Source organism: Nocardia cyriacigeorgica (assembly GCF_029868385.1).
Classification (GTDB): domain Bacteria; phylum Actinomycetota; class Actinomycetes; order Mycobacteriales; family Mycobacteriaceae; genus Nocardia; species Nocardia cyriacigeorgica_F.
Map to the genome: position 1 here is coordinate 114,673 of NZ_JARWNX010000060.1, position 57,671 is coordinate 172,343.

General features: G+C 68.3%; 49 protein-coding genes and 1 pseudogene (2 of these 50 only partly in view). 17 read left to right on the forward strand and 33 right to left on the reverse strand.

Translation table 11 applies throughout. The annotated features are described in order from the left end of the window. A protein-coding gene (gene lepA / locus QH168_RS21265) for a translation elongation factor 4 (RefSeq protein ID WP_280236516.1) crosses the window boundary here: on the reverse strand, positions 1-1,832 show its 5' portion. 46 nt of this gene lie to the left of the window's left edge; only the first 1,832 of its 1,878 coding nucleotides appear in the window; it begins with the start codon at positions 1,830-1,832; its stop codon lies off the left edge, out of view. A 175-nt stretch (positions 1,833-2,007) separates the two neighbouring features. Between lepA and QH168_RS21270 the strand changes: the two genes are divergently transcribed. Next, on the forward strand, positions 2,008-2,589 hold the full coding sequence (locus tag QH168_RS21270) for a type II toxin-antitoxin system PemK/MazF family toxin (protein ID WP_280236517.1): 582 nt from the start codon (positions 2,008-2,010) through the stop codon (positions 2,587-2,589). A gap of 66 nt (positions 2,590-2,655) precedes the next feature. Here the strand turns inward: QH168_RS21270 and QH168_RS21275 are convergent, their stop codons facing one another. From QH168_RS21275 to QH168_RS21290, 4 genes are all read right to left on the reverse strand, one after another. Beyond that, a complete protein-coding gene (locus tag QH168_RS21275; RefSeq protein ID WP_280236518.1) occupies positions 2,656-3,444 on the reverse strand; it encodes an aquaporin in 789 nt (262 codons plus the stop codon). A 103-nt stretch (positions 3,445-3,547) separates the two neighbouring features. Beyond that, positions 3,548-4,390, reverse strand: a complete 843-nt coding sequence (locus QH168_RS21280; protein ID WP_280236519.1) for a transglutaminase family protein — start codon at positions 4,388-4,390, stop codon at positions 3,548-3,550. Beyond that, complete coding sequence (locus QH168_RS21285; RefSeq protein WP_280236520.1) at positions 4,387-5,358, reverse strand: alpha-E domain-containing protein; 972 nt, start codon at positions 5,356-5,358, stop codon at positions 4,387-4,389. The genes QH168_RS21280 and QH168_RS21285 overlap by 4 nt, the downstream gene beginning before the upstream one ends. Next, on the reverse strand, positions 5,358-7,031 hold the full coding sequence (locus QH168_RS21290) for a circularly permuted type 2 ATP-grasp protein (protein WP_432421150.1): 1,674 nt from the start codon (positions 7,029-7,031) through the stop codon (positions 5,358-5,360). The genes QH168_RS21285 and QH168_RS21290 overlap by 1 nt, the downstream gene beginning before the upstream one ends. Before the next feature lie 256 nt (positions 7,032-7,287). Between QH168_RS21290 and rpsT the strand changes: the two genes are divergently transcribed. Then, positions 7,288-7,548, forward strand: a complete 261-nt coding sequence (gene rpsT / locus QH168_RS21295; protein ID WP_280236521.1) for a 30S ribosomal protein S20 — start codon at positions 7,288-7,290, stop codon at positions 7,546-7,548. A gap of 135 nt (positions 7,549-7,683) precedes the next feature. Then, positions 7,684-7,929: a hypothetical protein gene (locus QH168_RS21300; protein ID WP_280236522.1), complete on the forward strand. Its 246-nt coding sequence runs from the start codon at positions 7,684-7,686 to the stop codon at positions 7,927-7,929. Between the two features lie 325 nt (positions 7,930-8,254). Here QH168_RS21300 and holA read toward each other — a convergent pair whose 3' ends face one another. Next, complete coding sequence (holA, locus tag QH168_RS21305) at positions 8,255-9,223, reverse strand: DNA polymerase III subunit delta (RefSeq protein WP_280236523.1); 969 nt, start codon at positions 9,221-9,223, stop codon at positions 8,255-8,257. Positions 9,224-9,438: 215 nt separating this feature from the next. Here holA and QH168_RS21310 point away from each other — a divergent pair, with 215 nt between their 5' ends. After that, positions 9,439-10,689: an SGNH/GDSL hydrolase family protein gene (locus QH168_RS21310; protein ID WP_280236524.1), complete on the forward strand. Its 1,251-nt coding sequence runs from the start codon at positions 9,439-9,441 to the stop codon at positions 10,687-10,689. A gap of 214 nt (positions 10,690-10,903) precedes the next feature. Further along, a complete protein-coding gene (locus QH168_RS27605) occupies positions 10,904-11,446 on the forward strand; it encodes a hypothetical protein (protein WP_348537601.1) in 543 nt (180 codons plus the stop codon). A gap of 15 nt (positions 11,447-11,461) precedes the next feature. Here QH168_RS27605 and QH168_RS27750 read toward each other — a convergent pair. From QH168_RS27750 to QH168_RS21370, 12 genes and pseudogenes are all read right to left on the reverse strand, one after another. Beyond that, a pseudogene (locus QH168_RS27750) lies at positions 11,462-13,309 on the reverse strand (ComEC/Rec2 family competence protein); the annotation flags it as partial. Position 13,310: 1 nt separating this feature from the next. After that, positions 13,311-14,123 carry a ComEA family DNA-binding protein gene (locus tag QH168_RS21320; protein WP_432421151.1) on the reverse strand — a complete coding sequence of 271 codons (813 nt, stop codon included), beginning with the start codon at positions 14,121-14,123 and terminating at the stop codon, positions 13,311-13,313. A 518-nt stretch (positions 14,124-14,641) separates the two neighbouring features. After that, positions 14,642-15,481 (reverse strand): DegV family protein, encoded by an 840-nt coding sequence (locus tag QH168_RS21325; protein ID WP_280236526.1) that lies wholly within the window; start codon positions 15,479-15,481, stop codon positions 14,642-14,644. Between the two features lie 3 nt (positions 15,482-15,484). Beyond that, on the reverse strand, positions 15,485-16,180 hold the full coding sequence (octT, locus tag QH168_RS27610; protein ID WP_348537604.1) for a diglucosylglycerate octanoyltransferase: 696 nt from the start codon (positions 16,178-16,180) through the stop codon (positions 15,485-15,487). An 856-nt stretch (positions 16,181-17,036) separates the two neighbouring features. Next, positions 17,037-17,699, reverse strand: a complete 663-nt coding sequence (locus QH168_RS21335) for a histidine phosphatase family protein (protein ID WP_280236528.1) — start codon at positions 17,697-17,699, stop codon at positions 17,037-17,039. Next, the gene (gene rsfS, locus QH168_RS21340; protein ID WP_280236529.1) at positions 17,696-18,100 is read right to left on the reverse strand and encodes a ribosome silencing factor; all 405 of its coding nucleotides are present in this window, start codon (positions 18,098-18,100) and stop codon (positions 17,696-17,698) included. The genes QH168_RS21335 and rsfS overlap by 4 nt, the downstream gene beginning before the upstream one ends. A gap of 28 nt (positions 18,101-18,128) precedes the next feature. Continuing rightward, complete coding sequence (gene nadD, locus QH168_RS21345) at positions 18,129-18,770, reverse strand: nicotinate-nucleotide adenylyltransferase (protein ID WP_280236530.1); 642 nt, start codon at positions 18,768-18,770, stop codon at positions 18,129-18,131. Between the two features lie 51 nt (positions 18,771-18,821). Beyond that, the gene (locus tag QH168_RS21350; RefSeq protein ID WP_280236531.1) at positions 18,822-20,846 is read right to left on the reverse strand and encodes a hypothetical protein; all 2,025 of its coding nucleotides are present in this window, start codon (positions 20,844-20,846) and stop codon (positions 18,822-18,824) included. A gap of 1 nt (position 20,847) precedes the next feature. Continuing rightward, positions 20,848-22,677 carry an HSP90 family protein gene (locus QH168_RS21355; protein ID WP_280236532.1) on the reverse strand — a complete coding sequence of 610 codons (1,830 nt, stop codon included), beginning with the start codon at positions 22,675-22,677 and terminating at the stop codon, positions 20,848-20,850. Positions 22,678-22,728: 51 nt separating this feature from the next. Next, the gene (locus QH168_RS21360) at positions 22,729-24,153 is read right to left on the reverse strand and encodes a vWA domain-containing protein (protein ID WP_280236533.1); all 1,425 of its coding nucleotides are present in this window, start codon (positions 24,151-24,153) and stop codon (positions 22,729-22,731) included. Positions 24,154-24,157: 4 nt separating this feature from the next. Beyond that, complete coding sequence (locus QH168_RS21365) at positions 24,158-25,054, reverse strand: AAA family ATPase (protein WP_280236534.1); 897 nt, start codon at positions 25,052-25,054, stop codon at positions 24,158-24,160. Positions 25,055-25,114: 60 nt separating this feature from the next. Then, positions 25,115-26,380 carry a glutamate-5-semialdehyde dehydrogenase gene (locus QH168_RS21370; protein WP_280236535.1) on the reverse strand — a complete coding sequence of 422 codons (1,266 nt, stop codon included), beginning with the start codon at positions 26,378-26,380 and terminating at the stop codon, positions 25,115-25,117. A 152-nt stretch (positions 26,381-26,532) separates the two neighbouring features. Between QH168_RS21370 and QH168_RS21375 the strand changes: the two genes are divergently transcribed. From QH168_RS21375 to QH168_RS21385, 3 genes are all read left to right on the forward strand, one after another. Then, positions 26,533-27,204, forward strand: a complete 672-nt coding sequence (locus QH168_RS21375) for a pentapeptide repeat-containing protein (RefSeq protein WP_280236536.1) — start codon at positions 26,533-26,535, stop codon at positions 27,202-27,204. A gap of 141 nt (positions 27,205-27,345) precedes the next feature. After that, positions 27,346-28,233 (forward strand): ribokinase, encoded by an 888-nt coding sequence (locus QH168_RS21380; RefSeq protein WP_280236537.1) that lies wholly within the window; start codon positions 27,346-27,348, stop codon positions 28,231-28,233. 150 nt (positions 28,234-28,383) lie between these two features. Beyond that, positions 28,384-29,607, forward strand: coding sequence for an RtcB family protein (locus tag QH168_RS21385; protein WP_280236538.1), 1,224 nt, complete (start codon positions 28,384-28,386; stop codon positions 29,605-29,607). 43 nt (positions 29,608-29,650) lie between these two features. Here QH168_RS21385 and QH168_RS21390 read toward each other — a convergent pair whose 3' ends face one another. Further along, on the reverse strand, positions 29,651-30,124 hold the full coding sequence (locus QH168_RS21390) for a hypothetical protein (protein ID WP_280236539.1): 474 nt from the start codon (positions 30,122-30,124) through the stop codon (positions 29,651-29,653). Between the two features lie 140 nt (positions 30,125-30,264). Here QH168_RS21390 and QH168_RS21395 point away from each other — a divergent pair, with 140 nt between their 5' ends. Then, entirely contained in the window at positions 30,265-32,388 is a 2,124-nt protein-coding gene (locus tag QH168_RS21395; RefSeq protein WP_280236540.1) for a RecQ family ATP-dependent DNA helicase, read from the forward strand. Positions 32,389-32,662: 274 nt separating this feature from the next. Continuing rightward, entirely contained in the window at positions 32,663-32,845 is a 183-nt protein-coding gene (locus QH168_RS27615; protein WP_348537602.1) for a DUF6879 family protein, read from the forward strand. Here the strand turns inward: QH168_RS27615 and QH168_RS21400 are convergent. Next, positions 32,838-33,497, reverse strand: coding sequence for a GDSL-type esterase/lipase family protein (locus tag QH168_RS21400; RefSeq protein ID WP_280236541.1), 660 nt, complete (start codon positions 33,495-33,497; stop codon positions 32,838-32,840). The two genes, QH168_RS27615 and QH168_RS21400, sit on opposite strands and share 8 nt — an antisense overlap. 472 nt (positions 33,498-33,969) lie before the next feature. Here QH168_RS21400 and ligD point away from each other — a divergent pair, with 472 nt between their 5' ends. From ligD to QH168_RS21420, 4 genes are all read left to right on the forward strand, one after another. Next, positions 33,970-34,917 (forward strand): non-homologous end-joining DNA ligase, encoded by a 948-nt coding sequence (ligD, locus tag QH168_RS21405; RefSeq protein WP_280236542.1) that lies wholly within the window; start codon positions 33,970-33,972, stop codon positions 34,915-34,917. A 561-nt stretch (positions 34,918-35,478) separates the two neighbouring features. Further along, positions 35,479-36,423, forward strand: a complete 945-nt coding sequence (locus QH168_RS21410; protein ID WP_280236543.1) for a D-isomer specific 2-hydroxyacid dehydrogenase family protein — start codon at positions 35,479-35,481, stop codon at positions 36,421-36,423. Positions 36,424-36,609: 186 nt separating this feature from the next. Beyond that, complete coding sequence (locus tag QH168_RS21415; RefSeq protein WP_280236544.1) at positions 36,610-37,392, forward strand: MerR family transcriptional regulator; 783 nt, start codon at positions 36,610-36,612, stop codon at positions 37,390-37,392. 105 nt (positions 37,393-37,497) lie between these two features. Beyond that, on the forward strand, positions 37,498-38,595 hold the full coding sequence (locus QH168_RS21420; RefSeq protein ID WP_280236545.1) for a methyltransferase: 1,098 nt from the start codon (positions 37,498-37,500) through the stop codon (positions 38,593-38,595). 14 nt (positions 38,596-38,609) lie between these two features. On the opposite strand, the gene QH168_RS21425 is transcribed toward QH168_RS21420, so the two are convergent. The 8 genes from QH168_RS21425 to QH168_RS21460 are packed head-to-tail and all read right to left on the reverse strand — an operon-like array spanning position 38,610 to position 49,713. Next, positions 38,610-39,569, reverse strand: coding sequence for a hypothetical protein (locus QH168_RS21425; RefSeq protein ID WP_280236546.1), 960 nt, complete (start codon positions 39,567-39,569; stop codon positions 38,610-38,612). Positions 39,570-39,592: 23 nt separating this feature from the next. Then, positions 39,593-40,210 (reverse strand): nitroreductase family protein, encoded by a 618-nt coding sequence (locus QH168_RS21430; protein WP_280236547.1) that lies wholly within the window; start codon positions 40,208-40,210, stop codon positions 39,593-39,595. Beyond that, on the reverse strand, positions 40,210-41,211 hold the full coding sequence (locus tag QH168_RS21435; RefSeq protein WP_280236548.1) for a ScbA/BarX family gamma-butyrolactone biosynthesis protein: 1,002 nt from the start codon (positions 41,209-41,211) through the stop codon (positions 40,210-40,212). The genes QH168_RS21430 and QH168_RS21435 overlap by 1 nt, the downstream gene beginning before the upstream one ends. Further along, the gene (locus QH168_RS21440) at positions 41,208-42,128 is read right to left on the reverse strand and encodes a nucleoside-diphosphate kinase (RefSeq protein WP_280236549.1); all 921 of its coding nucleotides are present in this window, start codon (positions 42,126-42,128) and stop codon (positions 41,208-41,210) included. Before QH168_RS21440 ends, QH168_RS21435 begins: the two co-directional genes overlap by 4 nt. Continuing rightward, positions 42,125-43,216, reverse strand: a complete 1,092-nt coding sequence (locus QH168_RS21445) for an SDR family oxidoreductase (protein ID WP_280236550.1) — start codon at positions 43,214-43,216, stop codon at positions 42,125-42,127. The genes QH168_RS21440 and QH168_RS21445 overlap by 4 nt, the downstream gene beginning before the upstream one ends. Next, entirely contained in the window at positions 43,213-43,473 is a 261-nt protein-coding gene (locus QH168_RS21450) for an acyl carrier protein (protein WP_280236551.1), read from the reverse strand. Before QH168_RS21450 ends, QH168_RS21445 begins: the two co-directional genes overlap by 4 nt. Further along, the gene (locus QH168_RS21455) at positions 43,470-46,970 is read right to left on the reverse strand and encodes an AMP-binding protein (RefSeq protein WP_280236552.1); all 3,501 of its coding nucleotides are present in this window, start codon (positions 46,968-46,970) and stop codon (positions 43,470-43,472) included. Before QH168_RS21455 ends, QH168_RS21450 begins: the two co-directional genes overlap by 4 nt. Continuing rightward, positions 46,963-49,713, reverse strand: a complete 2,751-nt coding sequence (locus QH168_RS21460; RefSeq protein ID WP_280236553.1) for a phosphoenolpyruvate synthase — start codon at positions 49,711-49,713, stop codon at positions 46,963-46,965. Before QH168_RS21460 ends, QH168_RS21455 begins: the two co-directional genes overlap by 8 nt. Before the next feature lie 228 nt (positions 49,714-49,941). Here QH168_RS21460 and QH168_RS21465 point away from each other — a divergent pair, with 228 nt between their 5' ends. The 3 genes from QH168_RS21465 (at position 49,942) to QH168_RS21475 (ending at position 52,400) form a co-directional block, all read left to right on the forward strand. Beyond that, entirely contained in the window at positions 49,942-50,646 is a 705-nt protein-coding gene (locus QH168_RS21465; protein WP_280236554.1) for an ESX secretion-associated protein EspG, read from the forward strand. Positions 50,647-50,715: 69 nt separating this feature from the next. Next, entirely contained in the window at positions 50,716-51,090 is a 375-nt protein-coding gene (locus QH168_RS21470) for a hypothetical protein (RefSeq protein ID WP_280236555.1), read from the forward strand. Continuing rightward, positions 51,087-52,400, forward strand: a complete 1,314-nt coding sequence (locus tag QH168_RS21475; RefSeq protein WP_280236556.1) for a hypothetical protein — start codon at positions 51,087-51,089, stop codon at positions 52,398-52,400. The genes QH168_RS21470 and QH168_RS21475 overlap by 4 nt, the downstream gene beginning before the upstream one ends. Positions 52,401-52,612: 212 nt before the next feature. Here the strand turns inward: QH168_RS21475 and proB are convergent, their stop codons facing one another. The 5 genes from proB to QH168_RS21500 all read right to left on the reverse strand — a co-directional run. Beyond that, positions 52,613-53,746 (reverse strand): glutamate 5-kinase, encoded by a 1,134-nt coding sequence (proB, locus tag QH168_RS21480; protein WP_280236557.1) that lies wholly within the window; start codon positions 53,744-53,746, stop codon positions 52,613-52,615. Between the two features lie 52 nt (positions 53,747-53,798). Continuing rightward, positions 53,799-55,259 (reverse strand): GTPase ObgE, encoded by a 1,461-nt coding sequence (gene obgE, locus QH168_RS21485; RefSeq protein ID WP_280236558.1) that lies wholly within the window; start codon positions 55,257-55,259, stop codon positions 53,799-53,801. 131 nt (positions 55,260-55,390) lie between these two features. After that, positions 55,391-55,657 carry a 50S ribosomal protein L27 gene (rpmA, locus tag QH168_RS21490; protein WP_063129452.1) on the reverse strand — a complete coding sequence of 89 codons (267 nt, stop codon included), beginning with the start codon at positions 55,655-55,657 and terminating at the stop codon, positions 55,391-55,393. Between the two features lie 44 nt (positions 55,658-55,701). Beyond that, positions 55,702-56,013: a 50S ribosomal protein L21 gene (gene rplU / locus QH168_RS21495; RefSeq protein WP_280236559.1), complete on the reverse strand. Its 312-nt coding sequence runs from the start codon at positions 56,011-56,013 to the stop codon at positions 55,702-55,704. Positions 56,014-56,311: 298 nt separating this feature from the next. Then, on the reverse strand, positions 56,312-57,671 hold the 3' end of the coding sequence (locus QH168_RS21500; RefSeq protein WP_280236560.1) for a translation initiation factor IF-2 N-terminal domain-containing protein. 2,072 nt of this gene lie beyond the right edge of the window; 1,360 of the gene's 3,432 nt are visible here — the last part of the coding sequence; its start codon lies off the right edge, out of view; its stop codon occupies positions 56,312-56,314.

Here is a 57,671-nt window from a genome sequence, read left to right on the forward strand (position 1 = left end):
GCCGCGACGAAGGCCTCCTGCGGAACGTCCACCCGGCCGATGGTCTTCATCCGCTTCTTGCCTTCCTTCTGCTTCTCCAGCAGTTTGCGCTTACGGCTGATGTCACCGCCGTAGCACTTGGCCAGCACATCCTTGCGGATGGCGCGGATGTTCTCACGGGCAATGATTTTCGAACCGATGGCGGCCTGGATCGGCACCTCGAACTGCTGGCGCGGGATCAGCTCGCGCAGCTTGTTGGTCATCTTGTTGCCGTAGGCCTGCGCGGCGTCGCGGTGCACGATGGCACTGAACGCGTCGACCGCCTCGCCCTGCAACAGGATATCCACCTTGACCAGGTTCGATTCCTGTTCGCCCGCCTCTTCGTAGTCGAGGCTGGCATAGCCGCGGGTGCGCGACTTCAGCGAATCGAAGAAGTCGAAGATGATCTCGGCCATCGGCAGCGTATAGCGCAGTTCGACGCGGGTCTCCGACAGATAGTCCATACCGCCCAGCTCACCGCGGCGGGACTGGCACAGCTCCATGATCGAACCGATGAACTCGCTCGGCGAGATGACGGTGCACTTCACGACCGGTTCGAACACCCGGCGCACCTTGCCCTCTGGCCAGTACGACGGGTTGGTGACGACCTGTTCGCTGCCGTCCTCCATCTCCACCCGGTACACCACGTTGGGCGCGGTCGAGATCAGGTCCAGATCGAATTCGCGCTGCAACCGCTCACGGGTGATCTCCATATGCAGCAATCCGAGGAAGCCGCAGCGGAAACCGAAGCCGAGCGCCACCGAGGTTTCCGGGGTGTAGGTCAGGGCGGCATCGTTGAGCTGGAGTTTCTCCAGTGCGTCGCGCAGATCCGGGTAGTCGGAACCGTCGACGGGGTACAGACCCGAATACACCATGGGCCGCGGTTCGCGGTAGCCGGTGAGCGGTTCGGTGGCGCCGCCGCGCGCCGCGGTGACGGTATCGCCGACCTTCGACTGGCGCACATCCTTCACGCCGGTGATCAGATAGCCCACCTCGCCGACACCGAGGCCCTGCGTCGGTTTGGGTTCGGGCGAGACGATGCCGATCTCGAGCAGCTCGTGCGTCGCGCCGGTGGACATCATCTTGATCTTCTCGCGCGGGGTGAGCTTGCCGTCCACCACACGGATATAGGTCACCACACCGCGGTAGGTGTCGTAGACCGAGTCGAAGATCATCGCGCGCGCCGGGGCGTCGGCGTCGCCCTGCGGGGCCGGGATCTGGGCGATCACCTCGTCGAGCAGTTCGGTCACCCCGACGCCGGTCTTACCGGAGACCCGCAGCACCTCCGACGGCTCGCAGCCGACGATATGGGCCAGCTCGGCCGCGTACCGGTCCGGGTCGGCGGCGGGCAGGTCGATCTTGTTCAGCACCGGAATGATCGTCAGATCCTTGTCCAGCGCCAGGTACAGATTGGCCAGGGTCTGCGCCTCGATACCTTGTGCGGCGTCGACCAGCAGGATCGCGCCCTCACAGGCCTCCAGCGCACGTGAGACCTCATAGGTGAAGTCGACGTGGCCGGGGGTGTCGATGAGATGCAGCACGAAATCGGTGCCCGCGTGCGCACCGGTGCGCGGAGTCCACGGCAGCCGGACGTTCTGGGCCTTGATGGTGATACCGCGCTCGCGCTCGATATCCATCCGGTCCAGGTACTGGGCGCGCATCTGCCGCTCCTCGACCACTCCGGTCAGTTGCAGCATCCGATCGGCCAGCGTGGACTTGCCGTGGTCGATGTGCGCGATGATGCAGAAGTTCCGGATCCGCGACGGATCGGTGAACGTCGTGTCGGCGAAGCTGGCGGGCACTCCACTCCTCATTCGGGTATCGGCGAACTGCGAACCATCGTCCCATGCGTAGGACCCGGCGCCCTCCGCTGGCCCGTGCATTGCGGGAATTCCGGGCGGCCACAGGATGATCGACGGTGGCTATGGGCGGGCCTCGCCCCGGATCGGTACAGATGTGATCACGGCGGGTCGCCGTTATATTCCAGTGATGGCCCGCAGTTGGAACTCTCTCGGCAAGCAGCTCGGCCTCATCGCGAAGGAACAGGGGCCCAAGATCGTCAAGGCTCAGGCGCCGAAGCTGGTCGGCAAGTTGCAGCGCTCCACGCTGCTGGAACGGGCCGTCGGATCGCTGGCGCCGCCGCGCCGCGCCGCGCCTGTGCCCGTGCGTCCGGCCGCCTCCACACCGGTGCCCACCGCGCATCGCGCCCGCCAGATCGTCTACGCACCGCAGCTCGACGGCCGCGCCGACCCGGGTGAGATCGTGTGGACCTGGGTGCCGTACGAGGAGGACCCCGCCAACGGTAAGGATCGCCCGGTGCTCGTCGTCGGCCGCGACCGCAAGACGCTGCTCGGCCTGATGCTGTCATCGAATCCGATGCGCGCCCACGATCGGGACTGGGTCGGCATCGGCAGCGGCAGCTGGGATCACGAAGGCCGCCCCAGTTGGGTCCGGCTGGACCGCGTGCTCGACGTGCCCGAGGCGGGCATCCGCCGCGAAGGCGCCATCCTGCCCCGCAAGACCTTCGACCTGGTCGCCCATCGCCTGGTCATCGAATACGACTGGAGCTGATCGGCAGCAACAGACCCCGCGCCGACCTGTGGTCGTGGCGGGGTCTGTGCGTCGGGATCGGGCCGGTCAGCTGATCATGTCGCGGGAGCGGCCGAACAGCATGCCGTAGATGAGCGCACCGAGGCAGCCACCGATCAGCGGGAACACCACGAACGCCCAGGACTGGGCCATCGCGCCGTCCTGATACGGCGCGACGCCGAGGCTGCGGGCCGGGTTGACCGAGGTGTTGTCGACCGGGATGGAGATCAGGTGGATGGCCGCCAGGGTGACACCGATGGACAGACCGGCCAGCGGGACGTCGGAGATCTGATCGGTGGAGGCCAACACCACGAACACCAGCAGCGCGGTCAACATCACCTCGATGATGATCATCGCCGCCATGCCGTAGCCGTCCTGGACCACGACCTGTCCGAGCGGGCCGGTCTGCGCCGACGGGCTGTGCTCACCCCAGCCGTTGGCGCCGAGCCCGTCCACCGCGCGATCGTAGGCGGGCAGGTTCTTCGCGATGGCGAACAGCACGAGACCGGACAGGAACGCGCCGATCAGCTGGGAGATGACGTAGCCGACCGCGCTGATCGTCGACAGCCGCCCCATCAGCAACTGCCCGATCGTCACCGCCGGATTCACATGACAGCCCGAGATCGGCCCGATGGCATAGACCAGAAACATCAATGTCAGACCGAATGCCAGCGCCACCCCGAGCGCACCGACCCGCTCCCCCGCCAGCACCGCGGTACCGACACCACCCATGACCAGGATGAATGTGCCGAGCGCCTCCGCGGCCCATTTCTTGGCCTCGGGTATCGGCTTCAGTTCGACGGCTTCCTCGACAACTTCCTGCGCAGTAGGTGACATGACGTCCGCCTTCCGAGAGGATCGTCCCCGCCATCGCGGAGAACACACCGGATAGTCCTGGGTCCCGCTGGAAATACTGGTACGGCCGAAGTGAAATCGAACGTTACGCGAGGCGAGTGATCTCCACAACAACCTCGAGGTCGGTCGAGCCGCCGCCGGAGAAGATGCCTTTCAACGGCGGCACATCGGCGTAATCACGCCCGACGCCGACCGAAACGTGCTGCTCGGTGACCGGAATGTTGTTCGTCGGGTCGTAGCCCCACCACATTCCGGTCCACGCCTCGATCCAGGCATGCGATTGCCCCGCCGTGGTCGCGCCGATCTCGGCGTCGGGATGCGGATGCAGATAGCCGGAGACGTATCGGCTCGGTATCCCCATATTGCGCAACAGCAGCAGGGTCAGATGCGCGTAGTCCTGGCACACCCCCTGCCGCTCGGCGAAGGCCTGCACCGCCGAGGTGTGCACCGAGGTGGTGCCCGCGAGATAGCGCATCTCCCGATGCACCCATTCCGCGGCCCGCACCACTGCTTTCGCGGGCGCCACCCCGCGGGCGAGCTGCCGGGACACGGCGGCCAGCTTCCGTTCCCGTGGCACATAGGTGGTGGCGGCGAGCATCTCGTCGAATCGATCGCGGATCCGCTCATCACCCAGCTGATCCCAGGACAGTTCCTCGGCCGGACGGGTGAACGGCTCGGTCTCCACCACCGACGCGCCGGTGACCTCCAGTTCGGTATGCGGCGCGTGCAGGTCGAAGGCGGTGACGGCGGTGCCCCAGTAGTCGGTGTACCGGTAGGACCTGGTCGCGGGCACGGTCTCGACCCGGTTCAGGATGACGTTCTGCCTGCTGTCGGCGCGCGGAGTCAGCCGCGCCTCGTTGAACGACCGGGTGACCGGCGCGTCGTAGACATATCCGGTGGTGTGCACCACCCGCATCCGCCAGCTCACAGCTCACCCACCTCCTGCATCTGATCCCGGCTGCTCCCCAGATCGGTCCATGCCACCCAGGGCGCGGCATGGAAGTACTGCATCGCGATGGCCTCGCTCACCTCCCGACAGGTCTGCTGCAACAGCAGCAGCCGATCCTGGAAGTCCTCGAGCAACGCTCCCGGCGGCAGGAATTCCAGTTCGCTGCGCGCGCGGCCGAGCAACCGCTGCGCCTCGTGTCTGGCGCCGAACCGGCTGTTGGGGCGCTGGTCCAGTTCGGCCAGGCAGGTCTCGGCCACCCGCACCGAATGGAACACCGACCGCGGAAACAGCCGGTCGAGCAGGATGAACTCGGCGACCAGATGCGCGTCGAGGGCGCCGCGATGGGTGCGCAGATAGGTGTCGTGTGCGCCCGCCGAGCGCAGCACCGTCACCCAGGCCGGTGAGGACGTGCGATCGCCCGCGCGCGAGAGCAACAGCCGCACCATCATGTCGACGCGTTCGATCGACCGGCCGAGCAGCATGAAGCGGTAGCCGTCGTCGCGGCTGAGCGTCGAATCCGACAGTCCGGCGAACATGGCCGTACGGTCCTTGATGTAGTGGAAGAACTCGTGCGGCCCCAGACCGCGCGCCGCCTTCTCCGCCATCGCCAGCCCGATATAGGTGGCGTTGAGGCATTCCCACATCTCACTCGAAGTCACTTCCCGTGCGCCCCTGGCATTTTCGCGGGCATTGGCGACGGAGTCGATGATCGAGCCGCCGTGTTCGCGGCTGAACGCCACCAGATCGGTCACCGACCACACATCGAGCGAACCCGAGGGCGGTTCGATGCCGAGCACCCGCAGCAGCACCCGCGAGGTGCGGTCGGGGTCGACGGTGGCGTCCTCGAGCAGCTGATGCACGGCGACGTCGAGGATGCGGGCGGTATCGTCGGCGCGCTCGACATAGCGGCCGATCCAGTACAGCGATTCCGCGTTGCGCGCCAACATCACTGTTCCTGCTGTTGCTGTTGCTGCTGCACGGTGGCCTGCGCCGCGGTGAGTTCGCGGCCCGATTCGAACGCGTCGGCCTGCGGCGGATCGCCGACCAGTTCAGCGCCCGCCAGCTCCCGGTCGGCGCGCGAGGTACGCGGGGACAGCACCCAGGTGTCCTTGCTGCCGCCGCCCTGACTGGAATTGACCACCAGCGAACCCTCGGGCAGAGCCACGCGGGTCAGGCCGCCGGGCAGCACCCAGATGTCGTCGCCGTCGTTGACGGCGAACGGCCGCAGATCCACATGTCGCGGCACCAACTCGTCACCGACCTTCGTCGGCACCGTGGACAGCTGCACCACCGGTTGCGCGATCCAGCCCCGCGGATCGGCCCGGATCTTGCGGCGGGCGGCGTCGAGTTCCCGTGCGCCGGCATCCGGTCCGATGACGATGCCGTAGCCGCCGGAGCCCTCCACCGGCTTCACCACCAGCTCGGCGATCCGGTCGAGGACCTGGGCGCGTTCGTCGTCGAGCCAGCAGCGGTAGGTGTCGACATTGGGCAGGATCGGTTTCTCACCGAGGTAGTACTCGATGATCGTCGGCACGTAGGTGTAGCTGAGTTTGTCGTCGCCCACGCCGTTGCCCACCGCATTGGCGATCACCACATTGCCCGCGCGGGCCGCGTTCAGCACCCCGGCGACCCCGAGCACCGAATCCGGGCGGAACTGCATCGGATCGAGGTAGGGGTCATCGATGCGGCGATAGATCACATCGACCTGCCGTTCACCGGCGGTGGTCCGCATATAGACGACATTGTCGCGGCAGAACAGATCGCGCCCCTCCACCAGTTCCACACCCATCTGCCTGGCCAGCAGCGAATGCTCGAAATAGGCGGAGTTGTGCACACCGGGGGTGAGCACGACGACGGTGGGATCGGCCTCGTTCGGCGCCGCCGACGCCCGCAGCGCACGCAGCAGATGGCTCGCATAGTCGCCGACCGCGCGGACCCGATGCGAGGAGAACAGATCGGGAAAGACCCGGGCCATGGTGCGCCGGTTCTCCATCACATAGGACACACCGGACGGCGAACGCAGATTGTCCTCCAGCACCCGGAACGCGCCGTGCTCATCGCGGACCAGGTCGATACCCGCCACGTGGATGCGCACGCCGTTGGGCGGCACCAGACCGGCCGCCTCCCGATGGAAGTGACGGCACGAGGTGACCAGCCGCTTCGGGATGACCCGGTCACGCAGGATGTTCTGCTCGCCGTAGACGTCGGCCAGGAACCGCTCCAATGCCCGCACCCGCTGCTTGATACCGCGTTCGAGCTTGGCCCACTCCGCGGCCGCGATCACCCGTGGCACCAGATCCAGCGGAAACGGACGCTCCTGACCCGAGAGCGAGAACGTGATGCCCTGATCGATGAACGCGCGGTCGAGTGCCTCGGACCTGGCGGCCAGATCCGCGGCATCGATGGGCGCGAGTGCGGCGTGGATCCCCTTGTAGGGCGAACGGACCCGGCCCGTGGCGTCGAACATCTCGTCGAACGCGGCGGCGAACCTGCCCGGCCGGTAGCCCTCGAACAGCACGGCCGGTCCCCGCCTGCGCTGGCCCCCCGTCCGTCTGCCCGCCCGCACCGGACGAACCTGCGCGACGGATCGAGCCGGACGGGGCGGCGAGGTGGGGGTCATTCCGAAATCGTGCATCACCCAGCGGCGATGCCGGGTGAGACACACGTAAACTTCTGATATCGCCGGTGAACGCTGACGCCACAGCGCTCACCACGGCCTTTGTCCGGCCGACACGATTTCGTGTGCCGCGAGGGTGCTGGTACCCTCGATCTTCGGCGCAGCGTTACCCCCTACCCGGCGTAATCGCAGGGCATGATGCGCGCTACCAGACTTCAGAGACAAGCCATCAGCGACGAGGAAACCAGAGGATACAGGCGTGGCCAACATCAAGTCCCAGATGAAGCGGATCCGGACCAACGAGGAAGCGCGTCAGCGCAACCAGTCGGTGAAGTCCGCGCTGCGCACCGCCGTCCGTAGCTTCCGCGAAGCCGCCGCCGCGGGCGATAAGGACGCCGCCGGTGAGCGTCTGCGTTTCGTGAGCCGCAAGCTCGACAAGGCCGCCTCCAAGGGTGTCATCCACGCCAACCAGGCCGCCAACAAGAAGTCGGCGCTGTCGCTGGCCTACAACAAGATGTGATGTACCCGGTACCGCTCGGTACCGTCTCGACGCTCAGCCGCCGCGGCCACGACGACCGCGGCGGCTTTCGCTGTCTGCACGGTCGGGCCAGCGGTGCGCGTCGTGCTGTCGGTTAGCTGACGTACGATTCGCCCCATGGTGACCCTGTATGCGAATCAGACCGTGGTGCGTGCCGAGGACCTTCCGGGGGTGATCCACGCCGCCGAGGTGCTCAATATCGGGGTGAAGATCGAGAACGTGGCCGTCCCGCTCGGTGACGACACCTACTCGATGGAATGGATCGTCACCCGCGACGAGGAAGCGCCCGCCTACGAGGAGTGGGACGGCCGCTACGAGGAGGCCGATGAGGAGGATCCGGCCGAACTCACCGTCGTCGAATAGCGCGAACCGGCTCCCACCCCGTCCCTCGGCCCGCTGTCATCGGCAGCGGGCCGACCGCCGTCCTCAGGTCCTGCTGTCGAAATACACCACATTGCGCCGACCAGCCGACCCGAACTCCCGGCGGCAACCGACCGCAAGAGCAGGCCCGCCTCGGTCGAGGCGAGCCTGCGCCGGCTGACCACCACTCCGACGAGGCATCCGGTTGACCGCAGGGACGCGCAAGAATGTCGTCGCGGCCGGTGGCGCGTCGACCGAACAGGGGCTCGCCATCGTCGACGTGGTCGGTGCGGTAGCCGGCCACCGGACGCCCCGGGAGTCGGCCGGGTCAGCGGCCGTGCAAATCGAGGATCTGCATGACCGCATGTTCCAGTGCGAAGGAGGAGTCGGCGGCGCCGCCTTTGACGTCGGCGTTCAGCGTCGCGACGACCTGGAGTGCGGTGCCGATGGTGGCGGGGGTCCAGCCGCGTGACTGCGCCTGGGCCTTCTTCACCTTCCACGGCGGCATACCGAGCGGACCGGCCAGCTTGAACGGGTCGCCGCGGCCCGCCGAACCGACCTTGGCGATGGTGTGCACCGAATCGGCCAGGGCGTCGGCCAACAGCACATGCGGCACACCCCGGTCGTCGGCCCAGCGCAATGCCTCCATCGCACCCGGACGGTCACCGGTCACCGCCAGCTCGGCCACATCGAACCCCGACACCTCGGCCTTACCGGAGTAGTAGCGCCGCACCGCGGCGACATCGATCTTGCCGCCGGTATCGGCGGCCAGCTGCGAACTGGCCGCAGCCAACTCCCGCAGGTCCGAGCCGACCGCCTCGAGCACGGCCTGCACCACCTCACCGGGGACCCGCGCACCCGCGGCCCGGAACTCCGCGCGGACGAACTCGGCGCGTTCGGATGCCTTGGTGAGTTTGGCGCAGTTGTGCACCACGGCGCCCGCCTTCTGCAACGCCGGTGCCAGCGCCTTGGCTCGCCCGCCGCCGGAGTGCAGCACCATGAGCACCACTCCGTCGGGTGGATCACCCGCCGCGTCGGTGATCACCGCGACCGCGTCCTTACCGGCCTCCGCAGCGGATTCCAGAATGATCACCCGGTCCTCGGCGAACAGCGACGGGCTCAGCAGCTCGGCCAGTTCGGCGGTGCTCGCCTCCCCCGCCCGCAGCCGATCCACCGGCACCCCCTCCGGATCCGCCGCACACGCCCTGACCTGCGCGGTCACCTCAGCGATCGCACGCTCGATCAGCAATTCCTCGTCCCCGAGCACCAGGTGGACCGCCGCAGGTCGTTCGCTCACGCCCCGATCCTACGGTCGGCAGCCGACACACCTACCGAGCCGGGCCGCCCGGCGGCCGCGACCCGGACCGGATCTACCGATACCGGCCGATGCGCAGTCCTTCCGCTGCCCATTGCCACCCTCACGAATCCAGACGGAATTAATGGAACTGCATTCCCGTTAGCCATATACGAGCCGGGCGGTCACCCGGTCCGCAGACGAAATGAGGCATGGTCATGAGGTTCTCGGCGCGGCGACTCGGAGTCGCCATACTCACGGCGTTGATGCTGCTCACCGCTGCGTGCGGCATCGACATCGCGGCGAAGAACACTCCCGCATGGTCGGCCGCCTGGTCCGCGGCGGCGCAGCGACCAAGCACCGGGTTCGGGCCGAACTGGTCGGAAGCCGGGTTTTCGGACGAGACGCTGCGCCAAGTGGTCCGGGTCTCCAATGGCGGCGACCGGATACGCATCCGCCTGTCCAATCGCTTCGGCGCGGCGCCGCTACGGATCGCCGGGGCGACCGTCGCCGCCACGGCCGACGGCGCGGCCGTACGGGCGGAGACCATCCGTGCGTTGACCTTCGATGGAGCGGCGGCCCCGGTCATCGCGGCAGGCGATGAAATATCCAGCGACGCGGCATCATTGCCGGTCGACCCGATGGATTCGGTCACCGTGACGCTCTACCTCCGCGAGACCACTGGTCCGGCCACCTTCCATTCACAGGCATGGACCGACTCCTACCGCGCCGCAGGCGATCACCGAGACGATATCGACGGTGCGGCCTTCACCGAGCGCACCAGCTCCTGGTACTACCTCGTCGATGTGGAAGTGGCGGGCCCGGATCCGCGTCGCGATACCGTGGTCGCCTTCGGTGATTCGATCACCGACGGCTTCGGTTCCACACCGGGCGCGAATCACCGCTGGCCGGATGCACTCGGAGACCGGCTCGCCGCGATGGGGCGGCAGCGCGCGGTACTGAACCTGGGTATCGGTGGCAACCTGGTGGCCAACGACACCGCCTGGTACGGCGACCGCGCCACGACACGCTTCCGCCGCGACGTACTCGACAAGCCCGGAGTACGCACCGTTGTGCTGTTGCAGGGCGTCAACGACATCGGTTTCAGCGAATCCGATCAGCCCACTTACGAACCGAACCCGAATGTGCCGGTGGAGCAGATCATCACCGGCTACCGCACCATGATCGGCCTGGCGCACGAGCACGGAATACGGATGATCGGGGCGACCCTGCTGCCCTTCGGCGGTTCCACTCATGACAGCGCGCGGTCGGAGGCCAAACGGCAGGCGCTGAACGAGTGGATTCGCACCTCGGGAGAATTCGACGCGGTCGTGGATTTCGAACGAGCCCTTGCTGATCCGGCGAATCCGGTGGTGCTGCTCGATGCCTACGATTCGGGCGACCACCTGCACCCCAACGACGCCGGATACCGAAGGATGGCCGAGGCGCTCGATCCCGAACTCCTGTAGGCATGCGTCGTACCCTCGCCGTCGCCGATCGGAATCCACCCGATCGGCGACGGCCCGTATCGGCGACAGGGCGACGACGGCGCTCGCGGCCCTGGCCCGCGGTGTGGATCCGCAGGTGAGCACCGACGGAGGTGATGGCGATAGCACCGTCCCGGTCGGTACGCGCGGTGGTCGCACCCAGTGCTGCCAAGTCCGTGAGCACTCGTGGATGTGGGTGGCCGAAGGTGTTGTCGGATCCGGCACTGATGATCGCCAGACGGGGCCGTACCGCCCGGAGGAATTCGGCCGTGGTGGTGCGCGAACCGTGGTGCGGGATCTTGAGGATGTCGGCCCGGAGTGGTGCACCGGCGCCGAGCAGGGATCGCTGGGTACCGACTTCGATATCGCCGGTGAAAAGGATGCGACCGGCCGCCGTGTCGGCGGCGAGGACGACCGAGCGATCGTTGGCGGTATCGAGATCGAGCGGCCCTGTTCGTCGGGCGACGGGTGTTGCGGGTGCCAGCACGTGCAGGACGAGGTCGGCGAGGTCGACGCGGCAGCCGACGGCCATCTCGACCACCGGGACGTTCGCTCGATGAATTACCTGCGCAAGCTCTGTGGTGCCGAATCCGCCGTGCGATCGGACCTCTTGCACGGCTGGTGTTCCCGTGTGGTGTGTCGCAGCAGCCGGGGCTGCGCCGCATCCGGAGGTCGGCGGTTCCGCGAGCGCATTCGCATGCGTTGCCACAGACAGCGCAGCGACCTCGCCTGCCGGTAGCTCACCGGGCCCGATCGCGATCGCGCCGACTTCGCGTCCATCCAACGCACCGGTGAGTCCGCCGATGTGGTCGGCGTGCGGGTGGCTCAGGACCAGTAGTGGTATCCGGGTGATGCCGAGTCGGTCGAGGCAGGTGCGAATCGTACGTGGGTCGGGGCCGACATCGATGACGACTGCGCTACCGGGACCGGTGGCCAAGGCGAGTCCGTCACCTTGACCGACGTCGCAGGCGACGAGGACCCAGCCGTCGGGCGGCCAGCCGGACAACCACAGCCTGGCCGGAACCAGGATGGCGGCGGCGCCGATCAGTACGGCCGCTACCAGTCTGCGCACCAGAGCCGATCTCAGCAGCCAGATCCCTGCGACGACAACCACGCAGGCCGTCAACCCGCCGCTCGAACCGCCCGGAACGGCCACTGTGGCGCCGGGTATCGCGGCACAGTATTCGGCGACCCACAGCAACCACCACATCGGTGGCATCGCACATCGCAGTGCCAGTTCCGCCAGCGGCATCCATATCGACGCCAGCACGGCACCGGCGGCCCCGATCACCGTGATCGGGGCGATGACCGGCGCAACAAGGATATTCGCGATCACCGCCACCAGGCTGATCTTGCCGCTCAACGCCACGACGATCGGCGTGGTCACCACGAACGCGGCCGCCGAGACCGCAACGATCTCCGCGGGCAGGCGCCACCATCCTTTGGCCTGCAACCACTCCGCCCAGCTGGGCGCGAGCAGAATCAATGCACCTGTCGCCAGTACCGAGAGAGCGAATCCCGCCGACACCGCCAGCGCGGGCCAGATGGCCAGTAGTCCGAGGACGGCAGCGCACAAGGCGGGCAGGGCTTGCCGCCGTCGACCGGTCAGCAGTGCCAGCAGGGTGACCCCACCCATCGCCGCCGCCCGCAGTACGCTCGGATCCGGCCGCGCGATGACGACGAACATCAGCAGTGCGGCCGCCGCCACCGTCACTGTCATCCGTGGGCCGAGCGTGAGCAAACGCGTGAAAAACAGTGCGACAGAGAGCAAAATTGTGAAATTTGCCCCGCTGACGACTGTCAAATGCTGCAAACCGGCGATTTCGAAGTCACGGCGTACATCGTCGGAGAGCGCGGAGGTATCCCCTACGACGAGCGCGGGCAGCGATCCGGCGGCCGCCGCCGGTAACGCCGCCGCCGATGCCGCGACCAGATCCGCCCGCACCGAACTCGCGAACCGCTGCCACCACGGTAGTGGACCTGCGGCGACCGGATCACCGAGGGCATGCAATGTGACGACGGTCAGATCGCTCATCCGTGGCGGGGACGGCCTGGCCCGGAATTCGATCGGTTGTCCCGGCGGTAACTGCGCCCACTTCGGTCCGGTCGCCAATATCACCACCGCACCACCGGCCCGAACGACCGTCGAACCGTGCTGGAATTCCCGTAGGCTCGCCCGCACCAGCCAGGTGCGTTCACCACCGAACGTCGCTCCGCGCACCGGTTTCGGGTCATCGTCGGGCGTCACCACCACGCGCACCGAGGCGCCTGCCGCCACCGCCCGCAACGGATGCGTCTGGACCCGGTGCTCCCGCCAGGCCGCGGCCACCGCGAACCCGGCCCCCAACACCACCGCACCCAATGCGACCAGCGCGACCGCCCGCCATCGCTCCCGCCGGTGCGCCACCGCCCACATGAGCCCAACCCACAGCCCGATAGCGGCCACCGTCGCTCCCACCGCGACCATCACCCCGACCTGCCACCCGGCGCTCAACACCAGCACGGTCACTGCCCAGCAGCACACCGCCGCAGGAAGCAGCCGCCCGTCGAGCCTCGCCTCCGCTGCACCATCCCCCGCCACACCGGTGTCATCGAATGCCATTTCATACCGTCACCAGGTCGCGGAGCCGGGCGAGGCGGGCCGGGCCGATGCCGTCCACGTCGCCCAATTGCTCGATATCGGTGAAGCGGCCGTTCGTCGTGCGCCAGGTGATGATGGCGCGAGCGGTGACGGGGCCGACGCCGGGTAGGGCGTCGAGATCGGATTCGGTGGCGGAGTTGAGATTCACTCGCGTGGCGGGGTCCGACGAGGTGGCAGCGCCGGACGGGGCCGAACTCGTGGCGCCCGGTGTGCGGCCGGAGGCCCCGATGGTGGTGCTGCCGAGGCGGGGCACGCCCGGCTCGGCCGACACCGCGCCGACGATCACTTGATCGCCATCGGCCAGCCGCTGGGCGAGGTTGATCCCGGCCAGGTCCGCACCCTCGCGCGCGCCTCCGGCCGCGGCCACCGCGTCGGCCACCCTGGATCCGGGCGGCACACGGACCAGCCCGGACCTGTGCACCAGGCCGACCACGCTCACCACCAACTCCGCAGTGGCACCATCCGGCGCGGTGTCCGGCGGCGCGGCCGGACCGGCCTGCGAGGATGCTCCGGGTTCCGGGACGCCGGTGTATACGGCGGCGACGGGCGGGACCTGTTGTGCGACGGGACGTTCCCACAGCACCACCACGACCGCGACGAGCGCCGCAACCAGGCCGACCCCGGCCATCGTCAGCACCCCACGCCGTCCCGGATCCAGCCGGGTGCGTCGAAAACGTGGCGGCACCAGCCGGTCTCGCCAGCGATGGCCGGAGCCATCCGGATCGTCCAGCCAGCCGGGCGACCTCACCTCGCCGACCTCATCGAGATCGCCCAGCCTTTTCGGTGGATCGTCCGGCGGAAGCTCGTCGAGATTCCACCGCCCGCGCTCGGCTTCGGCTACCGAATCCGGCGAGCCCCCTGCGCTTTCCGGACGTCGCGTTGCGCGATGCGGTGGATCCGATCTCTCGAAACCTCCTCCACCGACGCCTGCTCCGCCGAACTGCGCGTCGGTGGACTGCTCCCGCCCGGAGTTCCCCTCCCACTCCGGGCGGGATGCCGCGACCGATCGCGCGACGCTCCCCGAGCGCATCGATGTGGCGGAGCCGGGCGCTGCCCGTGTGGCTCCGACGCGTGCGGTGAGCACGCCGAGTCGTTCCCGGATTCGCTCGCGTTCCTCGTGTCGTGACATGGCGGCAACGCTAGGACCAGCTGTCGACGGGCAGCCGGTGACGACCAGGGATTTCGAGAAACCTGTGGATAACTGCGAGCCTGTGTACAACTCGCTCGGACACGCCGGTTCAGCGGCCGGACGCGGCCCTCCGCTCGTTCACCGGATGCGAGGATTCGCCCATGTCAGCACCCACCGGGCAGAACGAGCACACCCACCGCTCCGACACCGAGGTGAACGGCCAGCGCCGGTCCGAATTCGGCGGTGATGACCTCATCGACACCGGGCACCAGTTCCCGCAATTGCGCCGCCAGGGTATCGGCGGCGTCCGGTGCGCCCAGATGTTGCACCGCCACCGCCGCACCGTCCTCGCCCGCCGCATCCACCGCGGCGGCGATCAGCTTCGCGTAGGCCTTGGAGCGGGTGCGCACCTTCTCGCGCAGTTCGAGCTTGCCACCGACGATCTGCAACAACGGCTTGGTGACCAGTTCGCTACCGAAGAACGACGCCGCCGAACTGAGCCGCCCGCCCCGGCGCAGCTGTTCGGTCCGGTTCACCAGGATGAAGGTCCTGGCCCGCGCCGCCGCCGCGACGGCAGCGTCGTAGACCACATCGAGCCCGGCGCCGGTGCAGGCGCGCCGGGCCGCCGCCAATACCGGCAGACCCGTGGCCAATCCGGCGCCCAACGAATCGACGAGCCGCACGCGGTCGGATGCGTCCATATCGCGTACGGCCTGTCTGCCCGCTTCCCAGGTACCCGACAGCTGGCGCGACAGATGCACCGCGACCACGCCGTCGCCCTCGCTGCGCGCCAGCGCGGATTCGTAGGCGGCCCGCAGCTCACCCGGCGATGGCGCCGAGGTGGTCACGGTGTCGGCGCCGTAATCGATATCGAGTTCGTCGATACCCTCGCGGACGGCTCGGTCACCGATCAGGACATGCAGCGGCACAACGCCTATGCCCAGTTCACCGACGAGGTCGGCGGGCAGGCTCGCAGACGAATCGGTGACGACCACGACGGCCACGGACTACCGAACCTCCTGCAAGGTCTTCACCATCGCGTTCGCCACGGCGGTGTGCCCGTCCCAGCCCCAGTGGATGCCGTCGGGGTTGGCGGCATCGGAGAAGACGTTGTCGCGGACCGCTTCTCCGAGGTCGACCAGCGGCACCGAGGTCCGGTCCGACCAGGCCCGCAGCGCACGCACCGCGCGGTCGCGGCCGCGATGGACCCGCCCGTATGCCTCGCAGTTGTGCACCGAGGGCAGCACCGCCACCACGGGAAGGTCGGGACGCAGCTGCGCCAACGCCTCCCTGGATTGCTCCAGATAGTTCACGCTGACTTTCGGCGGAAGTGCCACGCGCCGACCGAGTTTCGACAGCTTCGGCTGCAACCACTGGTAGGTCGACCGAACGCCACGCCGCACGGCGGGCGGGCGCACGTAGCGGATCAGTTCACGCAGCGCCGTCGGCAGTGGCGAGGGCAGACTGTCCATCCCGCCGACGGCGAACACCACGGCCCCGGCTCGCGGCACCGCCGCCCATACCCGCGGATCACCGATCAGGGCCCAATACCCGTCGCGGCAGGTCCAGCCGATCCGCGCGACCAGCTCGACATCCCAATCCAGTTCGGCGCCCACCAGGTTCGGCCAGATACGCGGATGGTCGGCGGGCAGACCACCCTCGGGCCCGAAGTAGGCGAGCGAGTCCGCGATCACCAGCAGCACCGGGCGCGGGTTCTCCTGCGATGCGTCGACGGCGTGCTCTGCGGCATCTACCGTGAGCGCGCCCTTCGAGGGCGTAGCGGGCGCATCATCAACGATGGACTCGTTCTGCGCGGCAACGGCGTCCACCGATACGGATTCGCTCGATTCGGCGGCCTCACCCGACCGCGCAACCGAATCGGTGGACGCACCAACAGGCGCGGATTCGACGGTAGTGGCGGTCGCGGCACCAGCGACGGTCTCGACACCGGCCGAGACCTCGGCGTCGGCCGAATGGTCGGCAGCGACGCCGGAGGAGGCGGCCGTTGGTTCGGTGCGGATCCCCTCGGTAGCGGATTCAGACCGGCCCACGGTCGAGGACGCACCCGTCTCGACCGAGGTCTCGGCATCGGTGGATTCGGCTGCCTGCGCACCCGAGCCGAGCTGCGTGGCAACAGGGCTCACTCCATCGCCGGGCGTGGATTCGGTTCCATCCGTACCGTCGACAACCAACGAACCTGTACCGGAGCCAGCAGCATCAACGACCAATTCGTCATCGGCGAGCGCATCCTCCGACGATCCGTCCGCGACGGGCGCATCCCCGCCCGACATCTCGGACGATTCTGCCGAACCCTCGACCGCGGCCGCGATCGCATCCGATTCAGCCTGCTCCGCTCCAGAATTCACGCTCTGGTCGCCCGCATCCGGAGGCTCGGTGGGTGGCTCCGGCACGGCGTCGGTGCCTGCGGCGGCGTGGACCGTCTCCGGCGCGGCCGGTGGCGGGGTCGGCGGCGGCCCGAACAGGGCATCCGGGAGGGCACGTTCCGGTTTGGCGGAAATCTTCCGGAACAATTCATCCGGCACTTGCCGGAGGGGCTCTTCAGAGGACATCGGGAGCTACCTTCGCCGCTGCGTTCCACACATCGAGGCGCCAGCCGGGCTGGTCGATGCTCGGACCGTGGCTGCTCAACTGCACCCAGCTGGTGTTGGCCAGGCCACCGAGGGCGGGCCAGCTCCGTGGCGGCAGGTCGAGCAGCGCGGCCGTGAGGGCGGCGATCAGCCCGCCGTGCGCCACCAGGATGATAGTCCCGCCGGGCCAATCCTGCCGCTCGGCGAACAGTTCTCGCACCACCGGCAGCGCTCGCGCGCCGACCTCGAGTTTGCTCTCGCCATTGGGCGGGGTGAAGCTCGCGTCGAGCCGCCACGCCACCCTGGCACCGGGATATCCCGCGTCGACCTCCACATGGTCGAGACCTTCCCAGTCGCCAAGGTTGGTCTCGCGCAGCCGTGGGTCGCGGACCACCTCGATACCGGTGTGATCGGCCAGCGCCACCGCCGTCTCATAGGCGCGCTTGAGGTCGGAGGACACGATGGCGATCGCATTGTGGGTCACCAGCTCTCGTGCCGCCTCCTTGGCCTGGCGGCGGCCGAGTTCGGTGAGGTCGGTGTCGATCTGGCCCTGCATCCGATCGATGGCATTCCATTCGGTCTGCCCGTGGCGCAGCAGGATCAGCTTGCGCACATGCCGGTACTTCGAGGTCACTCGCCGTCCTCGGAAGTCGCCGCTTCGGCGGCCGTCGGTGCGGCGATGCCGTCGACCGGAACCACCGGGCAGTCCTTCCACAAGCGTTCCAGCGCATAGAAGTTGCGCTCGTCGTTGTGCTGGATGTGCACCACGACGTCGACGTAGTCCAGCAGTGCCCAACGGCCCTCACGGGTGCCTTCGCGCCGCACCGGCTTGTGCCCGGCGGCGCGCAGCTTCTCCTCGACATTGTCGACGATCGCGTTCACCTGACGCTCGTTCGGCGCGGACGCGATCACGAAGCAGTCGGTGATCACCAACTGCTCGGACACATCGAGCACCACCACATCGGAAGCCAGCTTCTCATCGGCCGCCCGTGCGGCGACCTGCGCCATCTCCACCGCTTCGACAGAGGCCGTCATGCTCGCACCTCGCTGCGCTCGCTCACGCTCAGCTACCTTCCGCTCCTGCGGGCACATACAGGTGCCGCTTCGATATGTACTGCACGACGCCGTCGGGGACGAGGTACCAGACCGGCCGATTCTCAGCGGCGCGGCGACGGCATTCGCTCGACGAGATGGCCAGGGCCGGGATCTCGATCATGGTCACCGCATCGGTCGGAAGATCACGCAGATGTTCCTCGAGATGATCGGTGTGCAGCTCGTAGCCCGGACGGCTCACCCCGACGAACCTCGCCAGGTCGAACAGTTCCGCCCAATCCTGCCACGTCAGGATATTGGCCAGCGCGTCCGCTCCGGTGATGAAGTACAGCTCCGCATCGGGGTGCTGGGATCGCAGGTCACGCAGGGTCTCCACGGTGTAGGTGACCCCGCCGCGGTCGATATCGGCCCGGCTGACCGAGAACCGCGGATTGGACGCCGTCGCGATGACGGTCATCAGATAGCGGTCCTCGGCCGGGCTGACCTGCTTGTCCGCCTTCTGCCACGGCTGTCCGGTGGGCACGAAGACGACTTCGTCGAGGTCGAACCGATTGGCGACCTCGCTGGCGGCGACCAGGTGACCGTGGTGGATGGGGTCGAACGTTCCGCCCATCACCCCGAGCTTGCGTCGGGGCCGGCCTGTCGTGTGCATGAGTGCCGAGCTTAACGGGTGTGCGAGCCGCCACCGTGGCCGTGCGGGCGACTAGGCGTCCTCCGGCTCCTCGATCTGGAACTCACCACGCATATCGGCCAGCTGGGATCGGGTGAGCGCCAGCTCGGCGGCGAGGTCGGTCGCAGTCTGCGCCTCGGTCGCAGCGGCCAGCTCCGCGATCAGGGCCTCCATGGTGGCCAGCCAGGTCGGTGTCGCGGAGTCGGCGTCCTCGTCCCAGGTCTGCATCCACGCGAGCCGCCGCAGGCAATCGGCGCGGGTGCCGATCTCGCCGAGCCCACCCCACAGATCGGCCGCACGCAGATAGGCCGCCCGTGCCTCGTCGGTGCGGCCGGACCGTGCGAGCGCCTGCGCCGCCGATCCGGCCAGTTCGGCCCGGAGTTCGTCGTGTCCGGCGACCTTCTCGATCACCATCGCGGCCGAGACGTACTGGTGCGCGGCATCGTCGTACCGGCGCAGCGCCGACAGCGAGGCCCCGTACTGCGCACCGATGACGGCCAGCTCCGAGGCCGGATATCCCAGGTCGGGGTCGCTGACGACCTGCTCGAACAGGGCGGCGGCCGGACCGTGCTGGCCCGCGCGATGGAAGGCGCGGGCCGCCACGCAGCTGTGATGCGCCGCGTCGGCGTCCGACAACCCCGACCAGCGGGCGGCGGCGTAGAGCGCGGCATCGGCCAGGTCGATCTCGCGTCCCGGCTGCCCGGCCAGCGCCGAGACCAGCAGCGAGTTCAACCGGGCCAGATCCTCACGTGGCAGCGCACCGGCACCGACCGCCAGCGCCCGCCGCAGCTGGGTTTCGGCGGCCGCCGCGTCGGTATGCAGCCGCGCGGTGGCCGCTTCGATCAGCCGCCTCGCTTCGGTCGAGCGATCGACTGCCTCCGCGGCGGGTCCGGTGTCACCCGTCGACGCGGGCAGCGGGGACGCGGTGGCCGCGCTCACCGCAACCGTCGGGAGCGGTGCATCGGCGGGCAGGCGCCCACGCAAGCCGAGGGGCAGCAGCTCGAGCAGCGGCTGCCTGGTCAGCCGGGCGGTGGCGCGACGGCTGAACTCATCGGTGCCGTTCCTGCTGTCGTAGCGCCGCGTCAGCTGCTCGATCTCGGGTTCGAACTCGGCCAGCACCGAGGCCACCGTTCCCGCACCGAGCGGCAGCTCCCCCATGTCCAACGCCGTCAATCGGCGCAGCAGCACGCTCGCTCCGGTGATGAACGAGAGGCGGTTCGCGGTATCGGCGGCCTGCTCGGTGATCCAGCCGCTGTGCTCGGCGAGGATTTCGAGCCCACGAGCCTCATTGCCGGTGAGCGCGCAGAACTCGATGTGTTTGCCCACCGACGCACGCAGCTCGATATTGTGCCGGACCAGCGGATATCCGGTCAGATGCGCACTGCGTGCCGCTGCGGTGCGTCCGGTACGCAGCATCGGCAGCAGCGCCTTGGCCAGCACCCGATGCGGCTCCTCCGCGCAGGTGCGGTCACCGTCGAGCACCGGCTGCCAATGCTCGAGCGCCGCCTCATCGTCACCGGCGGCCTCGCTGATGACGCCCCAGCTGTTGCGTTCACAGGCATCGCAGTCGGCCATGCTGTCGCGTTCGGCGGCGAGCGCGGCATCCCGGAAACCGATCGCCGCCGCGTGGTCACCGAGCGCGCTGGCCATATCGGCGCGCAGGCTCAGCGCCGGACGCGCACTGTACCCACGCTGCCGATACCGGTTCTCCAGCTCGTCGAGCCAGCGATGCACCGTCGGCAGCCCGACCGCCGGATTCCAGATCAGGTCCGAGGTCATCCATTTCAGCTGCCAATGCACCGAGTGGGTCAGATGACCCAGCTCGGCCGGATGCGCATCGTAGATCCCCAGTAGCCTGCCGTAGGCGACCGGCGACAGATCACGTTCACCGGCATACATATACGAGCGGGCCAGCTCGAGCAGCACACTGCCCTCGAGCGCGCGGTCGGCCCCGCTACGCGCGGCCGCCGCCACCGTCTCCAGGCGCTGGGTACGGGTCCGCCCATGCGGCAGCGAGCGGCAGCGGCGCAGTTCGGTCTCGATCTCGGCGTGTTCCATCTCAGTTCTCCCCGCCATCGACGGCGCGCTCGGTCGCCCAGCTGAGGAACTCGCCGAACGCGCGGTTGAGCAGCGCGGTGTCAGCGGGCCGCAGTGGCCGGTGGGTCATCAGCAATGCCTGTCCGTACAGCGATTCCACCGCGGTCTTCAAGAACGCCGGATCGCCGATGCGGGCCAGCCTGCGCACCACCGGGCTGTGATAGTTGAGCACCAGCTGTGCGCGTGGTGTCGCGGATTCGAGCGCGCCGAGGATGTCTGACCACAGGTCGTCGGCGTCGGCGGCGGTATCGGCCCTGGCGCGTTCGTTCCTTGCGCCGCGGCTGTCGAGGTAGAGCGCGGGCACCGATACCGGGTGGAAGGCACGCAGCAGCACATCGCAGGCCAGGGGGTCGAGGGTGGTGCGCGCGGCAGCAAGGACCGGCGCCAACGCCAGCTCCTCGGCCGGGTCCACCGGATCCAGCGCGGCAGTCACCGCGGCGCCGTCGAGTTCGACCACTTCCACCCCCGCCACGATCTGCGGGAGCAGCGCGACCAGTTCGGCGTCATAGGTGTAGCCGCCGTTGACGATGCCGATGCCCTGCGCCGACGCCGTCTGCGCGACCTGCCGGAACTCCTCCACCGACGCACTGACCCGCACCACCGGATGTTTGCGGACGAACTCGGTGAGCGGTATCCGGCCTTCGGTGGTCTCGAACAGCAGATGCGGCAACATGATCTGAAACAGTTCGGTCGAATGCCTGGCCATGGCCTTGACCCCGAGGGCATGCACCGACAGGAACGCGGCCAGCCGTTCGGGCTGCTCGGCGGCGATCTCGGTGAGCCAGTCACGCACGCGCTCACCGAGCGCATCGCGCACGATGGCCAGCCGTTCGTCCTCGTAGAGCCCCTCCCGCGACGCGGTCGGCCGCAGCGAGTCGGTATCGATGACGCAGCGCACGAAGAATGCCCAGTCCGGCAGCACCCCGCGCACGGCGTCGCCGAGCAGCATCCCCTTCAGATAGACGCGGTGCGCACTGGATTCGGCCGGATTGCCCGGCTGCGACAGCACATAGGCGACACCACTCACCCCGGCCGCTTCGGCATCGAGGTCGATCACATCCAACGGCTGGAAACCGAGGACCCGTTCGCCGTAGTCGAACAGGGCGGCCCGGCGCAGGGCGGGTGAATCGAATCGACGCCGCCAGACCGGCGGCGGATCGGTCACCCGGACCACCGCCCCGTCGGCGTCGACGGTCACCTCGTACGGCAGCAGCGAACCGTAGTCGGCGACCAGTTCGAGCACTCGTTCGGCGGTGAACCAGGACTGCGCGCCCGGTCGCGGCGTCAGCTCGACGGTGGTGCCCGGTTCGGGATATTCCTGCGGATCGAGCGCGCGCAGCACATAGGTGCCGTCGGCGGCGGCGTTCCACTCCACCGGGACCGCTTCAGGGTCGGCGGCCGACCTTGTGACGACGCGGATCGTCTCCGCAACGGTGAAACAAGCGAGCAAACCGATCCCGAACTGGCCGAGGAACTCCCGCCGCGCACCCTCGATGTCATCGCGTTTGGAGGAACGGCCGATCGTGGCGAGGAAACGGTGCACATCGGTTTCGGTGAGACCGATACCGGGATCGGTGATGCGCAGGCCGCTGCCGTCGAGGGTCAGGCGGATCGCGGTGGGTGCGGTGGGTTCGAGTTTCGCGCGGGCGGTGACGGCGTCGACGGCGTTCTGCAACAGCTCCCGGATGTAGACCCGCGGACTCGAGTACAGGTGGTGCGACAGCAGATCCACGATGCCGCGTAGATCGACCTGGAACGAATAGTTGTTGTCCGTTGGAGCTGTGTTGACCATTCGGGCATTGTCGCGGCAACACCATAAGATTCGCTTAACAAGCGCTGATCGTCACACCGGAAGCAGCCGCGATACCACAGCGGTCAGCTGCGCCGCCGACCGGCATTCGTGCATCTCGATCACCTGCTGATACTTATCGGCCGCCGAATCACCCGATCCCCATTGGGTTTCCGGCTCCGGGTTCAGCCAGTGCGCGTGCTTGGCAACCTCGACCAGACCGCGCAATGTGTCCAGATCGGGGTCGCGATAGTTGGTGCGCGCATCACCGAGGATCAGCAGCGAGCTGCGGCTGGTGACGGCATCGGGCCACTTCGCGGCGAACCCGGACAGCGCGCTGCCGTAATCGGAATGCCCGTCGAACCCGGCGACATCGGCCTCGGTGAACACCCGCTTCATCGCCTCGTCCAACTGCGTTCGCGCATCGAAGAACCGGGTCACCTCATCGGTTTGATCGACGAAGGCGAAGATCCGCACCCGGGAGAACTGCTCACGCAACGCACTCACCAACAGCAAGGTGAAATTGCTGAATCCGGCGACCGAACCGGAGACATCGCACAGCAGCACCAACTCCGGTCGGCCCGGCCGTGGCTTGCGGCTGACCAGGTCGATCGGCACCCCACCGGTGGACATGGATGTGCGCAGGGTGCGCCGCAGATCGATCTCACCACGCCGGGAATGCCTGCGCCGCACCGCCAACCGCGAGGCCAGGATCCGGGCCAGCCGCTGTGTACTGCGGCGCAGCTCGGCCAATTCCGACTCCGAGGCGCGCAGGAAATCGACCTCTTCGGCCTGGCGGGCGACGCCGTAGCTGGCGACGCGCTCCCGGCCGATCCGCTCGGCGACGCGCCTGCGGGTCTCGGCGTCGACGGTGGCGCGGAAGCCATCGATGCGCTGACGGGCGGCGCGGCGCGCGACCTCGGTAGCGAACGCACTCGCGTCGGGGCGCGCCAATCCGGCCAGGATCTTCGCCAGCAGGGTCTGCGGCTGCACCTCTTTGAGCGCCTGATAGGTGGAGAACGACGGACCGCGCGCGGACTGATACTGGCCCAATTCCTCGACCATCTGCCCGGCCAGCGACTCCAGCTGCGCGGCCGAACCCTCCTCGGTCAGCAACTCGGACAGCAACTCACGCAGCGCCTCGATATCGACCTCCCCCGAGGGCGTCCGCGGGATCTCGACATCGTCGACCGTATCGGTGCGGGCGCCGATCGCGACCGGAAACCACAGGTCGAACAGACCGTCGTAGGTGGCGCGGTGGGTGGTGCGGCGCAGCAGCGCGCAGGCAAGGCCCTCCCGCACCGCCTCGCGGTCCATCAGGTCGAGCACTGTCAGGACCCGGCCCGCGTCCACCGTTTCCGAGGGACCGACCGGAACACCGCGCTCCCGCAATGCCTCGACGAATCCGACGAGATGACCCGCGATACCGTGCGGCGCCTGGAAACTCGGCGACTGCGCGGACACCGAACGCGCGGACATCGGCTCAGGCCAGTTTCAGCTCGGCCAGCGCACGCTCGTGGTCGCTGCGATGTTTGAGCACCACGCCGAGGGTGGCGCGCACCGTGGTGTCGTCGAGATCCTGCATACCGAGCGCGAGCAGGGTGCGGCCCCAGTCGATGGACTCCGCCACCGACGGCAGCTTCTTCAACGGCATACCGCGCAGCACGTGCACGATCCGCACCAGCTGCGCCGCGACGGCCTCCGGCAGCTCCGGCACCCGGCTGGCCAGGATGCGACGCTCCAGCTCGGCGTCGGGGAAATCCAGATGCAGGTAGAGGCAGCGGCGCTTGAGCGCTTCGGACAATTCCCGCGTCGCATTGGAGGTGAGCACCACGAACGGCTTGTGCTCGGCGGTGATGGTGCCCAGTTCCGGCACGGTCACCGCGAAATCGCTGAGCACCTCGAGCAGCAGCCCTTCGATCTCGACATCGGCCTTATCGGTCTCATCGATGAGCAGCACCGTCGGCTCGGTTCGGCGGATCGCGGTCAGCAGCGGCCGCGCCAGCAGGAACTCCTCGGTGAAGACATCAGCCTTGGTCTCTTCCCAGTCGTTCTCGCTGGAGGCCTGAATCCGCAGGATCTGCTTGGCGTGATTCCACTCGTATAGCGCACGAGCCTCGTCGACGCCCTCGTAGCACTGCAACCGCACCAGCTCGGCGCCCGCGGTCTGCGCGACCGCACGCGACAACTCGGTCTTGCCGACACCGGCCGGGCCCTCGATCAGCAATGGTTTACCCAGCCGATCGGCCAGGAACACCGACGTGGCGGTGGCCTTGTCGGCGAGATAACCGGTCTCGGCGAGCCGATCGATCACCTCGTCCACCGACGCGAAGATCGGCTCCTGAACCGCGACCTGATCCGACTTCGAGCGCTCCACCACCGCGTCCCTTTCCTGCGACTACCAGCCCCACGCTACGGGACGGCGGATCCGCGTCACGGTTCAGACCGGACGGACCTGCCCCTCGCCCCAGACGATCCACTTGGTGGAGGTGAGTTCGGGAAGCGCCATCGGGCCGCGCGCGTGCAGCTTCTGGGTGGAGATGCCGATCTCGGCGCCGAACCCGAACTGCTCACCGTCGGTGAAGGCAGTGGAGGCGTTCACCATGACCGCGGCGGCATCGACCCGGCTGGTGAATTCGCGCGCGGCGGCCAGCTCGGCGGTGACGATGGCCTCGGTGTGGCCGGTACCCCAGGTGTTGATGTGCTCGATCGCGGCGTCCAGACCGTCGACGACCTTCAACGCGATATCGAGGGTCAGGTACTCCTCACCCCAGTCGGCGTCGGTGGCGGGCACCTGACCGGGCAGATCACCGTGGATGGTGACGCCGCTGTCCTCGAGCGCCTTGGTGAGCCGCGGGACGGCGGTCTCGGCGATGGTGGCATCGATGAGTACCGTCTCGGCCGCATTGCAGACGCTCGGCCTGCGGGTCTTGGCGTTGATCAGGATCTGCTCGGCCATCTCCAGATCGGCGCCCGCGTGCACGTAGACATGGCAGTTGCCGGTGCCGGTCTCGATGGTCGGCACCTGCGCATCGCGCACCACGGCATTGATCAGACCCGCGCCACCACGCGGGATGACCACATCGACCAGGCCGCGCGCCTGGATCAGATGCGTGACGCTGGAGCGGTCCTCGCTCGGCAGCAGCTGGACGGAATCGGCGGGAATACCCTGCTCGACAAGCGATTCACGCAGCACTTCGACCAGGGCGGCATTCGATCGGGCCGCCGAGGACGAGCCACGCAGCAGGGCGGCGTTACCCGATTTCAACGCCAGCCCGAAAGCGTCGACGGTAACGTTCGGCCGCGCCTCGTACACCATGCCGACCACACCGAGCGGCACCCGCACCTGACGGATCTCCAGCCCGTTCGGCAGCGTGGACCCACGCACCACCACACCCACCGGGTCCGGCAGCCCCGCGACCTGACGCAGCCCGGAGGCGATGCCATCGATACGCGCCTTCGTCAGCCGCAAACGGTCGAGCAGCGATTCCTCGGTGCCCGCCGCCTGCGCGGTCGCGATGTCCTCGGCATTGGCGGCCAGCACCCGGTCCGCGGCGGCGAGCAACGCATCGGCGGCGGCGTGCAGCGCCTCGTTCTTCTCGGCGGTCGTCAACTGGGCGAGCGCACGCGAGGCCACCCGAGCCTTACGCGCGGCCTCGTGCACGGCCGCACGGATATCGATCCCGGCTGTCTGTCCTACCGTCATGGGTTACAGACTACGCAGCCGCTCCGACACCGAATCATCGTGCCGCGGCCGCAGAGGTCGCTGGTCCGCGCCGGTCACGGCGATGGCTGTCGGTGCCATCGGCTACGTTGCCGGATGCGGTGCGTAGTTCACGACACAGGAGCGGAGACACGGTGGCAGTCCCTCGTAACAGCAGCGCCCCGGTCGTGCCGAGTGCGCCGAAACCGCGTGAGCGGCGAGTCGCGCAATCACCGGGCGACGATTTCGACGACGACACCACCATCGACGACGTCGTCTACTCCGATGCCGATCTGACCCGCCCGCAGACCCACGCGCTCGGCCTCGAGGGTTGCCGATTCGACAGCTGCCGACTGGGTGGGGTCATGCGCGGGGTCACCCTGTACGACTCCGAGCTGTCGGTCTGCGATCTGGCCAACCTCGAGGCCGACGAATGTTCGATGGCCGAATGTGTGATCAGCACCAGCAGGCTGACGGGGATGTCGTGGACCGCGGGTAACTGGCGTGATGTCCTGCTCGAGGGCACCCGCGCCGACCTCACTTCGTTCCGGTACTCCAAGCTGCGCACCGTGGTCTTCCGCGACTGCGATCTGCGGCAGGCCGATTTCGAGGGCGTCGACTTCCGCAACGTCGTCTTCGAACGCTGCAATCTGACCGGCGCCCGCTTCACCGGGACCGGCGCCAGACACAATCTCCGATTCAGCGATTGCACCCTCGCCGATATCAACGGCGTGACCCACCTACGCGGCGCGACCGTCGACGGCGGCGACCTCCTCGGCCTCGCCGCAAGCCTGGCCCGCGAAGCCGGGATCACGGTGCGCTGGTAAATCAGCTGGTGCGACGGGCGACCCGCTCGCTCACCTCCATCAGCTCGTCTCCGTGCTCGGTGATCGCGGGCGTCGATCCCAACTCAGCGATTTCCGTCGCGTAGGCGGCGCGCGCTACCCGCCTGCGGCTACCGTGCCGGTATGACCGACGGACGTGGGCCCGTGATCGCGGTGCTCGGCAGCATCAACATGGATCTGGTCACCACCACCGAGCGGCGGCCGCACCCCGGTGAGACGGTGCTCGGCAGCGGATTCGCCATGGTGCCGGGCGGTAAAGGCGCGAATCAGGCGGTCGCGGCCGGACGGGCCGGTGGGCGGGTGGAGTTCATCGGGGCGGTCGGTGACGATGTGTTCGCCGACGGACTGCGGGCGGTGTTGCGGGAATCCGGTGTGGGGACCGCCCGGTTGCGCACGGTCGACGGGCCGAGCGGAATCGCCGCGATCGTGGTGGACGCGGGCGGTGAGAACAGCATCATCGTGGTGGGCGGGGCCAATGCCACGCTGACCGAACTCGACGATGACGATCTCGCGGTGCTCGACGCCGCCGATATCCTGCTGTGCCAGTTGGAGATTCCGATACCGACGGTGGCAGCCGCAGCACGGCATGCGAGGGCGAACGGCACCACTGTCGTGCTCAACCCCTCGCCCGCCCGCTCATTGCCGTCCGAGTTGTGCGCCGATGTCGACGTCGCGGTGGTCAACTCCGGCGAATTCACCGACCTCGGGTCCGCGCTCGACCCGGTTCCGCATCTGGTGGTGACGCTCGGTGCGGACGGTGCTCGCTATCGCGGTCCCGACGGCGCGGAACTCGCCGTACCAGGTGCGACGGTGGATGTGGTGGACACGACCGGCGCGGGCGATACGTTCACCGGGGCCCTCGCCGTCGCCTGGAATCGCGGCCCTGCCGAGGCACTGCGCTTCGCCTGCACGGCGGGTGCACTGGCCACCACCCGATTGGGTGCGAGCGTTTCGATTCCGCACCGCGCCGAGATCGATGCCGCACTCGGCGACACCGACTCCGCAGTGTGAATACCGTCGGCAGCGTATGACGGACAGGTGCGCGGGCACCTGTGATCGCCGTACTCCCACCGATATTCGAGTGCGCCCCGCCGTTCCCGCGCCTACCGTTGAATGCGTCAGGCGAAATCGATTTCGCACGGTAGTGAAAGGACCGAGACGATGTTTCCCGTCGAGCTGCCCGGTACCCGGGCGCGGACGTTGATGTGGGCTTCCGAGCACGATATCGAGCACGCCGCGCTGCGACAGCTGCGCAATATCGCGCAATTGGAATGGGTTCACGGTGTCCGCGTCATGCCGGACGTGCACCTCGGCAAAGGTGCGACGGTCGGCTCGGTGATCGCCATGAAGGACGCCGTCGCGCCCGCCGCCATCGGCGTGGATATCGGCTGCGGAATGGAGAGCGTGAAGACCGACCTCACCGCCTCCGACCTGCCCGATGACCTGCGTTCCCTGCGCAGCCGCATCGAGGCCGCCGTGCCGGTGGGCTTCCACGCCCACGACGCCCCGGTGAACGTCGGCCGGATCGGCGCCGAGGTCTCCGCACTGGGTGCGAGCACATCGACGCTGCGTTCGGGATGGGACCGGTTCTGGGGTTCGTTCACCGATCTCGACAAGAGTGTGCGGTCGCGTGAGTCCAAGGCGCATAAGCAGATGGGCACGCTGGGCGGCGGGAATCATTTTATCGAGATCTGTGTGGACCAGGATGACGCCGTCTGGATTCTGCTGCATTCCGGCAGCCGGAACATCGGTAAGGAACTCGCCGAACGGCATATGGCCGTCGCCCGAACGCTGCCACACAATGTGGATCTTCCAGATCGCGATTTGGCCGTATTTCTTTCCGGCACCCCGGAAATGGACGCCTACCGTCGCGACCTCACCTGGGCTCAGGAATACGCCGCACGCAACCGAGCGGTCATGCTGGCATTGGTGTGCCGTGCGGTTCGCGACGAATTCGCCGACCGTCCGGTGCGTTTCGATGCCCCGATCTCCTGCCATCACAACTACGTGGCGGAAGAGGTGATCGACGGCACGCCGATGCTGGTGACTCGTAAGGGCGCCGTGCGCGCGGGAAAGGGCGATCTGGCGTTGATCCCCGGTTCGATGGGCACCCGCTCGTATGTCGTACAGGGCAAGGGAAACCCGGATTCGTTCCAGTCCGCGTCCCACGGCGCGGGTCGACGGATGAGCCGCACCGCGGCCAAGAAGCGGTACAGCGTCGCCGACCTGATCGCCCAGACCGAGGGCGTCGAGTCCCGTAAGGACGCCGGGGTCGTGGACGAGATCCCGGCCGCCTACAAGGACATCGACGACGTCATCGCCGCCCAGCACGACCTCGTCGAGGTGGTGGCGACGCTGCGCCAAGTGCTCTGCGTCAAGGGCTGATCGGTTACCCGGCCGGACCGCATCAGGTCCGGCCGGGTCCGGCTCAACGGCGTTTGAGGGTTGCCACCACGCCCGCGCCGAACAGCAGCGTGCCGACGATGAGGACCATTCCGCTGACCAGCCAGGCGTGCAACGCGACGTGGAGTTCGGCGGGGAGGCCGGGGAAATCGCCGATCAGGCGGAAGGTGTCCTCGGGGAAGAGGATTTGGATGATGCCGGGGAGGATGCCCCAGATCAGGCCCGCGATCATGGTCGCCGCGGGCGAGTAGGCGGCAAGCACCGCCACCAGTAGCAGCAGGATCGCGCCGAGCACCGACTGGCCGGGTGCGCTCCAGCGGTCGACGGCGTCCCACCAGCGGCTGGTGGTCAGCGAACCGTGCGCGGCGATGCCGATGCCGATCGGCGTCACCACCAGCCCGATCACGGTCCCGATCAGGGTGCGGCCGAGGGAGCCGCGGTTCTGGAACTGGGCTCCCGGTGGCGACCACCCCGCGGGAGACTGAAAACTTTCCGGCATTACGTCCTCCTACCAGACCCCGGCCCGGTGGCCCCTCGTGATCAACCTCATTGTCCACGGGAGTACCCAGATCCGCCGGTCACGGCTCGGACTCGTCGGCCACCGGTGATCTTGTCGGTGGTGTGGGGCACCATGGGCGCATGAACACGGCTGAGGGGACGACAACGACGGGTATCGACGTTGCCGAGCTGCGTGCGCGGGCCGAGGGGCTGCTGCGGGAGCTGGCCGGTGGCGGGGCGCGGCTGCGCGAGGACCAGTGGACCGCGATCGAAGCGCTGGTGGTGCATCGGCGTCGTGCGCTGGTGGTGCAGCGCACCGGCTGGGGTAAATCGGCGGTGTACTTCATCGCGGCGAAGCTGCTGCGCGCGGCGGGGCGTGGTCCGACGGTGATCGTGTCGCCGCTGCTGGCGCTGATGCGCAACCAGGTGGCCGCCGCCGAACGCGCGGGTGTGGTCGCGGCGACCATCAACTCCGGCAATGTCACCGAATGGGACGATATCCACGCTCAGGTCGCCGCGGGTGCGGTCGATGTCCTGCTCGTCAGCCCGGAGCGGCTGAACAATCCCGACTTCCGGGACCAGGTGCTGCCGAAACTCGCCGCCGACGCGGGCCTGGTGGTGATCGATGAAGCTCATTGTGTCTCGGACTGGGGCCACGATTTCCGACCCGACTACCGGCGTATCCGCACCCTCATCGCCGACCTCGGTTCCGAGGTTCCGGTGCTGGCCACCACCGCCACCGCCAACGACCGCGTGGTCACCGATGTCGCCACCCAGATCGGCACCGACACCCTGGTACTGCGCGGCACCCTCGACCGCGAATCACTGCATCTGTCGGTGGTGCGGTTCGACGACGCCGTCGAGCGCACGGCCTGGCTCGGCCGCCATCTGGGTGAACTGCCCGGTTCGGGCATCGTCTACACACTGACCGTCGCCGCCGCCCAGGATCTGGCCGACGTACTGAACTCCCATGGTCACACCGTGAACGCCTATACCGGCCAGACCGATCCGGCCGAACGCGAAATGCTCGAGGCGGCCCTGCTGAACAACGAGGTCAAGGCGCTGATCGCCACCTCGGCGCTCGGCATGGGATTCGACAAACCGGATCTCGGTTTCGTGGTGCACGTCGGCGCGCCCTCCTCCCCGATCTCCTACTACCAGCAGGTCGGCCGTGCTGGACGAGGCACCGAACGGGCCGAGGTGGTGCTGCTGCCCGGCCCGGAAGACGCACGCATCTGGAGCTACTTCGCCTCCGTCGCCTTCCCGCGCGAGCACATCGTGCGTTCGGTACTCGCGGCGCTGGACACCGAACGTCCGCAGTCGACGGCTGCCCTGGAACCGCTGGTCGAATTGAATCGGTCGCGGCTGGAGATGGTGCTGAAAGTGCTCGATGTCGACGGCGCAGTGCGGCGGGTACGCGGCGGATGGATGTCCACCGGTCAGGCCTGGACCTACGACACCGAACGCTACGAGCGGCTGGAAGCGGCCAGATCGGCCGAACAGCAGGCGATGATCGATTACCAGTCGACGACCGGATGCCGGATGGTGTTCCTCCGCGGTCAACTCGACGATCCGGGCTTGCAGGCCGCGGCGCCGGGCACCTCCGATTGCGGCCGTTGCGACAACTGCACCGGTACCCGGCCGGATACCTCCGTCGACGCCGATACGGTGGCCACCACCCGCCTCCGACTCGACCGTCCCGGCATCGACCTCGCGCCGCGCAAGGTGTGGCCGACCGGTATGGCGAAACTCGGTATCTCCTTGTCCGGCAAGATCTCCGACGGCGCGGAAACCGGCCGGGTACTCGGCAGGCTCAGCGCACTCGGTTGGGGGCAGCGATTGCGTGCCCTACTCGACGGCCCCGATGCCCCCGTCCCCGACACCGTGGTGCAGGCCTGCATCGCCGTACTGCGCGACTGGGATTGGGATATCCGCCCCACCTCCGTGCTGGCCTTGGAATCACCCACCCATCCCGTGCTGACGGCGAGCCTCGCGACCCGTCTCGCGGAGATCGGCAAACTCCGCGACCTCGGCACGATGCGGGTACGCCCCGATCGTCCGCCGGTATCCGCGGTCAACTCCGCGCACCGCGTAGCCGCCCTGCACGAACTGTGGGAACTACCGGACCTGGAAGACCTGGACGGCCCGATCCTGCTCGTCGACGCCCTCACCGACACCGGCTGGACCTTCACCGTCGCCGCCCACGAACTCCGCGCCGCCGGAGCCCCCGCCGTCCTCCCCTTCGCCCTCGCCACCCCGACCTGATCCTCTACCGACCGCACTGACGCGTCGCCGGGATCGATGACGCGGCCCAGATCCAGATCCGGATCGAAATCCCGCCCGGCCGCATCACATCCAGCGATCATGACGCGCACCGCCGCATCGATGGCCACTATGTTCGCCAGATCGACAATGACCTTTACCGGCCGGACTACCTTCGCCCCCGGCTCGACCGGTCGCCGAACCCGACACGCTGGAAAGCTCCACCCAGCCCCGCCGACTCGGCGAGCGAGGTCCGAGCTGGAGAGGAACTACTACGGTGCTTCTGCTGCAAGGTGATCCATACCCTGAACTTCTACGCACTTGCAAACGCGAGGCATTTCACCTGGAAGTCCTCGACTCCTACGGTGTCGCCGTGGAATCCGAACCGTTGCGCCGCTTCCTCGCGGGCCGCCGACGGCTGATTTCGAACGGCGACTTCGCGGGGTGCAACGTCAGGTGAAGAGTTGACCGAATCGACGTACTTCCTCGGCGATCAGTTCTGCCAGGGGTTGGTGTGACTCACGGCTCAGGTGTACACCGTCGATTCCCGGACGTGCAACGGTAGCGGCGTCCACGAACAAGGCTCCGCGCTTATGAGCGACGCCGCGTATCGCCTCGCCGAGTTCGCGCGATTTACGCACGGAGTCGGCGTCGTATTCGGAACTCTGCTCGGCGAATGCGGGCTGGTCGGCGTCAAGGTGTATCGGACCGACCAGCAGTATCGCCGGTACCCCACCGGTGCGGGTCCACGCGGTGCGTTCGATGTGGTCGATATAGCCCTCGAGCGCGGCGGCGACGGCGTCTACCTCTCGACCGAACTTGGTTTTGAGATCGTTGTTTCCCAGCATGATGATCACCATGTCCAACGGTGAGTGGCTGCGCAGGCATGGTTGAAAGTACTTGCGGCCATTGCGATCATCCCGGTCAGGATCGTCCAGGTCGGTGGTCCGGCCGCCGAGGCCTTCCTCGACAAGAGCGTATTCGGCACCCAGAATCTGCTGGAGCCGCCCGGTCCAACGCACGTCGACCGGCCATCGTCCGCGCTTCTCGGCGGGTTGGCCGAATGTGTTGGAATCACCGAAGCACAGAATGGTGAAAGCAGAAGGGTTCACGATCAAGGTCGGATTCCTATGGGCTATACGGATACGCCGAGGTGTTCGGCAACATCGAAAAGACCAGTCGCGTGAAGCCTATCTCTACGGGCGCGACCCACCGGATGACTGTTGGCTCGTCGATGACGCCTCGATTACGTTCAACATCATCGACGGTGCGGGCAAACCTGTCGGTGCGGCGATCAGCACTGATCCCGGGGATCGTCGACCAGTGCGCGCGAGAGCGTCTGTGGCGACGGGCGACTCCATACGCCGACTATGTCGCAGGGGTGCGGTGACGGGTGCAGTACGGACCTGCACAGTGGTAGTGACGGACGCTCAGCGGTCGGGCGTTCGATGTGCTGGCTGGTCAGGCCCGCACCGGAGAGGGCGCGCGGGAGCTGATCCGGAAGGCTCTCGACAACCGTCGGGAATGACAGTGCTGGGCGCGTGAGGCCGGGTGGCGGGACCTGGTTCGGGTTATGGTCTGGGCATGGCCAGTGGCGTGGGGGCGGCGGTCGAGTTGGATGTCGGGGGGCGGGTGGTTCGTGTGTCCAGTCCTGATCGGGTGTATTTTCCCGAATCCGGTGCCACCAAGCTCGACCTGGTGCAGTACTACCTGAGTGTCGGGGATGGGATCGTCAACGCATTGCGGGATCGGCCGTGCATGCTGCATCGGTTTCCGAAGGGGCTGGCCGGGAACAAGGTGCATCAGAAGCGGCTACCGGCGGGCGCGCCGGAGTGGGTGCCGACGGTGCGGGTGTTCTTTCCGCGATATGGCAGGCATGCCGACGAGCTGTGTGTGTCGGAGCTGGCGGATGTCATCTGGGCGGTGCAGATGTCGACGGTGGAGTTCCATCCGTGGAATTCACGTCGCGCCGATACCGAGCGTCCGGACGAGTGGCGGATCGATCTGGATCCGATGCCCGACTGTCCGTGGTCGCGGGTGCAGCGGGTCGCGGGGGTGGTGCACGAGGTGCTCGATGAGATCGGGGCTGTCGGCTGGCCGAAGACTTCGGGTGGGCATGGGTTGCACGTGTACGTGCGGATCGCGCCGGAGTGGGGGTTTCAGGATGTGCGGCGTGCGGCGCTCGCGTTCGCCCATGAGGTGGAGCGACGCGCACCCGATGATGTGACCACCACCTGGTGGCGCAAGGACCGCGATCCGCGGCTGCTGTTCGTCGACTACAACCAGAACGCCCGCGATCACACCATCGCCGCCGCCTACTCGGTGCGCGGAGTCCCCGAGGCCACCGTCTCCACCCCGGTGACCTGGGACGAGATCGCCGATATCGACCCGCGCGATTTCACCATGGCCACCGTGCCCGCCCGCTACCGGAAACTCGGTGACCTGCACGCGGGCATCGATGACGCCGTGTTCGAACTGGACCGCCTGATCGAATGGGCCGACCGGGACAAGGTCGAGCTGGACGAGGACTGATCCGAGCGAGCCACGCCGCGCACCACGACGACGGCCGTGCTCGGCAACACCCTCGGAAAACGACACGGTCGTCGCAACCTCTCATCGAGAGTGTTGCGACGACCGCTAGAACCCGCCGAGCAGGTCGCCAGCTCCTCGAATCGGCCGCGCACAGCAGGTGGGTCAGGATGATCTTCGTGGTGCCGAGCAGCTGGCTGATAGGACAGCGCCGCGAGGCAGCGGATGTTCGACGTCACCGAGTTCATACCCAGCGGTGACGTCGACCGTGGTCTCGACGCCCGCTTCGATAGATGGCGTCGACCGTCGATCCGGCGCCCGCGCCGATCCTCGGGTGAGGTCGACCGTGGTCTCGGCGCCTGCTTCCGCACGGGCGCCGGACGCAGGCTCAGCCAGCCGCAGAAGACTCATCAGGCGCTCGAGGACCGTCTCCTGCGCAGCACCCGGCCATCGCAAGAAGCGAATCCCACGCGCGACCGCCACCGCTCACCCGCCGACGAGTACGTTCGGTTCCGATACGGCCGCATAGACACGCGCGGCAGAGTGAGCGGAGGAGGTCCGAGGATGAGCGGCACAGGGATTGCGATCGCGATCGGCCCGGGCGACCAACCAGTGCTCGAGCAGGCGGTGACCGATGCGGGCGCCCGCATCGCCGATCTGACCGACGCCCGCGCCCTGATCTGGAACGGGCCTCCGACGCAATTTCCCGAGCAGCTCCCCACCGGTATCGAATGGGTGCAGCTCAATGCCGCCGGTGTGGAGGACTGGTTCGCGGCCGGAGTCTTCGACCGGTTCCCCGACGTCCGATTCACTTCCGCCGCAGGCGCATACGCCGCCAGCGTCGCCGAGCACACGCTGATGCTGCTGCTGGCCGGAGTGCGTTATCTCCCGCAACATCTGCGGGCGCGCAGCTGGCAGCAGCAGGAGTTCTTCCCGCATATCGGTTCGCTGCGCGGCGCCACCGTCACGATCGTGGGTGCTGGCGGTATCGGGCGGGCGCTCATCCCGATGCTGACACCGCTGGGCGCGCGGATCATCGCGGTCAACCGCTCCGGGCGTCCGGTCACCGGGCCGGGGATCCCGGATGCGGTGGAGACGGTGCGCGCCGACGATCTCGCGAGCGTGTGGTCCCGCACCGATCATGTGGTGATCGCGGCTCCGGCCACCGCCGAGACCCGCCATCTGGTCGGCGCGAAAGAGCTGGCGCAGCTGAAGCCCTCGTCGTGGGTGATCAATGTGGCGCGCGGCAGCCTGGTCGATACCGAGGCCCTGGTCGAGGCGTTGCGCACGAACGGGATCGGTGGCGCCGGTCTCGATGTCACCGATCCCGAACCGCTGCCCGACGGCCATCCGCTGTGGGACATTCCCAATGCCATTGTCACCCCGCATGACTCGAATCCGCCGCAGCTGCGGATGGCGGCCTTCGCCGAACACCTGACGGCGAACGTCACCCGATTCGCGACCGGTGCGGATCTGCTGGCCCCGATCGACCCGGAGCGCGGCTACTGATCGCGCCGCCCCGTACGCCTCGAAACCAGGCCACTGGCCCCGGCAGAAAGCCGCCGATCCGCCAGGAGTCATCGCCGATGTACGGCGATGTCCTGCGTACCGGTCCATGGGCGCTACACTCGGGCGGTCGACGGCTGTAGCGCCCGCCGGTACGGCGCGGGTGGGGTTGTGCGAGGAGGTGCAGCGATGCCGAACTACCGCATCGATGATCTCGCACGCGCCGCTGGCACCACCAGCCGTAATGTCCGCGCCTATCAGGAGCGTGGGCTGCTTCCGCCGCCGGTCGGTAAGCACGGTCGCGCCAGTATCTACGACGACACCCATCTGGAACGACTGCGGTTGATCGATTCGCTGCTACAGCGCGGTTTCACCACCGCCCATATCGCCGATTTCATCACCAGCTGGGAGACCGGCAAAGACCTCACCGAAGTGCTCGGTCTGCAACATGCGGTGACCGCGATGTGGGCCAAGGACGAGCCGTTCGAGGTCTCGCGGGAGCTGATCGGCTCCATCCTCGGGCCCGATACCGATGAGCTGGTCGAGCAGTTGCGCGGGATGGGGCTGGTCCGCATCGACAACGACACGGTCGTCTTCACCGACACCCAGCTGCTCACCGCCTTCGCCGAACTCGATGAATACGGGCTCGACCTGCGCACCTTGATCAGTGTGCACACCCAGGTCGCTGCACATATCGATGACATCACCAAGATCATGATCACCGCGGCGCGCACCCATATCGTCGATGAGCACGGTCCCGGCTGGCTGCCGGAGACCAGCGCCGAGATCGCCGAGACCACGGCCATGCTCAACAAGATGCGCGAACTGGCCGTCGCTTCGGTGCACAGCACCCTGGCCCGCTCCCTCGACACCAACCTGCGCCGCGAACTGGGCGAATACCTCGAAACCGCCGCCGACCGCGAACGGAAACGCGCCGCGGCGCGCCCCGACGATCCCGCTGGGCGCCGGTAGCCCGGTCGAACCGCGGGCCGCACTCCACCTTCGGTGTTTCCGCATGTCGAGGAGGTTGTGGGCCGTAATGTCTTCGGTAAGCGGACGCCGACGAATGGAGTCGTCATGACCTCCGATCGAGCGAAACTGCCACCGCGGGCGCTGGTGCAGGCGGTGGAACGGGCACGCGCTGTGCTGGCGGCGGCGCACCGGCGGATGGTGCCGGGGCATGTGGCGCTGTTGGAGATGATCGCGGCCGGATGGCTGACCCAGGCCATTCACGCCGCCGCCGACCTCGGGGTTGCCGACGCACTGGCCGACGGCCCGCGCGACGGCGCCGAACTGGCGCAGATCGTCGGCGCCGACGAGGACGCACTGCACCGGCTGATGCGGCTGCTGATCAGCCACGGCATCTTCACCAGGCGCCGCGACGGCCGGTACGCGCTCACCCCGATGGCGCGCGCGTTGCGGGCCGACGCCGAGGTCTCCTTGCGCGACGCCTCACTGTTCTTCGGGTCGAAGATCCACCGGGACAACTGGACGCAGTTGGTGCAGGTGGTGCGCAGCGGGGAGGCGGTGGGCAGCACGGTCGACGGTGTTCCGCTGTTCGACTATCTGCGCACCGACCGCGAGACCGGCGCGCTGTTCGACCGCGCGATGGCCAGCATCGACGATCTCGGTAGGGAGCCGCTGCTGTCGGCCTACGATTTCGGCCGCTATCGCACCCTCGTCGACGTGGGCGGCGGACAAGGGGTGTTGCTGACCGAGATCCTGCGCCGGGCACCGCAATCGCGCGGCATCCTGTTCGATCTTCCCGAGGTGGTGGCCGACGCCCGCGTGCGCTTGGCCGAACACGGGGTGGCCGATCGGTGTGCCGTGGTGGCGGGTTCGTTCTTCGATACCGTCCCCGAAGGCGGTGACGCCTACCTGCTCAAGCACATCATCCATGATTGGCCCATCGAGCAGGCCACGAGAATTCTGCGCACCGTGCGCAACGCCATGTCACCGCGGGCGCGGCTGTTGCTCATCGAACTCGTCCTGCCCGACGACGCCCGCCCGCATCCGAGCAAGTACATCGATCTGGAGATGCTGGTGAATACGGGCGGTCGGGAACGTACCGAGGCCGAATACCGTGCGCTGCTGGCCGAATGCGGTTTCACCCTCACCTCGGTCACCACCACCCTCTCACCGGAGAACGTGCTCGAAGCCGTCCCGGCGGGCTGACGCGGTGGTGACGCTCAGCCCGGTACGACAGCCTGCGCGATGAGCGCCAGATAGAGCGTGAGGATGAACAGCACCGCGGGCACCACGGGATAGTCCTCGTCCGCCGAACGCCGGAAACGCCCCGCGCCGAGGAACGGAATCACCAGCAGCGCCAGCGGAATCCAGCCGAGCACAGCGCGTGCGCCGTCGTGCTCCCACGGCCGCACCAGCACCAGATCGGCGGCCACGGCGACCACCGCGCAGCCGAGCGCCGCGACCATCGATCCGGTCGCGCCGAGCGCATTGGAGTAGTACATCTGCCCCGGACGCGATATCCGCGAGGTCTTGCGCGCGAATTCGAACTGGAGGAACGCCCCGGCGAAGATGACGGCGGCGGCCGCGGCCTGCCATCCCGGTTCGACCTCGCCGGTGTCGATGGCCGACACCACGACATAAGCCGTCACCAGCAACTGCACCGGATAGGTCACCAACAGGTTCGGCAGGATGCTGGTGCGGATGGGTTCGGAGAGCCGCTCCAGCCCCCACAGCCCGAGCCCGTAGGCGAGTACGGCGGCGATGGCGACGGCGGACCCGACCGACAGCACCAGGCTCGCCGCGATCGCACCGACCGCGATGACGGCCATCGCGGCACGCAGATCCAGTGCGGTGACCGCGCCGGTCACCAGCGGCCGATCCGGGTTGTGCACCCGGTCGTAGTCGAGGTCCTTCTGCTCGTCGACCATCCGCAGATACAACAGCACGAACGCGACCACGACGATCCGCAGCGCCGTCGCCCAGGTGGGATGCCAACTCGACTCCGGTCGGGTGACCAGCGCGGCGGTGCCCTCCAACGCCAGCACCCACAGCACGCCGTAGAGCAGATAGTGCGGCTTGTACATGACGGCGGTGAAGCGCGCGATCCGGACCACCGCGCCGATCGGTCCCATCGGCGAGGTCACGGCGCCGGGTGCGGAAGGATCATCGTGCTCGCGCACACCCCGACCGTCGGAGACCTGGTTCACTCCGCACCCCAGCGGTCCCACATGGTCACCTCGGCCGCGGGCGCCCGTCGGCCGGGGCCGGTGCTGCCGGGACGCAGATGCGCGACCGGCAGCATAGCCACCTGGGTCACCTCGTCGAATGGGATGCCGAGCAGTTCGGCGACCTCCCGTTCGTAGGCCAGATGCGCGGTAGTCATACAGGAGCCGAGGCCCCGATCATGCAGTGCCAGCTGGAAATTCCACACCGCCGGATAGATGGACCCGTAGAAACTGGCCAGCATCAACGACGACGCCTCGGCCGGTGGACGGCCCAGCGAGCACACCAGCACCAGTGCCGGCACCTCGTGCAGATGCGCGGCCAGATGTTGTCCGGAGGCCAGATCGGCGAGCTGATCGGGGCGCGGGGTGCGCGCGGACAGGTACGCGGCGAAGCCCTTGCGGTAGTACTCGGCGATCTGCTGCTTGGTCGCGGCATCGGTGACGACGAGGAATCGCCACGGCTGCCGGTTCGTCCCGCTCGGCGCGTGCACCGCGATATCGAGGCATTCCAGCAGATCCTCGCGATCGACCGGGCGGGTCGGGTCCAGTCTGCGGCGGAAAGCGCGGGTGGTGGTGAGCAGTTCGACCCCACCCATCACAGCGCGACCCCATCGATCGGCGCGTCCGGTTCGGCGACGACCACATCCTGCGCGAATTCGGCGTCCACGCGGGCCGCGACCGCACCGGCCTGGTGGATCTCGCACCGCACAACGGTGCGGTCACCGGTGCGGGCGATGATCTCGGCCCGGCATTCGGCGGGGCTGTCGAGTTCGACGAAACGGTCGAAGGTGCTCGACACACCCATGAGTCGGGGCGCCTGGGTGAGGACCATGCCCAGTGCGGTCTGCCTGCACGCCTCGATCAGCAGACTGCCCGGCACATGGTCGAGCGGATGATCGAACAGGATCGGGTGGCCGATATCGGGTACCAGCGTCGCCACGGCGGTATCGCCGTCCCGCCGGATCGGGCCGACCACCACATTGCGCCAGTTCTCCCGGCCCACTGCGGCCGATTCGGCGCGCTCGGTCAGCGCCGACGCACCGACGAACGGGCCGAGACCGAGGCTGTGGCGGAATCCGCTGCGCATCCGGTCCCAGCGTGCGCCGGTGGTCCAGGAGAACGATCCGTCGACCGTCATCATCGGGACACCGCCGCAGGAGATGTCGAGCACCATGTCGACACCGTGCATATCGGTGCCGTCGTGGTGTTTACGCGGAACCCGCACGGCCATCACCAGATCCGCGGGCGCGAAGCCGACATCCCAGGCCTCGGTATCGGCGCCGGTGCCGTTGAAGGTGCGCACCAGGAACGCCCGGTCGGTGGGGACGGCGTAGAACTCGTGGGTCAGTGCGATCGCCGCCTGGCGCGCGGCCTCCATCACCACCAGCGGGTCGTGGCGCAGGGCGAGGCTGCCCGCGTGGTCGCCGTAGTAGGAGTGCATGCGCGGTAGCTGCGCACCGGCGACGAACTGGTCCTCGCCCACCGTGTCGAGCGAAGTCACGAACACCTCGGCGACCGCACAGCGATGCGCCAGCTCCCTCGGGATGGTGCGGACATGCGATGCGGTGTTGTCGGCGTTCACAGTTTCGACGCTCATGGCCGGGCCTCCAACCAGTCGGATGCGGTCACCGGGCGCAACGTCTGCGGTTGCGTCCCCACCCGCATGGGCAGTACATAGGACCCGAGCACGATCATCGACCACGGATCGAGGTCGACGCCCCGATCCCAGGCCGTGGCAAGCAACCGGGCACAGTCGGTATCGGACTCGGGATCGAATCCGTCGGGGATGGCGACGCCCGCGCGTTCCAGCTCGGCGGCCAGCTGGCGGGCGGCCTCGGTCCGGCCGAAATCGCGGGCCGGAGTGTTCGCATAGAGTTCGGCGGCCAACACCGCGGCATCGGCGGATCGATCCGCATCGGCGGCCGCGCGCGCCAGCACTTCGGCGCGGCGTGGTTCATCGAACAGGATCGACAGTTCGCGCAGTACATCGGCGGGGTCGTCGGGTGAATGCACCAGGTTCAGCAGATAGCTGTGTCGGCCCAGCAGATGCCGCAGTTCGCCCGGCCGACGTTTACGCGGATCGGTCGGGCCCTTGGCGTCGGTCAGTCGGACCGGCACGGGCAGTTCGGCATCGGCGGCGGACACCACGAGGACCAGCACATCGCAGATGCCGACCAGCAGATCGGCCAGCCGCCGCCGCTCGGTCGAGGCGATATTCCAGGAGTAGTACCACAGCGCCCGCGCCAGCAGCCGATCCGCGGGCACCCGCTCGGCGTCTACGACGCGGAAACCGTTGTCGGACAGCCAGGTCAGGGTCGGCTCCACCGAACGCGCCACGATCGCATCGGGTTTGAGCAACAGCAGCGAATGCTCTCTGGCGAATTTCGCTGCGTCCACACCCGCCCGATCGAGCTGGTCGACACTCTCCTGGACAAAGGTGTCGCCCAGGTAGGCGCGCACCTTCTCCGGCTGGGTGGTCAGCGCGCTCAGCAGCTCACGCAGCGCCTCGCTCATCGGCCCACCCCGTCGACACCGTTACCGGCCAACACATCCTCGATCGAGGGCAGCGGTACCCCGAGATAGCCCGATTCCAGGCAGTAGTCGAGCAGGGTGCGCAGATACTCCTTGCCGGTGGCCGGCGCCGGACGACCGAGCAGCACATCGGCGTTCTCGGTGTCGAAGACCAGCCTGCGCCGGAAGTAGCTGGTGTAGAGCGAACCGATGCGCCGGTAGTACTCACGTTCGATCGGTGCGAGATCGGATTCGGCGAAGCTGGTCTCCGGTACGAAGGTAGCCACCTCGAAGGACGGGTATTCGGCCAGCACATCGGAGACCTCACGCAACGACAAGGTGTCGCGGCCGAGCGCGTGCATGGTGCGCCCGGAGGCCGAATCGAAGTCGAGGACCGCCGCGGCCACCACATCGGCCACATGGTCGACCGGCGCCAGCGACAGGGTCGCGTCGTAGCGGCCGGGCAGGGACCGCAGTTTGCCCTCCACCATCAGTTTCACCACGGTGTAGAGGTTCTTGTACTCGCGGATGGCGCCGGTGTCGCTGGCACCGGTGACGATGCCCGGTCGCACGATCGCCCAGTTCAGACCGCGTTCGGTGGCCGCGTGCACCAGCTGTTCGGCACGGAACTTGCTGGCTTCGTAACCGTTGCCGAATGCGTGACCGGTCTCGAGTTCGTCCTCGGCGATCGTGCCGCCGCGCATCCCGCACACATAGGCGGTGCTGACGTGCACCAACGGCACCTGCCAGCGCAGCGCGAGTTCGATCGCGTTGGCCGTGCCCGCGATATTGAGCTGTTCGTAGTCGGTGTCGGGGGCGTCGAAGGCGGTGGTGGCGGCGCAGTGCACGATCACCCCGACCCGTTCGGCCAGATCCTCGGCGTCGCGGTCGGCGAGCCCGAACCCGGCGGCCCTGATATCGCCGGTGACCGACGTTCCCGGTTCCAGCGGGGTGCCGTCGTTGCGGACGATATCGCCGTTGCGGTGCAGCACCGCGGCGATCGGCCGACCCGCCGCGGCCAGCCTTGCCACCACTTCGGCGCCGACCAGACCGGTCGCGCCGGTGACGAGAGCGGTATCGCGGTCGCTCATGATCGGTTGTCCAGACTGCCGCTGATCATCGTGATGACCTCGCCGACCCGGCGGACACCGGCCAGCTCCTCCGGCCGATACCGCGGCAGGTCGAAGGCGCGCTCGAGCACCACGGTCAGTTCCATCAGCCGCAGCGAATCGAAGCCCATGTCCTCCATGAGCCGCTGGTCATCGGCCATGGCGGCGTCCTGATCCGGCGCCATGGCGCGGATGAGGGCGCGCACCCGGTCGGCGACGTCGGTGTCGGTGGCGGTCATGACGGCTCGCTTTCGCGTAGATGGGGTTGCTGACCGCCGGTGGTCAGCAGGTCACGGGCCTCGTCCAACGGCAGGTCGGTGTCGAGGTAGCCGGCGATACGCAACCAGTCGTAACCGATCGCGAGGGTGCGCCGCCACTGTTCGCGGGAGTCGAACGAGGCCGGGAAGTCGGCGCCACCGGCCACCGCGCGCACCAGGACTACGAAATCGTCGATCGCGGCGAATCCGGCCAGGGCATCCCCACCGGCGGCGAGGGTGACCGAGAACCGCACCGCCTGCGCCGATTCCAGCGCGTCCAGCAGTTCACCGCGGCGCCCGGCGTGCGGCGGCAGCAGTCGCCGAACCGTGTCGACGGGAGCCACATCCGCGGGCAAGGGATGGATGCCGAACGCGGACAACAGCACCCGTACCGCCATGGCGATCATTCGGTGGGCGGCGATATCGGCCACCCCGCCCTGGGCGTTCTTCACCGCGCCCGCCAGGTCTTCGCGCGCATTCTCCAACACGATGTTCGACCACACCAGGTTCATCGCGCATTCGGTGAACCGCGGTGCGGGCAGCGGCGACAGGGTCGCGACCGGATCGGTGCTCACCGCACCGGTCACCCCCAGCGCCGGGGCCGCCGAGGACGGCACCGGCGTATAGGGCCGTAACGGTTTACACATCGCCAGTGCGGGTTCGATGCGTTCACCGCCGCGCCACTGCAATCCGACTACGCCGAGGCGGAGGAATTCGGTGAGTTCGGCCCGGATATCGGTCCTCGCGCGGCCGAGGACGGCGGCGAGGGAATGCCGGAACACCACCGACCGCCAGGCACGGCCACCGCTCTCGGACAGGACGAACACATCCCGGTCACCGCGGATGATATGGATGCGGTCGCCGATCTTCCAGGTGGTGACCTCGGGGACGCGTGCGAACAGGATCTGATCCGCATCGTCGGCCACATCGGTGACGCCGAGGTCGGCAGCCAGTTCGAGGGCCTGCTCCCACCACACGCGCTGTTCGAGCGCGCGTTCGGTCGGCGCACCGAGGATGCCTTGCGGCCGCGCTGCCTCCGCGGCGGCCGGTTCACCGGTCGCGCAGACGATCGGCCCGCGATCGGCGGGGGTGAGCAGATCCTGGAACCGGGTGATCCGGTCGTCGGCCCCGATGCGGGTCAATTGCTGTGGCAGCCATTTGGTTTCGAGATACGTCTCGTTCTTGCCCGCGCTCCACGCCTTCATCGCCTGTCGCAGACCGTCCGCGGCCCAGTCACGGGCTTCGGCCTCCGCGCCGAGAGTGCGCAACGCCACCGCGTACCGCAGTGCCTGCCGGGCCCGAGCAGCCCACCAATCGGCCAGGCGTGCGGCGAACGTGGCGTGCGGCAGCAGCGCGCGCAGTTCGGCGATATCCAGGGCACCCGGCCGCACAATGGTGGCGCGTAGGAACCGCTGGCACCGGTTGAGGAGATCTTCGTCCAGGGTCGTGACCGCCTCCGCCGCCGCCACGGCCTCCAGTTGCTTACGCAGCTGAGCATGGGAGCGGGTGCGGACCTCGACCCGGCGGCCGTCGATGAACAGCACCGTCGGCAGGGTCGGCAGCTGCTCGTCGCCCGGAGCGACGACCAGGAAATCCACATCGGAGCCCTCATTGCCGAAGCCCTCGGCCAGCGAGCCCTCGAACAGGACCACCGAATCCGCGGGTACCGACACCTGTGCCAAGGCGGCGTCGAGGAGTTCGCGGGTGCGTTCGGCGGGCAAGGTCGGCGTGGGTGTTTCGGTATCGAGCGGGGTGGCGGCGGCATCGACCGCGCCCGCCGAGGCAGTGCCGTCGGCCTCGTGCACCACCGCGCCGTCCAGGGCGCCGTCGGCGAACAACTGCCACATATGACGTCGCCGTGGCTTGCCGCTGGACGTGCGCCGGATCAGACCGCGCGGACCGGTCACCACCGTGACAGTCTGCGCTGGCCCCAGTTCCCCGCGAATGATCTTGCGCGCCTCGGCCAGCCACTCCCCCGGCGCGGATTCGGCGAACAGCGCGATCCCCTGCGCACCGGCCTCGGTGATCGCCACCGCGGCCAGTTTGCCCTTGGTGATCCCGGTTTCCTGCGCGACCCGCGATTCGATGTCCTCCATGAACACCGAGCGGCCGCGCACCTTCAGACTCGACCCCATCCGGCCGAGCACGAAAACCTCGCCGCGGTACAGGAATCCGGCGTCACCGGTGTAGAGCACGCCGTCCTCGATCCGGGTGGACGATCCGGGGCTCGGCGGGCCCGAATAGCCGAGCGCCACCGAATCGCCGACCACCGCCATCTCGCCGAGGGTGCCGTCGGGCAGGTCGTTGCCCTCCTCGTCGACCACCCGCACCGTCGATTCCGGGGTGGAATAGCCGAGGCCGGTGATCCAGCCCGCACCCTCCACCCGACGGTTGTCGTCGAGCTGTGCTTCGGCGAGCACCGATACCGGCAGGCCGAACCGCAGCGCCGCATTGTCCACCCGCAGGGCGGTCATCGGCCGCCCGCGCGCCGATGACGACACCATCAGCGTCGCCTCCGCCAGCCCGTAGGCCAGGGTGTAGGCATTCATCGAAAAGCCTTGGCGTCCGGCGAGTTCGGCGAAGGACTGCACATCGGACACCTCCACCGGCTCCGAACCGATGGCCAGCGTGCGCCACCCGGACAGGTCCAGATCGGCGATCTCCTCCGGCCGCACCCTGTGCGCCACATAGCCGAGCGCGAATGACGGGGACGGCGAATGCTGGGCGCGGCTCATCGCCCGCAACCAGCGGGCCGGATCGCGCACGAACTGGTCCGGACGCATCAGGTACAGCTCGCCCTGATTGGTGACGGTGGTCAGGAATGCGCCGACGAGACCCATATCGTGGTAGAGCGGCAGCCACGAGACCATCGCCTCGCCCGACCGCCAATCGATGAGACGCGAAATCATGGCGATGTTGTTGGCCAGGTTGTGCCAACTGACCCGCACCCCGCGCGGGGTTCCGGTGGAACCGGAGGTGAATTGCAGCAGCGCACACGGGTCCGGCGCGCCGAAGACCCGTTCGGCAGGCGCGGGCGGCAATGTCTTCGGATCGATGACGACCGGTTCGTCGGTTCGGCCCGCTTCCGCCGCGGCGCGGCGCGCGAGCTGTTCGAACTCGACCGAGGTCACCACCACCCGCGGCTTCGCCTGCGCCAGGATCGAGGCCACATGGCTGATGTACTGGTCGAGATCACCGAACATCGGCGGCGCCACCGGCGTGAACACTCCGCCGCAGGCCCACACCGCGTAGAACGCGGCCGCGCAGGGGAATCCGGTCGGCATGACGACGCAGGCGCCGTCACCACTGCCCATACCGTGCTCGCGCATCACCTCGGCGATCGACCAGGTGAGCTCGGCCAGTTCGGCGTAGCTGCGGTACTCCCAACCATCGGCCTCATCGGCGAAATGGATTCCGGTATCCGCATCCGGTGCGATGAGCCACTGGCGTACCGTGGCAACGTATTCGGACTCACTCATCGCCGGATTCCCCTCCCGACAGCACTGTCACCGTTCCGTTCGTTCCGTCCACCCGTATGTGCATGCCCGTCCGTATCCGCTTGGTGATGTCCTTGACCTGAACGACCGTCGGCACGCCGAGTTCCCGCGCCACGATCGCGACATGGGTCAGCGGGCTTCCCCGCTCGATCACCAACGCCGAAGCAGACGGCAGCGCCGCCACCCAGCCGGGGTCGGTGCGATAGGCGATCAGGATGCCACCGGCAACGTCACAGGGCTCGTCCACCACAACCGCGGCGCCCTCGACCAGACCGGAGGCCGACGGCGTGCCTGCCAGGACGGTACCCGGCAACGCGGGTGGCGTGTCGGTGACCGGAACCCAGCCCTGGGAAGCCAGCTCCGCCCGGCCGAATGTCGATCCGACCGTCGTGAACCTTGCTGGGGCCACCAATTCGGCATCCTTGGCGCGCTGCACCTTCCGCGCGGCGACCAGATCACGCAGGTCGGCGGTGTCCGCGCCTTCGTAGCTGCCACGCAATTCCTGCACCGTCAGGTAGAAGACATCGGCGAACTCGTCGATGACTCCGCGCGCGGCGAGATCGCGGCCCATCACCCGGATCATCCGCTTCACCATGCCGAACGCCCTGGTCCGGCAGAAACGCAACCGTTCACGATGGGCCGCGCACCGGGACACCTTGGCGCGCAACCGTTCATAGATCCGCCTGCGGACCCCGGTCAGATGTGCGTCGAGGTATTCGTCGGCCTCCGCACCGCGGTCGGGCTGCTGCCCCGCCTGACCCACCCGGCCGAGCGCGCTGCGCAGCATCACGAACAGGCTCGCCGGATCCTCACGCAGATCGGGCGTCTCCAGTTTCAGCTCGTCCAGGCTGCGATAGCCGTAACGGTCGATGTAGGCGTCCACCTCGGCACGGAACTGCGCGTAGGCATCGGAGGTGTGCAGCTGCCGGTAGATCTGTTGCGGTTCGGTCGAATTGATGAGGGCGGTCAGTTCCGGATCGGCGTGCACGATCTCGGCCATCGCCGTCAGCGCCCGCGCCGGTTCGGCCGATTCGACATCGGCGCCGGGCCCGACCACCGCGTACAGGAACCACTCCGGCGCCTTCGGCAGGAACAGCTTGGTGAGCAGGAACATCGCGCCCGTGCAGGTGAGCAGGATCGCGTCGAGCACCATCAGCGGACCCCAGCGCTGCACCAGGTCCCGATCCACCCGCCGATAGGCGGCATAGGCCTGCTCGCCGGTCAGCGTCGTGTAGTCGATGGCCTCGTATTCGTCGTAGACGCGGTAGAACTCGGTGAAGAACTGCTCGACCATCTCGTCGATGCCGAACAGCCTGCGCAGATACGTGACCGTCGTGACCGCACGCGACCGGATCCGCGCGCCCGTGCTGCCGAAGGTGTAGGGCCGCAGCGTTTTCGCGATATCGTCGGCGAGCGGTTCGTCCACCCCGAGCGCGGCTTCGAGGACCTTGCGATTGAGCGGATAACCGGGCGCGATACCGACCATCCGGTACCAGTGCAGCAGGTTGTAGTACACCCGACCGTGGAAGTAGCCGAGCAGAACCGGCGTCCACTCGTCGGTCTGGCGCAATTGTTCGGCGGGCACCTTCAGCGATTCGGCGTAGCCGCGATACACCCGGCCGTAGATATCGGCCGCGGTGGTGTAGGTCAGCGGTGAGGTGAGACCACTGAAGCTCTCGATGATGTTCGAGTTGTCCCAGATCCGGGCCTCCCCGTCGGGGACGTCCTCACCGGCGCCGCGGATCAGCGCGGCCTCGGCCACCGCCCGGTCTGCCGCCACCGCGGCCAATGCGGTGGTGATGGGGCGGGCCTGTAGGAACCAGACGCCGTCGTCGTCGATGGCCCATTCGATATCCTGCGGCGCACCGAGCGCGGCCTCGAGTTTGCGGCCGAGTTCGGCGAGCGAGGCGATCTCGGCCTCGGTCAGGGCCAGGCGCGCACGGCGCTGCGGGTCGACCTCGCTGGTCGTCGAGCCCTGGGCCGCATCGGGCACAAAGGCCTGGTCCTTGTCACCGACGACGGTGTCGAGCACCGTGCCCGCACGGTCCACCACCACCGAATCGGCGTCGACCGCACCCGACACCAAACCCTCGCCCAGACCGTAGACGGCACTGATCACCAGTTCGTCGGCCGAACCGCTGGCCGGGTTGGCCGTGAACATCACCCCGCTGATCCGCGCCGGAACCAGCCGCTGCAACACCACGGCGACGGCGGCGACCCGCGGCTGATCATGCGCGAACGCGTACCGGATCGACCGCTCGGAGAACGCCGAGGCCCAGCAGGCGCGCACCCGGTCCGCCACCGCGTCCTCGCCGTTGACATTGAGGAACGAATCGAACTGGCCGGCATAGGAATGCGCGGGACCGTCCTCGGCCGCGACCGAGGACCGCACCGCGATCGCGGCGCCGCCGAGGCGGCCGTAGCCGTCGGCGATCAGCGCCGCGACCTCGGCGGGCAGCTCGGCCGATTCGATCGCCGCGCGCAGCGCCGCGCCGGTCTCGGAGGCCGCATCAGGCGTGTCGGCGGCGGCGAAAGCCGTGATCGGCTCAGTCAGACCCGCACCCGCGACGAACGCGTCGAAGACATCGGTGCCGAGCACCGTCCACTCCGGCACCGCGAAACCGCTGTTGTGCAGGGTGTGCAATCCGCGGGCCTTACCGCCTGCCAAGGCCGTGATGGCCCCCGAGTCGGTCCACGGTCCGAGCAGCTGCACGCTTCCTCCCATCGCTGCCGGTCATCGCCTGGCAGCTCATAAATTCTCGGGCCCTCCGCGATCGCGGGGCCCGCGACCGAGTAAATCCGGGCATTGTCTGTATATCCGAGAATTGACCGTGGTGTTAGCTCACAACCCTCGAATGGCCCGGCGTCCGGCTTCGGTCGCACCCGCTCCCGCGGCGCACACTAAGCTGTCGGGCAGCGTCGGTGGGTGCTGTGGTGAGGATGTGATCGGGTCGTGGGTTGGACGTTCACCCCGGACGAGTTCGCCCATATCTGGCGCGAAACCGACCAGGACCGTCATCCGTATCCGCTGCGCATCCTGGAGACGCCGCGCACCGAATCCGACGCCGACGCACTGCGCGCCGAACTCGCCACGAGACTGCCACTCCGCGCGGACCCGGATCTGTCGGCCTGTCTGCGCATTCTCGCCGCACCGCACACCAGAATCGTCGCCGTCGGCGGCGGGCACACCGCGGGCAGCGAAATCCGGCTGCTTGCCACCGCGGTCTTCGATCGCGCGGTGCTCGCGGTCCAGGAACCCGGCCGCACAGCGGACTTCGGTGGACAGGTACGGATATCCATCGGGCACAGCGCGAAACTCGGGGCGCGGATCGCCGCGCTGCTGCCGACAACGCCCGCCGGACGCGAACCGGCCCGCGCCGCGGCCGCGGACGCCATCCGCGATGACGAGGTCGTCGTCACCACGGAGCGGGCCGCGCGGCCGATCCGGCGACTGCTGCTGAAACCACACACCGCCGAAGGTCATATCCGGATCGAGGCACGCCTGGACCGGCCCACCCCGCCCGCGCCCGTCCACTACACCTGGATCGACGTCGAGGGCGACGGCCGCTATCTGATCAAGGCCGGTGACATGGTGCATATCGTGCCCGCCGGGGCCGATCAGCTCGCCGCACAACTCCAGAAGCGGGTCCCGTCCTGATCCGGTTCACTGCCTGACCGGCGACCTCGATTGCGGCTACTCTGAATCGGACCGATGGAGGGGACAGCGATGACGATCGAGACCAGCCGAACCGAAATCGCCCGGTTTCGGCAAGCGGCACACGCGGGCACCGTCAAGTTCGATCCGGCCGCGGCGCGGCGCTGCGCCGAACTCTACGACCATCAGGTCGATCGCCTGCTACATCTGCAACAGCGGCTGGAATCGGTGGCCGAACCGCGCGGTTTCGGCGGTTTCGTCTCGGCGCGACAACTACAGGCGGGCTTCGGGCACAAGGCCCGCGACGCCGCCGCCCTGCTCGACCACTACATCGAGGCCGCGTACCGGATGAAAGAGGCGTTCCTGATCAGCGGCGGACTCTACGAAGAGGCCGATGCCGCCAATGCCGCCGCGCTGCGCGCCGTCGAGTCGAGGCTGCCCCGATGAGCGGCACCGACCCCGAGTACATCAGCGCGATGGAGCACTTCGAGTCGATGCGGCACGAGGAGATCTACGCCAAAGCCCAGGAGATCGACGCGGCCGCCATCGTGCAGACCTCGGCCGCCTGGCTGGAGGCCGCCGCGGGCCTGTCCACCTCGTTTCCGCTCACCCGCGACAGTGTCGACCGGGTGATGGACGGGATGGACTGGGAAGGCGCCGCCGCCGACGCCGCCCATGCCAGCGCCCGCAGCTTCGCCGCCTCGGTGGACGAGCTGGCCGGGGTGCTCGGCCAGGTCGGCGCCAGGATCGGCGGGGTCGCCGCGGCCGCGGAGGCGGTCAAACTGGCCGTCGTGCCGCCCGGCGGATCGGGCCCCATCGGCGCCATCGCCAGACTGCTGGAAGCGGCGAACGTCATCGATGCGCATATGGCGCAGGAGGCGTTGCGCCAAGAAGCCGTACTGGCGATGAACATGATCTACAAACCCGCCTACGGGCTGGCAGGCACCGGTGTCCCCGCCCTGCCCGCGCCGCCGGAAGCGCCCGGCGCCCAGCCCCCGCCGACCGGATCGCCACAGCACATGCGGTCCGGCCCGGAGACGAACGCGCCGAACGGCTCGGAACCGAATCTCCCACCGGCTCACGATGTTCCGGCTACTCCACCGCGTTCGGCAACACCCCCACACACCGACACTCCGACGCCTCCGGGTGAGCACGTCCCGCCCACCGAACGTCCGCAGGACGCCCCCGTGCCAGCACCACCCACCCAACAGGCTCCCCCTCTCCCCGTTCCCCCACCGACCCAGCCGCCCATGCCGGTCCCTTCCCCGGCCGAACCTCCAGTGCCCACACCACCGTCTGCCGACGCCCCGGCACCGACCGAACCACCCGCTCCGGCCCCGTCGACCGAGCCGCAGGTCCCCGCGCCACCACCGGTCCAACCAACTGCTCCGGCCCCCTCGACCGAGCCACCGGTCGAACCGCCCGCGCCTGTCCCACCGGCCGCACCCCCTGCCCCCGCACCCCCTGCCCCCACACCCCCGGCCGCACCGGAGCCGCCACTCCCGATACCCCCACCAGCGGCACCGCCGCTCCCCGCTCCTCCGGTCGAGCCACCCCCTCTGCCGACCCCGGAACCGCCTGCCCCGGTCGAATCACCTCCGATGCCAGAGGCCCCACCCCCGCCCCCGATCCCCGGACCGGAAGACCCACCCGTGCCGCTACCCGACCCAGCGGGCCAGCCCGGCATCACCGGCCCGATCCCCGAGGGCCAACCACCCGCAACCGACCAGCCGGGCGTCATTCCACCGCAGGGCTAGTGCCACGCCGCATTGCCACCAGGATGACAGGGTGTCGGACAGGTGCGGGAACGCTTCGGTGTCGTCGATCAAGCGAAGACGGCCACGACATCCACCGATGGATGGCGCGCAGCGGTGCGCGCGCCTACCGTACGCAGCAGCAACGCCACAGGCCGAGGTCGGTCAGGAAGATCAGGTGTACTTCTCGAAGTCCTCGGCGCCGAGCGGCTCGGCTACACCTTCACCAGGTCGTCGGCGTGGATGACGGGGCGCTGCATGGTGTCGGGGAGTTCGGTGGTGGAGCGGCCGAGCATGGTCGACAGTTCGGTGGCGTCGTATTCGACGACGCCACGGGCCACCAGGCGGTTGTCCGGGGCGATGAGGTCGACGACGTCGCCACCGTGGAAGCGGCCACGGACACCGGTGATACCGGCCGCGAGCAGGGAGTGGCGGCGGTGGGCGACGGCGGCGACGGCGCCGTCGTCGATGTGGATGGCGCCGCGGCTGTCGGCGGCATGGCGCACCCAGAACTTGCGCGCGGACAGGCGCACCGAGCGGGCGGCGAAGGCGGTGCCGACGGTGCCGCCGCTCAGGGCGGTCGCGGCGTCGGAGGCCGCGGCCAGCAGCACCGGCACCCCCGCGTCCGCGGCCAGCCGCGCCGCCGACAGCTTCGAGGCCATACCGCCGGTGCCGAGCGCACCACCGCTGCCCGCGATCACCCCGTCCAGGTCCGCGCTGGAACGCACCTCGGGAATGAAGGTGGCGCCACCCTTACGCGGATCGCCGTCGTAGAGGCCCTCGACGTCCGACAGCAATATCAGCGCGTCGGCGCCGACCAGATGCGCGACCAGAGCGGCGAGCCGGTCGTTGTCTCCGAAGCGGATCTCTTCCGTTGCGACCGTGTCGTTTTCGTTCACCACCGCGATCGCACCGAGCGAACGGAGGCGATCGAGGGTGCGCTGGGCATTGCGATGGTGTTCGCGGCGGGCGAAGTCGTCGGCGCTGAGCAGCACCTGACCGACGGTGCGGCCGTAACGCGCGAACGAGGTACCCCACGCGTGTGCGAGAGCCAACTGGCCGACACTGGCCGCGGCCTGTTTCGTGGCCAGATCACGCGGACGGACGCTCAGACCCAGCGGTGCCATCCCCGCGCCGATCGCGCCCGAGGACACGACGACCACATCCGAACCCGCACGCATCCGCGCCTCGACGGCATCGGCCAGCCGGTCCAGCCGGTCGGTATCCAGCCCGGCCTTCATGCTGGTGAGCGCCGAGGACCCGATCTTCACCACAACGCTGCGCGCACCCGCGATGGCTCGACGCGCCTCGCTGAGTTCGGCGCCGAACTGCAATTCCGTCTCGGTCACGGCTGATCTCCACCCATGTTCTCGCGTGATCCGGCCTCTCGCCGGGACGCGCCTACTGTCCGTCCTCGTCGTCGCGCACCAAACCGCGACGCACTCGGGAGGCATGTTTGCGTTCGGCCGCGCTGATCCGGTCGGTCTGCTCCAACCGGATATCGGTGCCGCGGCCGGTGGGCACCATATCGACGCCCGCCGAGATCTGCGGCTCCCATTCGAAGGTCACCTCACCGATGGTGACCGGTGCACCCGGTTGGGCGCCGAGGCGCACCAGTTCGTCTTCGACACCGAGGCGGGCCAACCGGTCGGCCAGGTAGCCGACGGCCTCGTCGTTGTCGAACTGGGTCTGCCGCACCCAGCGCTCTGGCCGGGTGCCGCGCACGATGAAACCGCCGGGCTCCTCCGGATCGGCGATCACGCTGAAACCGGTCTCGTCCACCGCGATAGGGCGGATCACCGGACGCTTCGGCGCCGCCTTCGGATGCTCCTGCCGATACTTCAGCACCAGATCGGCGAGCGCGAACGTCAGCGGGCGCAACCCGGCCCGACTCACCGCGGAGATCTCGAAGACGGGCCAACCGCGCGCGGTGAACTCGTCGGTGACCATCTCGGCCAGTTCGGCGGCGTCGGGCACATCGGTCTTGTTCAGGATCACCACGCGCGGGCGGTCGGCCAGATCGCCGAGTCCGGCGTCGGCGCTCAGCGCGGGTTTGTAGGCGGCGAGTTCGGCTTCGAGGGCATCGACATCGGAGACGGGATCGCGGCCCGGCTCCAACGTCGCGCAGTCCACGACGTGGGCGAGCACGGCGCACCGCTCCAGATGCCGCAGGAAGTCCAGTCCGAGGCCGCGCCCCTGGCTCGCTCCAGGGATCAAGCCGGGCACGTCGGCCACGGTGAAGGTGGTATCGCCGCTGGCTACCACACCGAGATTGGGCACGAGGGTGGTGAACGGGTAGTCGGCGATTTTCGGTTTCGCCGCCGACAGCACCGACACCAGCGAGGACTTACCGGCCGACGGGAATCCGACCAGCCCCACATCGGCCACCGACTTGAGTTCGAGCACGATATCGCGCTCTTCCCCCTCCTCGCCGAGCAGCGCGAACCCGGGCGCCTTGCGGGCCTTGGAGGCCAGTGCGGCATTGCCGAGCCCACCGCGACCACCTCGGGCCGCGATGTAGCGGTTGCCCACGCCGACCAGATCCATCAGCACTTCGCCGTCCGAACCGAGCACCACGGTGCCGTCGGGAACCTTCAACAGCAGGTCGCCGCCCTGTTTGCCGTCTCGGTTGCCGCCCTCGCCCGGTTTGCCGTTGCTCGCCTTGGCATGCGGATGGAAGTGAAAGTCCAGCAGGGTGTGCACGTTGGCGTCGACCTCGAGGATCACGTCCCCGCCGTTGCCGCCGTTACCGCCGTCGGGGCCGCCGAGCGGTTTGAACTTCTCCCGGTGTACCGACGCGCAGCCGTGGCCGCCCTTGCCAGCACGCACATGAAGTACGACACGGTCGATGAATTTGGACATACGCCGAATCATCCTCCTTCGGTCTGGTCGGGACGGCGAACGTCGCCGCAGGTCACTTGCTGGAAACAACGAAAAGCGGGCCAGGGGTATATCACCCTGACCCGCTCGTCTGTGTTGGAGTCGTCAGCCGGTCAGGCTTCGACGGGCTCCGGAACCACGATGTTGACGGTCTTGCGTCCACGCTTGCTGCCGAACTCGACCGCGCCCGCCTCGAGGGCGAACAGGGTGTCGTCACCGCCACGGCCGACGTTCACGCCGGGGTGGAAGTGCGTGCCGCGCTGACGCACCAGGATCTCGCCGGCCTTGACGGACTGACCACCGAACCGCTTCACGCCGAGGCGCTTGCTGTTGGAATCACGACCGTTCCGGGAGCTGGATGCACCCTTCTTATGTGCCATTGCTGTACTCCTCCAGGTGAGGGTTCGACGAACCCCCGGGCCGATTACTTGATGCCGGTGACCTTCAGGACCGTCAGCGGCTGACGGTGACCCTGGCGCTTGTGGTAGCCGGTCTTGTTCTTGAACTTGTGGATGCGGATCTTCGGGCCCTTGGTCTGCTCGACGACCTCGGCGGACACCGACACCTTGGCCAGCGCGGCCGCATCGGCGGTCAGCTCGGCGCCGTCGACGACGAGCACCGGCGACAGATCCACAGCGGTGCCCGGCGCACCCTCGATCTTCTCGACCTTCACCAGGTCACCGACCGCGACCTTGTACTGCTTTCCGCCGGTCTTGACGATCGCGTACGTTGCCATCGGTCGGCTGCCCTTCTTCCTCTGGTGTGCGGCGCTTGTCAGCGCGGCTGGAGCGGCACCCGGCGGAAGAACTCCACCGGGCAACCACTACACATCTGGTCTGGTAGTCACCGCCGCCTCAGCACTGGCGATTGCTCAGGGTCTGCTAGGTGCAGTTCCCGATACAGCTTCGCGGGCACAGCGTGATAAAACGCTGTCGCCGGGCAGCGACTGTCCAAGATTACAGGACGCATGGGTGCGCGACCAAACCGGCCGCCGAACGACAGTGGCCCCCGCCACAAGGGCGGGGACCACCTGGTCATTCGTTCGTCGCGTCGGCTGGCGGCGGCCCCGCGGGGCGCCCCGAACTCCGTCTGCGCGGCCTGCGGACAGGCGCCTGGACCGGCACCGGCTCGGCGTAGTCGGCGACCGGGGCCGCGGGCTCCTCCGAACTACTCAGGACGAACACCGCACCTGTGCTGTCCGCGGCAGGGGCCGCGGCCGAACGGGCGACCCGCCTGCGCCGGGTGGGGCGGGCGTGGGTGCCGTTCGCCGAGACGGGCTCGGCGTGCGCTTCCTCCGCGGACTCCGGCACCGGCTCGGGTTCGGTCGGCGTGGTCGCGGCCGACTCGACGGTGGGGGGCACCGCTTCGGGTTCGGTGTCGACTGTCGGTTCCGGCTCGGCCGCTGCCGGTTCGGCTGCCGGAGTCGGTTCGGCCGGTGCCGCCGTGACGGTGGCCTCGGCCGTGGTCGGCTCGGCTGCCGGTGCCGCTGTGGCCGGTTCGACGGTGTCGGGCTCGGTCGAGGCCGTGATGTCCGATTCGGTCGTAGCGACGGCCGACTCGGCGGTGACCGGCTCAGTGGTGGTCACCACCGTCTCCGCCGCGGGGGCCGCGGCCGAACGCGCCACTCGCCGACGCCTGGTCGACCGGGTGCGGGTGCCGTTCTGGGCGGCAGCGGGCTCGGCGGCCGGTTCGGCGGTCGCCTCCTTCGCACCGGCCTCGGCCGCTGCGGCTCCGCTCGCCACCGTCTCCGACGGCTGTGTCTCGGCAGCGGCCTCCGACACCTCGGCCGACTCGGCGTCCTCGGTGTGATGGGCCGCCATGGCCAACGCGACCGGATGCGCGCGCTTGGCCGCGGCCTCTTCCTCGCTCACCTCCGGCACGGTGGACTGCTGCGGCTGCGCGGTGGTGGCCGCGGCGGCCTTGTCGCGGCCGCGACGCCTGCGCGAACCCGACTCGCGGCCGCGGCCGCCACCGTCCTCGGTCGCGGTCGGCTCCACCGGATAGCTGTGCACCAGGATGCCGCGGCCATGGCAGTGCTCGCAGGTGGTGGAGAACGCCTCGACCAGGCCGGTGCCCAGCTTCTTGCGGGTCATCTGCACCAGACCCAGCGAGGTCACCTCCGAGACCTGATGCCTGGTGCGGTCGCGGCCCAGCGCCTCGGTGAGCCGACGCAACACCAGGTCACGGTTGGATTCGAGCACCATGTCGATGAAGTCGACGACGATCATGCCGCCGATATCGCGCAACCGCATCTGCCGCACGATCTCCTCTGCGGCTTCCAGGTTGTTGCGGGTGACCGTCTCTTCGAGGTTGCTGTTGCCGGAGCCGGTGAACTTGCCGGTGTTGACGTCGACGACCGTCATCGCCTCGGTGCGGTCGATGACGAGCGTGCCG

Coding starts and splice junctions, on each gene's coding strand:
- QH168_RS21475 (WP_280236556.1), top strand. CDS start 51,087: ATGAGCGGCACCGACCCCGAGTACATCAGCGCGATGGAGCACTTCGAG.
- QH168_RS21285 (WP_280236520.1), bottom strand. CDS start 5,358: ATGTTGGCGCGCAACGCGGAATCGCTGTACTGGATCGGCCGCTATGTC.
- QH168_RS21275 (WP_280236518.1), bottom strand. CDS start 3,444: ATGTCACCTACTGCGCAGGAAGTTGTCGAGGAAGCCGTCGAACTGAAG.
- QH168_RS21435 (WP_280236548.1), bottom strand. CDS start 41,211: ATGAGCGTCGAAACTGTGAACGCCGACAACACCGCATCGCATGTCCGC.
- QH168_RS21385 (WP_280236538.1), top strand. CDS start 28,384: ATGTTTCCCGTCGAGCTGCCCGGTACCCGGGCGCGGACGTTGATGTGG.
- QH168_RS21460 (WP_280236553.1), bottom strand. CDS start 49,713: ATGGGAGGAAGCGTGCAGCTGCTCGGACCGTGGACCGACTCGGGGGCC.
- rsfS (WP_280236529.1), bottom strand. CDS start 18,100: ATGACGGCCTCTGTCGAAGCGGTGGAGATGGCGCAGGTCGCCGCACGG.
- QH168_RS21395 (WP_280236540.1), top strand. CDS start 30,265: ATGAACACGGCTGAGGGGACGACAACGACGGGTATCGACGTTGCCGAG.
- QH168_RS21290 (WP_432421150.1), bottom strand. CDS start 7,031: ATGACCCCCACCTCGCCGCCCCGTCCGGCTCGATCCGTCGCGCAGGTT.
- rpmA (WP_063129452.1), bottom strand. CDS start 55,657: ATGGCACATAAGAAGGGTGCATCCAGCTCCCGGAACGGTCGTGATTCC.
- QH168_RS21270 (WP_280236517.1), top strand. CDS start 2,008: ATGGCCCGCAGTTGGAACTCTCTCGGCAAGCAGCTCGGCCTCATCGCG.
- QH168_RS21430 (WP_280236547.1), bottom strand. CDS start 40,210: ATGGGTGGGGTCGAACTGCTCACCACCACCCGCGCTTTCCGCCGCAGA.
- QH168_RS21300 (WP_280236522.1), top strand. CDS start 7,684: ATGGTGACCCTGTATGCGAATCAGACCGTGGTGCGTGCCGAGGACCTT.
- QH168_RS21360 (WP_280236533.1), bottom strand. CDS start 24,153: ATGTCCGCGCGTTCGGTGTCCGCGCAGTCGCCGAGTTTCCAGGCGCCG.
- QH168_RS21455 (WP_280236552.1), bottom strand. CDS start 46,970: ATGAGTGAGTCCGAATACGTTGCCACGGTACGCCAGTGGCTCATCGCA.
- obgE (WP_280236558.1), bottom strand. CDS start 55,259: ATGTCCAAATTCATCGACCGTGTCGTACTTCATGTGCGTGCTGGCAAG.
- QH168_RS21450 (WP_280236551.1), bottom strand. CDS start 43,473: ATGACCGCCACCGACACCGACGTCGCCGACCGGGTGCGCGCCCTCATC.
- QH168_RS21470 (WP_280236555.1), top strand. CDS start 50,716: ATGACGATCGAGACCAGCCGAACCGAAATCGCCCGGTTTCGGCAAGCG.
- QH168_RS21410 (WP_280236543.1), top strand. CDS start 35,479: ATGAGCGGCACAGGGATTGCGATCGCGATCGGCCCGGGCGACCAACCA.
- QH168_RS21390 (WP_280236539.1), bottom strand. CDS start 30,124: ATGCCGGAAAGTTTTCAGTCTCCCGCGGGGTGGTCGCCACCGGGAGCC.
- QH168_RS21380 (WP_280236537.1), top strand. CDS start 27,346: ATGACCGACGGACGTGGGCCCGTGATCGCGGTGCTCGGCAGCATCAAC.
- QH168_RS21440 (WP_280236549.1), bottom strand. CDS start 42,128: ATGAGCGAGGCGCTGCGTGAGCTGCTGAGCGCGCTGACCACCCAGCCG.
- QH168_RS21350 (WP_280236531.1), bottom strand. CDS start 20,846: ATGGAACACGCCGAGATCGAGACCGAACTGCGCCGCTGCCGCTCGCTG.
- QH168_RS21420 (WP_280236545.1), top strand. CDS start 37,498: ATGACCTCCGATCGAGCGAAACTGCCACCGCGGGCGCTGGTGCAGGCG.
- QH168_RS21415 (WP_280236544.1), top strand. CDS start 36,610: ATGCCGAACTACCGCATCGATGATCTCGCACGCGCCGCTGGCACCACC.
- ligD (WP_280236542.1), top strand. CDS start 33,970: ATGGCCAGTGGCGTGGGGGCGGCGGTCGAGTTGGATGTCGGGGGGCGG.
- nadD (WP_280236530.1), bottom strand. CDS start 18,770: ATGCACACGACAGGCCGGCCCCGACGCAAGCTCGGGGTGATGGGCGGA.
- QH168_RS21445 (WP_280236550.1), bottom strand. CDS start 43,216: ATGAGCGACCGCGATACCGCTCTCGTCACCGGCGCGACCGGTCTGGTC.
- QH168_RS21370 (WP_280236535.1), bottom strand. CDS start 26,380: ATGACGGTAGGACAGACAGCCGGGATCGATATCCGTGCGGCCGTGCAC.
- QH168_RS21355 (WP_280236532.1), bottom strand. CDS start 22,677: ATGGTCAACACAGCTCCAACGGACAACAACTATTCGTTCCAGGTCGAT.
- rplU (WP_280236559.1), bottom strand. CDS start 56,013: ATGGCAACGTACGCGATCGTCAAGACCGGCGGAAAGCAGTACAAGGTC.
- QH168_RS21310 (WP_280236524.1), top strand. CDS start 9,439: ATGAGGTTCTCGGCGCGGCGACTCGGAGTCGCCATACTCACGGCGTTG.